Source organism: Nocardia aobensis NBRC 100429 (assembly GCF_000308375.1).
GTDB lineage: Bacteria > Actinomycetota > Actinomycetes > Mycobacteriales > Mycobacteriaceae > Nocardia > Nocardia aobensis.
Window position 1 is genome coordinate 1 of the sequence record NZ_BAFQ01000147.1, and the last position, 57671, is coordinate 57671.

Genomic DNA, 57671 nt, shown 5'->3' on the forward strand with positions numbered 1-57671 from the left:
TGTCCCGGCAGATTTCGCTGATGGAACAGGCCGCGGGGCATCCGCTGTTCGACCGGCTGGCGCGCGGCGTCGCACCGACCGCGGCCGGGCAGATCGTGATCCGCCACGCCGAAGCGGTGCTGGCCGAACTCGACAGCACCCGCGATCAACTGGATCGCCTGACCGCGGGACCGCCCGCGACCGTGCGTGTCGGCGCGTTCTCGACCGCGATGGCCGCACTGGTGCCGCGAGCGGTGGCAGCGACGTCGGCGCGGGTGCCGCTGCGCGAGGGCACCACTGCGCGCCTGCTCACCGCGGTGGCGCGCGGCCGGCTGGACCTGGCCGTCGTCACCGAGACCGGCACGCTCGCCGCCGATATGGAGGTGGAAGTGCTGCTCGACGATCCGCTGCTGGTCGCGGTGCCGTCGAACCACCGGCTGGCCGGGCGGATCAGTGCGGCTCCGGCGGAATTTCGTGACGAACGCTGGATCGCGGGCAGTACCGAGCGCGGCAGCACCCTGCTGGGCGCGTGGCGCGATTCCCGGCACGAACCCGATATCGCCTTCGTCGCGCGGGATTGGATCGCGAAACTGGGTCTGGTCGCGGCGGGTTCGGGCATCACCGTGGTGCCCGGTATCGCGGCGCCGGTGGTGCCCGCGAATATCGCGCTGGTCAGGATCGATCACCCGGCCGCGGTGCGTCCCACCCGGGTGGTGCGGATGGCACCGCGCGCAGCGACTCGGGGAGAACAGAGCACCGCTCCCTCGGCGGCGACCGATGCGTTCATCGAGGCGTTGCGCGATAGCGCGGCAGCCCTCACCAGCGAGATGCGGGGGCGGCTGCGCCCGAACCCCGCGGGTTCGCGAACGAACTCGCCGCCGTAGCCCGACCCGCGCTCGCCGCGCCGAAACCGTTGTCCTTCAACGGAATCGGTCGCGGTTGCGGTCGCACCAGTCGGCGAAGGTTCGGGGTGCGCGGCCGAGCAACCGCCGCACCGTATCGGTCCGCAGACCGACGGTGTCGGCGCGCATCAGCGTGAATCCCTCCAGGATCGCTGCCGCCAGGGCCGGTGGCGCCCCCTGGGGATAGCGGGAGCGGACGGCCTCCTCGGCGGTGGTGGCGGTTTCGACCGCGATCGGGCGGCCGATCGCGCCGGCCAGCACCGCGACCTGTTCTCCGATGGTGAAGGTCTGCTCGCCGGTGAGACAGTAGGTGGTGTCGTGCCCCGGCTCGGTGAGCGCGATCGCCGCGACCGCCGCGATATCGGCGGGGTCGATCGGCGCGTAGCGGCCGGGCCCGGACGGATCGAATACCGGCCGGCCGGCGCGGATATCGGCCGCCCACTCCAGCGCGTTGGTCATGAATCCCCCGGGGCGCAGGATCGTCGCGGAAATGCCGGAGCTACCGACGATCTCCTCTCGTTCGCGGTGCCAGCGCCCCATGGCCGGCATCGGATCGCCCAGCACGTTGTACGACGACACCAGCACCAGATGCCGGATACCGGCGTGCCGCGCCGCCGCCACCGCATGCCGCGCGGGCTCCACCGCCAGTCCCGGAACGAGCAGGAACAGCGAGTCGATCCCCTCGCACGCCGCCCGCAACGCCGCCGGGTCCGTCAGGTCGCCGACCACGCGTTCGGCGGCGGACGAAAGATCGGCGGCGCGCGCCGGGTCTCGGACGAACAAGCGCATCGCCGCACCCGTTCTGTCGAGTGCGGCCACAAGCTCTCGGCCGATATGTCCAGTCGCGCCGGTTACCAGTATCATTTCACTCCAATCGTTAGCCGCCTATCGATAAACATTAGGCGGCTAACGAAACCTCGTCAATCGACGATCTCCGAAGAGCGAACGCGGGCCGCGACACCTATCCGGTTCCCGGGGTGAATCGGTCCGCCGGTGACAGACCGGTCGTAGCGTGAGCGCATGCGCGCGCTCGTGTTCTCGATGTGGGCCTCGGTGGTGTTCGTGGTGGTCTCGCTGGCGTGGGGGCTGGCGGCGGGATCGCAGATGATCGTGTTCGACGGGTTGTATTCCCTTGTGGGCATCGCGCTTTCGGCGGTGTCGGTGGCGGCGCAGCGGACCGTCGCGAAGGGGGCAGACGCGTCGTATCCGTGGGGGCGCGAGACCTGGGAGCCGGTCGTCATCGTGGTGCGCTCGACCGCCCTGGGCGGACTGTGCGTCTACGGATCGGTGAACGCGGTGCGGGAGATCCTGCACGGCGGCCGGGCCGTCTCGGCCGTCTCCGCGCTGGCGTACGCGATCACCGCGTCACTGCTCAGTGTGCTGGTGGCGCTGGTGTTGTGGCGGGCCGGACGCTCCGGTTCGGGGCTGGTCCGGGCGGAGGCCGCCGAATGGGGCGGCGACGCCGCCTTCAGCCTGATCACCCTGGCCGGATTCGGCGCGGCGGTGGCATTGGAGGCCGCCGGCCGCGACGACATCGCACGCTACGTCGATCCCGCGCTGGTGATCATCGTGTCCCTGGCCTATCTCTGGATCCCGATCCGGCTGTTCCGCTCCGCTTTTCGCGAAATTCTCACCATGGCCGCCCCGCACTCGGTGGTCACCGACGTCGAGCGGCTGTGCGACCGGGTCCGCGCCGACCACGGCTTCGCCGCATCCTTCGTTCGCGCCTCCACCGTGGGTAGCCGCCTCGATCTGGAACTCGCCTTCGTTCTCGATCCCCGGACCCCCGAACGCACCGTCGAATCCTTCGACGCCATCCGCGCCGATATCGACGCCCAGCTGAATGCCCGGAACTACCAGCACTCGACGTCGGTGGTGTTCACCGCGGATCGCCGGTGGGTGGAGTGGGCGCGCTGAGCGGCTCGCATCCGGCGCAACCGCCCCGGTGCAGCGCCGATCATGCTGTCTCCTCGACGGTTTCGACGTACCGACGGAACGGGACGAGCGCCTCGTCGCCCAGATGCGGTCCCGAGACGGCGATCTCGGCATCACTGGCGGCGACAACCGCCGCGCAGCCGAGGGCGAACCGCGGATGCCCGCCGATGATCGCGCTGAAGTCGGCTTCCGCCGCGGCGAAGACGATGCGGGCGACACCGGCCCATACCAGCGCGGCACTGCACATCGGGCATGGTTCTCCACTGGCGTAGACGGTGGCGCCGGCCGCGGCGGGCCCCGCGGCCCCGAGTGCGGTGAGTTCCGCATGTGCGGTGACCACACCGGAGGTGGCGACCTCGTTGCGTCCCTCGGCGACGACCGTCCCGTCCGCGGCCACGAGTACGGCGCCGAACGGGCGGTTGCCCCGGCGGCCGGCCTCCTCGCCGAGGGCGATCGCCCGGCGCAGGTTCTCGCTGTCGTGGTTCATCGCTGTCCTCGCTTCGATCGGCTGCGCGGTGCTATCGCCAGCATGCCGAACAGGACCGATAGTGTCCAAGTCACCGTGCCCATCATCGCCATTGGCGCGACCTATAGTTGGCCGATGGAGTTGCGCCACATCCGGTATCTGCTGGCGGTCGCCGACCACGGCAACTTCACCCGCGCCGCGGAATCCCTGCACATCTCGCAGCCGACGCTGTCGCAGCAGATCAAACAGCTCGAGCGGGTGCTGGGCGTGGTACTGCTCGACCGCTCCGGCCGCACGGTCCGGCTGACCGATGCCGGGCAGGCGTATGCGCGCCATGCCCGGCTCGCACTGCGCGATCTGGAGGCCGGCGAACGCGCGGTGCACGACGTCCAGGATCTGTCCCGCGGCCATCTGCGGGTGGCGACGACGCCGACCTTCACCGCCTATCTGATCGGACCGCTCGTACACCGGTTCCGTTCCGAGCATCCGGGAATCAGCCTCACCCTTCGCGAGACGACCCAGGATGCGATCGAGGCGGATCTGCTCGCCGACCGGCTCGATCTCGGGATCGCCTTCGCCGGCGCGCACGCCGCGGGGGTCGAGCACACCGCACTGTTCACCGAGAAACTCGGCCTGGTCGTCGGCTCGGACCATCCGTTCGCCACTGCCGCGCAACCACTGCCGGCCGGGGCGCTGGCCGGCATCCCGCTGGGGCTGCTGAGTGCGGACTTCGCCACCCGCCTGCATATCGACCGATACTTCGACGAATGCGGTGTCGCTCCGGATATCGCGGTCGAGGCGAATTCGATCAGCGCACTGCTGGAATTCGTCCGGCGCGGATCGCTCGCCACGGTACTGCCGGATGCGATCACGCGGGCACATGCCGATCTGCACCCGATAGCCCTGGACCCTCCCCTGCCGATCCGCACGGTGGAGTTACTGCGCCGCCACACCGCCTACCACTCGGCCGCGGCCCGCGCGTTCACCAGCGCGATCCACGCGACCGCGCAAGATTATTGATCGCATCTATAGTTGCGATCCGATACAAGTATTGGACCCTATAGCTACTGGTCATGCAGGCTGGTCTCATGCATGACCTCACCACCGGCGTCACGCACTTCCGCGACGCCGTCTTCCCCGCCAAGGCGGAGTTGTTCGCCCAGCTCACCACCACGCATACGCCCGGCACCCTGTTCATCGGGTGCTCCGACGCACGTGTCGTGCCCGAACTGATCACCAGCAGCGAACCCGGTGAGCTGTTCGTCGTGCGCACCGCCGGCAATCTCGTCCCCGCGTACGGGCCGGGCGCCGACGGCGTGGCGGCCAGTATCGAATACGCCGTCGCGGTGCTGGGCGTCGAACGCATCGTGGTGTGCGGGCACTCCGGCTGCGGGGCGATGACGGCGCTGGCCGAACGCCACGATCTCAGCGCGATGCCGACCGTCGCCGCCTGGCTCCGGCATGCCGATGCCGCCGCGGCCCGCCCGGGCTCGGAGGCGATCGCGTCGTTGATTCGCGCGAATGTCGTTGCTCAGCAAGCGAATCTGGCCACCCACCCGGCGGTGGCGCGCGCGTTGTCGACCGGCGCCGTCACCGTCGCAGGCTGGGTCTTCGATATCGGCACCGGCACCGTCACGGTGATCGATCCGGCCGGATCCGACCGGACCCTCGCCGCCTGAAACCCCCTGTGCCGCCGTGCGATACGGCGGACCGAAGAAAGGAAAACCCTATGGTGCACGCACAATTCGATCCGGCCGCCCGCCAAGCGCTGGCCGTGACGGCGGTCGAGGCCAAGATCGCCAAGGATCTCACCTGGCAGCAGATCGCCGACGCCGCCGGCTATTCGACGGCCTTCGTGACCGCGGCGATCCTCGGGCAGCACCCTTTGCCGAAACAGTCCGCGGAGGCCGTGGCCGAGCTGCTAGGGCTGGGCGACGAGGCGGCGGCGCTGCTGCAGACCATCCCGACCCGCGGGTCGATTCCGGGTGGTGTGCCGACGGATCCGACGATCTACCGCTTCTACGAAATGCTGCAGGTGTACGGCACCACGCTCAAGGCGCTGGTCCACGAGCAGTTCGGCGACGGCATCATCAGCGCCATCAACTTCAAGCTCGACGTGCGCAAGGTGCCCGATCCGGAGGGCGGCGAACGCGCCGTGATCACGCTGGACGGCAAGTACCTGCCCACCAAGCCCTTCTGAGCACCCACTTATCGAACTCGACTCAACAAGGAGTGCAATGGATTTCGCACAACGCACCATCGATCTGGCCCGCCGCAACGTCGAGGAGGGCGGCCGGCCGTTCGCGACGGTCATCGTCAAGGACGGGGAAATTCTCGCCGAAAGCCCCAACTTGGTCGCGCAGACCGCCGACCCGACCGCACACGCGGAGATCCTCGCGATCCGCCAGGCCTGCACCGCCCTCGGCACCGAACATCTGGCCGGAACCACGATCTACATCCTCGCCCTGCCCTGCCCGATGTGCCTGGGCGCGCTGTACTACTGCTCCCCCGACGAGGTCGTCTTCCTCACCACCCGCGAGGCCTACGCTCCGCACTACGTCGACGACCGGAAGTACTTCGAGCTGAACACCTTCTACGACGAATTCGCACAACCGTGGGATCAGCGCCGCCTGCCGATGCGCCACGAACCTCGCGCCGATGCGGTCGACGTCTACCGCCGCTGGCAGGAACGCAACAACGGCGAGCGCCGGGTGGCGGGAGCGCCGACGGCCGAGTGAATCAGTGCGGCCGCGGTACGGGCGGTGCGAACTCGGGGATCTCCCACATCGCCTGGCCGACGGCGAGCACGCCGCGGGCGGGAAGGGCGACATCGCCGATGCGCGGGTTCGTGTCCAGGCGGGTGGGACGTCCGAGATCGCGGCCGTCGAGGGTCGCCGCCGACCGCGCGACGAAATACATCTGCTGGGGCATGAGCGTTCCCGTGTGACCGCTGGGCATGACGCCGGTCATCGGGAGCCGGCCCAAACCCAGTGCGGCAGCGGCTTTCTCCCGGGCGCGGACCAGCGGACGCCACCGCCAGGTGATCAGCGGCATGCGCTTCCCGGCGGCGTTGAGCGCGCGCAGCGCCGGCGTGTCGTATGCGGTCAGGGTCCATTCCAGAGCCGGCCGGTCGACGGTGACCCGCAGCGAGGCCGGACCGGTCCATGCCACGGTGATCGTGGCGAATCCGGTGTAGGTGCAGGCCGGGCCGTAGTAGCGAGGGCAGGCGGTCTCGAGCCGGTCGCCGTCGACGAAGATCGACCAGCGGCCTTCCGGATCGCGGTGCCACACCGTGACGTAGGGGCCGAAGTCGTTCTCGGGGAAGACCCGGAGGGCGAGCACGTGGCCGCTGTCGAACGGAAGGCCGAAAACGCCCCAGCCCTTGACGTATTCGTGGTCCGGCCACGGCGCGCGGCCCCGCCGCCGCGGTAGATCGCTCAACCGGGATGCCAGATCGAGTGTGGCTGTCGACATTGCGAAACCTCGATTCGTGCGTCGTTCGTCCTACGAACGCTAGGCGCGACGCGGGTCCCTGTCGTCGGGTGTTCTCCCGACAAATGCCGGTCAACCTGCGACGGGAATGGCACGCTCCACGATCGTGCGCACCAGTTCCGCGGCGCGCCGCTCGTCGAAAATGCCGGGGAGCGTGAGCCGTTCGAGGATGAGCCAGTTCAAGGCGAGGTACAGCAGCACCACGGCGTCCTCATCGCCGGGCAACTGCGACTCCCGGAAGTTGGCGATGTTGAAGTCCAGGTCCGCGCGGACTCGCTCGGTCAGCAGCGCCTGCAGTTCGGGACGGCGGGTGGCCTCCAGCCGCAGTTCGAGAATCGCGAGATAGCCGGTGCGGAAATGGAAGACGCGCTCGACCACCTCGGTCATGAGTTCGGTCATGCTCTCGCGGGTCTGCGGTCCGCGCGATTTCGCCATCGCTTCCTCGCTCGGGATCAGCCGCTCGTAATAGCGGTTGCCGACCTGAACGAGCAGCGCGTCCCGGTTGGGGAAGTAGTTGGACGCCGTTCCCGCCGGGACTCCCGCCTCCTGGTCCACCGCCCGGAAGGTCAGTCCGCGGGCCCCCTCCCGGGCCAGAACCTCGATCGACGCGTCCAGCAGAGCCTGCCGGCGTTCCGGATTCGTGCGCACCACTTGACACCACTCCATCTGTAGTACTACGGTTCAAAACACTTCGATCAGAGTACTACACCTGAGGCGGTACCGATATGCGAAAGCAACGCAGCACCTTCCCGGCCCAGGCCGATCAGCGACGCTTCGTCACGCGTCCCGTGCCTCCGCGCACGGTCACCCAGTCCAAGGGCGGCTGGCCCCGGCACGGCAGGCACGGGGCGCGGTAACGCACGACAGTGCCAGGTGTCCGAATCGTTCGACCGGCCGTAAACGGCCGGGATGGGAGTGGAATGTATACCGATGTGATCATCGTGGGCGCGGGCCCCACCGGCCTGATGCTGGCCGCCGAACTGCGGTCGGCCGGCGTCCGGCCGCTGGTGCTGGAACGGCATCCGCGCCCTCGCGACACTCCGAAGGCCGGCGGGCTCGGTGGGCAGATTCTCGAATTGTTGCGCTACCGGGGTCTGCTGGACCGCTTCGAATCGGCCTGCACCGATCCGATTCCGGCACCGCGGTTCCCGTTCGGCGGTGTCCATGTCGACCTGACCTCCCTCGCCGAATCTCCGCTGCACGCCTTGCCGCTGCCGCAACAGCAGCTCGAGCGGCTACTCGGCGAACGCGCCGGTGAACTCGGCGTCGACATCCGGCGCGGACACCGGGTGCTGGACGTGACGCAGGACGCCGACGCGGTCACCGCGCAGGTGCAGGGTCCGGACGGGACATACCGGGTGACCGCCCGCTACCTGGTGGGCTGCGACGGCGCCCGCAGCGGGGTCCGGGACATGGCGGGAATCCCGTTCCCCGGCACCGTCTATCCGGAGGTCAACCGGCTGGCCCAGATCACGGTGCCCGATTCGGTGACCCGGCTGGACAACGGCGACCTCGACGTCGACGGCGTCGGGATCATCCGGGCGGGTTTCACGCGCACCGACCGCGGGCTGTTCGGGCTGGGCGTCTCGCCCACCTCGGAGATGCTGTCGGTCTACACGACCGAGGACGAGGCGGTCGAGTACGACGACGACATGCCGATGACCGTGGCCGAGCTTCGGGACAGCATTCACCGCGTGCTCGGCGCGGAACTTCCTGTGGCGCAGACATATCGGCTGTCCCGTTTCACCTTCGAGGCCCGGCAGGCCGAACGCTACCGCGACGGCCGGATCCTGCTCGCCGGCGACGCGGCCCATCTGTTCCCGGCCACGGGCGTGGCCCTCAACGCCGGCATGCTCGACGCGGTCAATCTGGCCTGGAAGCTGGCCGCCGACGTTCAGGGCTGGGCGCCGGACGGACTGCTGGACACCTATCACGACGAACGGTATTTCGCGGGGGCGCGGACCATGCTGCACACCCGTGCGCAGGTGGCGCTGCGGCGTGGGCACGACCCGGCAGCCGAAGCGCTGCGAACGGTCTTTCAGGAGCTGCTCACCGACGACCAGCCCCTGCGGCGCATGGGCGCGCTCATCGCCGGCGCCGACATCCGCTACGAACTGCCCAACCCGAACGGTCACGCCTTGACCGGTACCTTCGCGCCGAACCTGGCCCTGCGCCCCGGCGAAGGCAGCACCGGCGAGGGCAGCACCGCACTGCTGCCGGACACGCGGCCCGTCCTGCTCGATCTGGCCGATCGGCCGGAACTGCGCGCGGCGGCACGAGAATGGAAGCACCGCATCGAGATTCGTACCGTCGAGACCGCCGATCGGCCCGCCGACGCCCTCCTCATCCGCCCGGATGCGCACATCGCCTGGGCGGCGGCCGTCGGCGAACCCGCGGACACCGCCGGATCCGGCCTGCGGACAGCGCTGAGGTCGTGGTTCGGCGCGCCCGTGGAACCCGGCATCCCGGCCGGGGCGGCGCGTCCCTGAGCCGGGACTACTCAGTCGGCGGCCAGGGTGTCCAGCAGGCCGTGCTGCACGGCGTAGAGGGTGGCGGTCGACCGGGTGGACGATCCGGTCTTGACGTAGATGCGTTCGATATGGGTGCCCGCGGTCTTCGGCGTGATACCGAGCGCGCGGGCGACCTCGCGCGTCGAGGCGCCGCGGGCGATCAGGACGAGGACTTCCATTTCGCGGGGTGTGAGGCCGTCGGGCCCGGAGCGGCGCTTGCCGCGGGGCCGCCCGGCCGCGTCGAGGACCGCGTCGACCGCCCCCGCGTCGAGCCGCCCGGCGCGGACCTCGTCGCGCAGCTCGGCGACAATTCGCTTGGGCGGCAGGGCCTCTCGATAGGCGCGTGGCTCGGATACCGCTCGATAGGTATCGGCCGCGGCCAGTATGCGTGCCGCGACGGGAATCGCCGGGGCGGTCAGTCCGCGATGCGCTCCGGAACCGTCGAGGCGCTCGTAGACGAGGGCCGCGAGCGCCCCGATGCGCGACAGCGCGGCCGGGCGCGACAGCACCCGCTCGGTGTAGTACGAGTTCATCCGCAGTCGTTCGCGTTCGGTCACGGTGAGCGGCCCCGGCTTGTCCAGAATCGTGGCCGGGACGCCGTGCAATCCGATGTCGTGCACCAACGCCGCGCGGCGCACCAGGGTGATGTCGGCGTCGGGAAGCCCGGCCGCGGCCGCGGCACGGGCGGCCAGATCGGCGACACCACGGGAATGCCCGGCGCGATAGGGCGAGCGCAGATCGGTGAAGTCGGCGACCACCTCGAGCGCCGAATCCAGTTCCGCGTTGGTCAGATTGCGCCGTAGCGCCGGATCGGCGGCGATGAGTTCGCCGTAGTCCGGTTCGGCGTCCCCGTCGGCGAGCAACTCGCGCGCCGAGGCGCAGAACGCGTCCACCACGGCGGGATCGAAGTGGGTGCCGCGCCGGGAGCGCGCGGCATCGACCGCGGCGTCGATACCGGCCTCGCGATGCAGAACCTCGACGACGTCGGCGAGATGGAACAGCCGCATGCCGAGCCCGATGCGATCCCCGCCGATCCCACCCGGCACGCCCTTGCCGTCCCAGCGCGCGAAGAACTGCCGCAGCGAATCACCTACGGCGGGATCGAGCCCGAGCCGGTCCGCCATCGTCGATGTGGTGAGGCAGTGCGCCATCAGCCCCCGCTCGATATCGCGACCGCCTTGCGCCGCGATCTTCACCGTCTTGCGCACCCGCTGGGTGAGCGGTCCGGAGGACCCGGCGTGGCCGAGGAAGAAGACGGCGCCGTTCACACCGCGCAGATCCACCTTGTAGCTGTCGGCGCGAAAGGCGATGTCGTCACCGAACCATGCGGCCACCTCGGGTGCGTCGGCCACGCACCCGGCCCACGCCAGCACGGCGGTGTAGAACAGATCGGAGCGTTCCCCAGGGTCGAGTCCGAGTCGCTCGCCGAGGCGCGAAGCCAACCGCCACGATCGCAGCACATGCGCCATCGGCTGCCCCAGGCCGAGATCCATCGCGAACGAGAACGCGGCCAGCAGGGCGGCCAGCGAAACACCCGCATCCCGAGCGTCGCGCGTCATGGTGCGAGCATAGGCCGCGATCGCCGCCTCCGGACCGGCTCCGGCACGGCGCGAGCGAGGCGCTTCCTCGCGACACCGGACCGACGAAAAACGGTCCCGGAACCAGTGGTTCCGGGACCGCACTCCCTAGTAGCGGGGACAGGATTTGAACCTGCGACCTCTGGGTTATGAGCCCAGCGAGCTACCGAGCTGCTCCACCCCGCGTCGGTATGTCCAACCCTACGCAACCGTGCGGAGAAAACCAAAACGCCTGGTGAAAGGCGTGGATCGTCGTTCCGTCGAATTGTCTTTTCAGGGCGCACCGGCGGCCGGAGGCGTGTCGCCCGGACTACCGACCTCGCTCAGTAGTCGACCAATTCGATGGCGTTGGCGGCCTCGGCCAGCGGTTTGGTGATCGGCCGCAGCGCCAGGCCTTTCCACGGCAGGTGTCGCAGCAGGCGCAACATCGTGGTTTGCATGCGGATGGCCCGAGTGCTGCCCGCCACCATGCCGGTTGCGTTGTTCCAGCCGAGGGTGAGGTTACGTTCGACATACCCACCCGCCCTGCGTCGGTAGGCGTCGAATCCGGCCTCGTGCGCCCCGGCCGCCGATTTCAGTTCTCCCGCCAGCACATACGCACCGACAAGGGCCATGCTGGTGCCCTGTCCCGACAGCGGTGACGGGCAGTACGCAGCGTCTCCGACGAGCGCCACTCGACGATCCGCCCAATTCTCGAGATGGATCTGACTGACCGAATCGAAGTAGAAGTCGGGTGAATCGGCCATCGCACGCACCAGCGTCGAAGTCTCCCAGCCGCCGTCGGCGAACGCTTCGGCGACCACCCTGCGCTGCGCGGCGACGTCTCGGCGGTCCGGCAGCTGTCCGGGCGCGGGGAAGATGAACTGCGCTTTGGCCGTGCTTTCGTGGGTGCTGTACATCTGGACGATCCGGCCGGGAGTCGGGTGGAGCAGCTCCCAGTGATCAAGATTCAGATAGTTCGGCACCGTGATCACGCACGCCATGGTCCCGGTGTGCCGCACGAACTCGTCCTCGGGCCCGAAGGCGAGGCGACGCACCGTCGAATGCAGGCCATCCGCGCCGATGACCAGGTCGAACATCTGAGGTTCGGCGTGCCGGAAGCGGACCGCTACGCCGTTGTCGTATTGCGTGAGGTCGGTGATCGAATCGCCGAAGCGGTACTCCACATCGCCCTTCGTGGCATCGAAAAGGATGCGGGCCAGATCGCCGCGCAGGACCTCGTCGTCACCCGGATTGCGCAGCCCGATCAAATCGGCGTCCAGGGTAGCCAGCGGCTTACCGGCAGCGTTCACCCATGCGCCGCCGCGAATGTCGGTGGAGGCGCGGCGAATCTCGTCGAGCAGACCCATCCGCCGGATCACCTCCATAGCCGCACCACGTATGTCGACCTTGTAGCCGCCCTCACGCAGTGCCGGCGCCTGCTCCACGACGGTTACGGTGAATCCGTACCGTGCGAGCCAGTAGGCCAGGGCGGGGCCGGCGATGCTCGCACCGGAGATCAGAACGGTTTTGTTGGCCAATGGCGATGTCGAAGTCATGAACAAAGCCTCGCCGGAACCGCTCACCAACCACGCACCGTCGGCTCACCGCCGCTCACCGAGCAGATCGAGAAGCCGGTCGTCGGAGGTTTCGGCACCGCGGCGCCGGGCCGCCCGCAGCCGGTCCTCGCCCAGACTCGCGCCGCATTCCGCCGCGATCCCGGCCAGTTCCGTGGCGCCCGAGGCGGATACGCCACGCAGGTGCTCGGCCACCCCGACCAGCTCGGCGGCGCGTTCGACATCCCCGGTCCGTACCGCGGTCTCCGCGATGCCCGCGACCGCATCGGCTGCTACCGGTCGATGCCCTACCGACCACGCCACCTCGAAAGCGACGCGGTGGAACGAAACGGCTTGCCCAGCATCACCTTCCGAGCACGCGATGCGGCCCAGACCGATGAGGGACCGCGCCCGTGCCTCGGCCGCGGCCACCGTCCCTTCCGGACATATCGTCAGAGCCCGGTGGTAGCAGTCCCGGGCCTGCTCGTGATCTCCCGCGCCCCTGGCCAGATCCGCGAGCCCGCGAATCGCATTCGCGCGCAGATCGCGCGCACCGGCCACGCAGGCCAGCCGTTCCGCCTCCCGGTAGGACTCGCACGCGAGTTCGTTCGACCCCGCGAGGCAGGCGAGTACATCACCGCGGCGGTTGAGCAGGTCGGCGTTGTCGGCAACCGTATTCAGCTCGGTGACCATGGCGACGGCCTCGTCGAGATAATCGAGGGCGGTGTCGAATTCGCCGCGCAGAGTCGCGATGGTGGCGAGTTTGTCGAGGGTCGAGCCGATAGCCCAGCGATCGCCGGCGGCGCGGAAACCTTCCACGGCGGTACGGAATTCGGGCTCGGCGGCGAGCGGGTCGCCGTCCATCAGCAGGCGCAGGCCGGCGCCGAGACCAGCGAAGGCCTGCGACCACCGGTCCGGTCCGAATCGCGGGTCGCCGTCGAGAAACCCGCCCGCCAGCGCGAGCAGCAATACCACGAACGGTCGGCGCAGCGGACCGTCTACCGTGGTCAGAGCGGTTGCCGCGGTTTCGATCTCCGGTATCGGCCGGGCGCCGGCACGGGCGGCCACCGCGACGCATAAGGCATATTCCTCGGGATCCGCGGCCGAATCGGCCGACGCCAGCACACCGCGCACCGGCTCGGCGGCGTTCTCGAGCCGCCCGCTGAGCCACCAGTACCACGCCGCGGCAGCTGTCAGTCGCAGTGCCAGGGTCGGCATCGACCGCGCCGACCAGGCCAGCGCCGCTTGCAGATTGGCGTTCTCGGCATCCAGCCGAGCGAGCCAATCCAGCTGTTGCGCACCCCGCAGCAACGGATCGGCGCGTTCGGCGAATTCTGCGAAGTACCGAGCGTGGGCACCACACAGCGCGTCACCTTCCCCCGCTTCGATCGCGCGCTCCAGCGCGAACTCCCGGATCGTCTCCAGCATGCGGTAGCGGCCCCCGCCGAATTCCAGCAGCGACTTCTCGACCAGTGCCGGAAGCAGTTCATCGGCGTCGTCCATCTCGCAGACGCGCCGCACCGCCGTCATGGTCGCACCACCGGCGAACACGGTGAACCGTTGGGCGAGTAGCCGTTCGGCCGGATCGAGCAGTTCCCAGCTCCAGTCGACGACGGCGCGAAGCGTGCGGTGCCGCGGCGCCGCAGTGCGCTCACCACGGCCCAGCAGCCGGAATCGGTCGCCCAGCCGCGCATCGATCTCGTCCAGACTCAGCGAGCGCAACCGGGCAGCCGCCAATTCGATCGCCAGCGGCAGTCCGTCCAGTCGTGCGCAGATCCGCCGGACCGCGCCGATGGTTCCGGCGTCGAGGACGAAATCCGGGCAGGCGGCGACGGCGCGGTCAGCGAACAACCGGACTGCCGGCCCGGACAGTTGTCCGGGCGCGTCGGCTTCGGCCACCGCCAGCTGTCCGAGCGGAAACACCTTTTCGCCCGTGATCCGCAGGGCCTCGCGACTGGTGGCCAGCACGCGGAGTTCAGGGCAGGCGCGCAACAGGTGATGGACCACGTCGGCGACCTCGGCGATCACGTGTTCACAGTTGTCGAAGATGACCAGCATCGGCCGGTCGGCCAGGATGGCGGCCACGCGATTCTCGGGTTCGACGGTGTGCGGGCCCGCGGTACGGCCGCCGAGGGCGTCGGCGACGGCTCCGATCACTGGGGCGCCGACAGCAAGCGGGGTCAGGTCGACGAAGCATGTCTCACCCGATTCGCGACGGCCTGCCTCTACGGCCAGCCTCGTCTTCCCGGTCCCGCCCGGTCCGACCACCGTCACCAGCCGCGTCGACGCGAGTAGCCGAAGCAGTCGAGCCAGTTCCTCGTCGCGGCCCACGAAGCTGGTGAGTTGCGCGGGCACGGGGGTTGTGCCGGAGCTCGGAAAAGAACGCGCCCGCAGGATGGCGAGGTGCGCCTCGGCCAGTTCCGGAGAGGGATCGGCGCCGAGTTCCTCTGCCAGCAGGCGCCGGCCCTCCTCGAACACTTCCAACGCGGCGGCCTGGCGCCCGGTGGCATACAAACCGTGCATGAGCAAAGCCCGCGCGCGTTCACGCAGCGGATGCGTGGCAAGCAGGTCGGGCAGCTCCGACGCGACAGCATGGTGGTCGCCCAGAGCCAGCGCGGCCTCGGCGCGATCTTCGACGGCCGCGCAGCGCTGATCGTCGAGCCGAGCGGCCCACGCCGGCGCGAACGGCGCGTCCAGCACATCGGCCAGCGCCGGACCACGCCACAGTCTCAGCGCCGCGTCGAGGGTGGTGACAACCCCGGCGAAATCCTTGTCGCGCAACGACTCTCGCCCCTGCTCGGCCAGACGTCGGAACCGATGCGCGTCGACGGCGGCCGCATCGACAGCGAGCCGATACCCGGCAGCCGACGATTCGACGGCCACACCACCCGCGCGCAACGCCCGTCGCAACCGCGACACCTGGGACTGCAGCGCGTGCGCCGCATCCCCCGGCGGGTTTTCCCCGTAGAGACCATCGATCAACCGATCCCTGCCGATGGTTTGTCCGGCCTCCAACGCGAGCAGAGCCAGCAACGACCGCACCTGCGGTCCCCCGACCGCGACCGGAGTCCCGTCCTCATGATGCACCGCGACCGAGCCGAGAATTCCGAACCGCACGATCTGGAGTATGCCCTGCGATGAATCCGGTGAGCACCGCACTGCGCCTGCCGGACACCGCCCGCGTCATGTTCGATCGCCTGATTTCGAACGGGTACCGAAATTCGTGGCACGCCTGAAGCCAGGCCCGGTACGACGGCGGTCCATCGGCGCACGGTGATCGCAACGATGGAGCTCGCCCGCCGCGGGACGCCACACTGTCCGGGTGACGACGACGAACCTGCATCCCGTGCGCGGCCGTTACCGCGATCCGGAGCTGACCTCGCTGGCGCGGACCAATTCGGTGATCGAGTTGCAGCTCGCGCACCGGTCGGTGCGCGCCTTCCTCGACGAGCCCGTGGGTGAGGAGGAGTTGACCGCGATCGTCGCGGCGGCGCAGTCGGCGTCGACCTCGTCGAATCTGCAGGCGTGGAGCGTCGTCGCGGTGCGGGATCCGGCGCGCCGCGATCGACTGGCGACGCTGGCGGGCGATCAGGATTTCATCCGCCGCGCACCGCTGTTCCTGGTGTGGCTGGCCGATCTGGGCCGGATCGCCCGGCTCGCGGCGGCCCGCCGGGCGACGGTCGACGCGACCGAATACCTCGAGTCCACGATTCTCGGTTTCGTGGATACGTCCCTCGCGGCACAGAACGCGGTGATCGCGGCCGAATCACTGGGCCTGGGCACGGTTTTCGTGGGCGGTATCCGCAACAACCCCGACGGCGTCGCCGCCGAGCTGAATCTGCCGGACCGGGTGTTCGCCGCCTTCGGGCTGGCGGTCGGTGTGCCCGATCCCGCCGAATCCGCCGGTGTGAAACCGCGGCTGCCGCAACGCGCGGTCCTGCACCACGACGTCTACGACGCCGCCGGGGATGCCGTGATCGACGATTACGACGCGAGGCTGTCCGAGTACAACGCCGAACACGGTCGCTCGATCGGCTGGATCACCACCGTTCTCCAGCGCCTCGCCGACCGCGACAGTCTCAAAGGCAGGCACCGCCTGCGAGAACATCTACGGCGTCAGGGTTTTCCGTCGGTGTAGGCTTTCGGCCCGTGGGTAATAGCTGGCTGCGTCGTCTGTCCCCCGCTCCGGAGAACGGATCGCACACGGTGGTCTGCTTTCCCCATGCCGGCGGATCCGCCATCTCGTACGGGCTGTTGGCCAAACGCCTCGGATCGGAATACGACGTCGTCGCCGTGCAATATCCCGGGCGGCAGGACCGACGGCGCGAGCCGCTCATCGACAGCATTTCCGATCTCGTCGACGGCCTGTTCACCGAATTGACCGAGACGCTCGCCGGCGTATCGCATTTCTCCCTGTTCGGCCACAGCATGGGATCGGCGGTGGCATTCGAAACCTGCCGGCGCCTCGAACGGGACACCGACGCGCGGGCGGCGGTACTGTTCGCCTCGGGCCGCCGTGCCCCCTCGCAACAGGGCATCGAGGTGATGCACACGCTGGGCGACCGCGCGCTGGCCGATCATCTCCTGAACTACGGCGGCACCCCGGCGGCGCTGCTCGAGGATCCGGAAATGCGCGACATGATTCTGGCGGTCACCAGAAACGACTACCGGGCCATCGAAACCTACGTCTGTGCCCCGGAGGCGACCGTCGAATGTCCCATCGTCGCACTGGCCGGTGATCGCGACGCCGATGCGCGTCTCGCCGATATCGAGGGCTGGGGCTCGCACACCACCGGAAATTTCCTCGCCCGCACATTTCCCGGCGGTCACTTCTTTCTCGACGCCAATGGTGATGCGGTGGCGCAGTTGATTTCCCAGCACAGTTCGCGAGCGCTGTCGAATTAGGCGAGAACGACCGGGCGAGCGTATTCGCCCGCCCGGTCGCCGCCTTCAGCGTGCGAGCCAGTTCTCGATCGCCTCGGCGACCTCCGCCGCGCCGTCCTCGAGAATCGTGAAGTGATCGGCCGCCACCGGCACGACGGTGTGGGTCGCGTCCCACGGCCGGGTCTGCCAGTTCGCACGCTCCGACGAGCCGTCCAGGAACGACCGCGCACACTGGACGAACAGTGTCGGTGTGTCGACGGAACCCGGCACCAGCTCGTGCAGCACCTGCACATACCGGCCCATTCCGGTGAGCCGGGCCTGGTCGAACCGACCGAATGTGGCCTCGTTCGCGACCATGTGTTCGGCCATCTCTCGCAGCAGCCATTCCCCGCCCTCGTGCGCGGGGTAGGTGTCCAGCATGACCACGCCGGCGGGAGCCGGACCGCCCGCCGCCTCCAGATATTCGGTGACGAGGTAGGCCAGCAGACCGCCCGAGGAGTGCCCGAGCAGGACGAACGGCTCACCCTGCGCGGCCGCCACCACCCCGCGCGCCACCGCCGCGAGCGCCGCGACCGGTGTCGCCGGGAGTGGTTCGCCCGCACCGAAACCGATCAGCGGTAGCGCCAGTACGTCGCGGCCGGTGCGCAGCTGCGATGCGATCCGGGCGTACTGGTGCGCGCCGCCGGTGGCCAGCGGCGGATTGAGGCAGATGATCCGGGGCAGGGTCGAGCCCGCGGCGAGCCGGGCCGGCGTCGGCAGCCGTTCCGGTTGCTCGTCGGCGGTGAAGTGGTCCCGCAGTTCCGCCACCGCTCGCAGCAGGGCGAAGCCCTTGCCGGCCTGACCGCTCGTCACCGCGCCGCGGAACATCCCGTACAGCGAATCGTCCACGCCCGCAGGGCTGTCGGCCGCTCGGGGCGGGGTGCCGAGTTCCTCGCGTAGGTGCCGGGCCAGCGCGGCGGGCGTCTTGTGGTCGAAGATCGCCGCCGTGGACAGCGCCAGCCCGGTGGACGCGTTGAGCGCGCCGCGCAACTCCATGGCGGCCAGCGAGTCGAAGCCCGATTCGAGGAAGTCCCGCTCCGGGTCGAGCGCATCGGTGCTGTCGTGGCCGAGCAGCCGGGCGGCATGCTCGAGGATGTGCGTCAGCAACCACTGTTCCCGATCAGGCTCCGGCAGCTGCGCCAGATGGTTGCGCAGTGCCGTGGCGTCGGGCGTCGTGACGCGTTGGCGCCGTCCCGGCTTCGCGGCCAGATCCCTGAGAAGTGCGGGAACCGTGTCGCGGGCACGCAGGACGGCGTGGTCGATCGCCACCGGCACCTGCACCGGACGGCCGGAAGACAGTGCCGCATCGAACAATTCGAGGGCGGTGCCGGCGGGCAGCGGCGAAAAGCCTTGGCGCCGCATGCGCTGCCGGTCGGCCTCGCCGAGCCATTGCGACAATCCGGTGTCGATATCCCACATGCCGTAGGCGAGTGACGTGGCCGGCAGACCTTCGGCGTGGCGATAGGTCGCGAGCGCGTCGAGGAACAGGTTCGCCGCCGCGTATCCGCCCTGGCCGGCGGGCAGGATCGACCCCGCCACCGAGGAGATCGTGACGAACGCGGACAGTCCGGCGTCGCGGGTGAGCTCGTGCAGGTACCAGGCGGCATCGGCCTTGGCGGTCAGGCAGTGGTCGATCCGGTCCGGGGTCAAGGTATCGACCAGGCCGTTGTCGGCGACCCCGGCCGCGTGCACGATCGCGCCCAGCGGATGCTCGGCGGAGATCGAGTCGAGCAGTTGCCGCACCGCGTCCCGGTCGGTGACGTCGCAGGCCGCAACCCGAACCCGGGCGCCGAGAGCGCCGAGTTCCGCGACGAGATCCGCGGCCGCGGCCGGTCCGCGCCGACCGGCCAGCACCAGGTGGCGCACCCCGTGCGCATGCACCAGATGCCGGGCGAGGTGGCGGCCGATCCCGCCGGTGCCGCCGGTGATCAGCACGGTCCGTTCGGAATCCCAGACGGTGGGCGGCGTCGTCCCGGGAGCCGCGACCCGGACCAGCCGCGGCACCCGAATCCCGGCCGCGTCGACGGCCAGTTCCGGTTCACCCGTCGCCGCGGCGGCCACGAGGTCGTGCGTCGTGGTCGCCTCGTCCGCCTCGACGAGCACGATCCGTCCCGGATTCTCCGCTTGCGCGGCGCGTACCAGGCCCCATACCGCGGCGGCGGCAGGATCGCCGGTGGAGTCGGTGACGACCACGAGAGTGCTTGTGGCACAACGTTCGTCGTTCAAGAACTCCTGGACGACACCGAGTGTGTCGTACAGGGCCGTGCGCAGTCGCGCCGGCACCGCGACCTCGCCGACCGGGGGCCGGTAGACGAGGACCGAGGCCGGCTCCGGCGCACCCCACTCGGCCCAGGAATTCTCCGCGGGGCGCGGCTGCGGGCCGGGCCGCCACGCGAGTTCGTACAGCGCGTCGTGGGAGCGAGACGATGCCGCGAGCAGTTCGGGCGAGAGCGGACGCAAGGCGAGCGATCGCACCGAAAGCAGCGGCGCGCCACCGGAATCGGCCAGCGCCACCGTGACCGCGCCCTCGTTCGGTTCGGTCAGGCGCACCCGCACCCGGCGGGCGCCGTCGGCGTACAGACGCACCGACGACCAGGTGAACGGAACCAGGGTCTGCCGCTCGGCCTCCTCGTCCGTGCCGCGCGGCAGGCCGACGGTGAGCGCGTGCAGGGCCGCGTCGAGCAGCGCCGGATGCATGCCGTAACCCTGTGCGGTGGTCTGCTCCGGCAGCGCGACCTCGGCGAACAGGTCATCGCCGCGCCGCCACACCGCCGTCAGACCGCGGAAGGCGGGACCGTAGTGGTATCCGTGGTCGGCGAGTTCGTCGTACGCGCCGTCCACGGTGACCTCCGTGGCGCCGACCGGCGGCCACTGCACGAAATCGGCCCAGTCCGCCGGTTCGTCGGTCTCCTCGCTCGGGCTCATCTGTCCTTGCGCGTGATGTGTCCACGGGACGGCCGGATCGTCCTCGTCCCGGCGGGAGTAGATGTCGATGCGCCGGTGACCGGTCTCGTCACCATCGCCGACGACCACCTGGATCTGCACTCCACCGGGCCCGCTGAACGTCAGCGGCGCCAGCAGTGTGAGATCGGCCAGTTCCGGACAGCCGACCTGATCTCCGGCGTGGACCGCCAACTCGACGAAGCCGGTTCCGGGCAGCAGCACCACGCCGAGGACGTCGTGATCGGCCAGCCACGGATGCGTGGCCGTGGACAACCGCCCGGTGAGGCGGACGCCGCCGCCTTCGGGCTGCGCGACCAACGCGCCCAGCATGGGGTGTTCGGTGGACCGCAGGCCGAGTGCCGACGGTTCTCCGGCGTGCAGCCGGCCCGTGGCCCAGAAACGGCGGTGCTGGAAGTGGTAGGTCGGCAGATCGGTCCGGGTGCCGCCGGAGCCGGCGTAGTAGCCGGCCCAATCCACCGGCGCACCCGCGACGTACAGGCGGGCGAGCCCGGTCAGCAAGGTCTCGGGGTCCGCATGGTGGCGGGTGGCGAGGGCGATCGTGGTTGCGGCATCGACGGTTCGGGCGACCATGGTCGTCAACACCGCGTCGGGCCCGACCTCGGCGAAGCGTGTCGCTCCCAGTTCCGCCATCGTCCGGACCGCGTCGGCGAATCGCACCGCGTCGCGCACCTGACGCACCCAGTAGGACGGATCCGACATCTCGTCGGTCACCCTGGCGCCGGTTGCGGTGGACACCAGCGGCATATCCGGGCGCCGGAACGTCACAGTGCTTATCGCCGAGGCGAATTCGTCCAGCATCGGTTCCATCGATGCGGAGTGGAACGCATGCGACACACGTAAACGATGTGTGCGCCAACCGTTTTCCGTGCACCGCTCGGCGGCGGCCAGCACATCGGCTTCGACACCGGACAGCACCACCGAGGACGGACCGTTCACCGCGGCGATCGAGACGTCGCCGGTCAGCACGGCCGGGACATCGGCCTCGGAGGCACCGACGGCGATCATCGCCCCGCCCGCGGGCAGCGCCTGCATCAGGCGACCACGCGCAGCCACCAGCACACACGCATCCTCGAGCGACACCACACCCGCGATATGGGCGGCGGCGACCTCACCGATCGAATGACCCGCCACCACATCCGCACGGAACCCCCACGATTCGAGCAGCCGATACAACGCCACCTCGAACGCGAACAACCCCGCCTGCGCGAACACCGTCCGATCGACAAGATCCTCGTCCACCAACGCATCGACCAGCGAAACAGACTGTCCCAGAACCGGATCCAGCTCGGCCACGATACGGTCGAAATGCTCCGCGAACACCGGATACACGCGCAGACCCGCGGCCATACCAGCCCACTGTGCACCCTGGCCCGAGAACACCACACCCGTCGAACCCGGCACCACCCGGCCCGAAACGACACCGGACACGGTCTCGCTCGCCGCCACCGCACGCACTCCCGCGAGCAGACCGTCACGATCGCCGGCCAGCACGACGGCACGATGCTCGAACACCGCACGCATGGACGCCAGCGAGAAGCCGACATCCACGGCCTCCGGATCGTGCGCGTCCACATGCGAGGCGAGGCGAGCCGCCTGGCCGGTGAGTGCGTCACCGTTGCGCGCCGAGAGTGTCCATGGCAGGACGGCCGGGACGGTGGACACCGCCGGCGCGGTCTCGGTGGCCGGGGCCTGCTCGACGATGACGTGGGCGTTGGTGCCGCTGATCCCGAACGAGGACACACCCGCGCGACGCGGCCGATCCACCTCCGGCCACGGCACCGGTTCGGTCAGCAACCGCACCTGCCCTTCGGACCAATCGACCTTGGTGCTGGGCGCATCGACGTGCAGTGTCCGCGGAAGTTCCCCGTGGCGCATCGCCATGACCATCTTGATCACACCACCCACACCCGCAGCAGCCTGAGCATGACCGATATTGGATTTCAACGACCCCAACCACAACGGCCGATCCGCGGCCCGATCCTGACCGTAGGTGGCAAGCAATGCTTGAGCCTCGATCGGATCACCCAACGTGGTGCCGGTGCCGTGTGCTTCGACCGCATCCACATCCGTCGGGGAGAGCCCCGCATTGGCCAGCGCCTGCCGGATCACCCGCCGCTGCGACGGACCGTTCGGCGCGGTCAAACCATTCGAGGCACCGTCCTGATTCACCGCCGAACCCGCCAGCACTGCCAACACCTCGTGGCCATGGCGGCGAGCATCGGAAAGCCGTTCCAGCACAAGCATTCCCGCACCCTCGGACCAGCCCACACCATCGGCCGCATCCGCGAAGGACTTACACCGGCCGTCGGGCGACAACCCACGCTGACGACTGAACTCCACGAACGTCTCCGGTGTCGCCATCACCGTCACACCACCGGCCAACGCCAGATCACACTCACCGGACCGCAACGATTGCGCGGCCAGATGCATCGCCACCAGCGACGACGAACACGCCGTATCCACCGACACCGCAGGGCCTTCCAGACCCAATGTGTAGGCGATCCGACCGGAGACCAGGCTGCCGGTCGCGCTGTTGCCGCTGCCCTGGGCGTAGTCGTGGTACATCACGCCGGCGAAGACCCCGGTCGAGCTGCCCCGCAGCACCGTGGGGTCGAGACCGGCGCGCTCCAACGCCTCCCAGGTCGTCTCCAGCAACTGTCGCTGCTGGGGGTCCATCATGGTGGCTTCGTTGGGGCCGATACCGAAGAACTCGGGGTCGAAATCGGCTGCGCCGTGCAGGAATCCGCCTTCTCTGGTGTAGGACTTGCCCGCGCGGCCGGGCTCCGGGTCGTAGATGCCGGCGATGTCCCAGCCGCGGTCGGCCGGAAGTGTCGTGATCGCGTCCGCTCCGGCGCGCACCAGATCCCAGAGTTCCTCGGGGGAGGTGATGCCGCCGGGGTACCGGCACGCCATGCCGACCACCGCGATCGGGTCGTCGTCGACCGGACGGGTCGCGGTGACCACGCTGTCCCGCGCGGTTCCGGTGAACTCCTCGGCGAGATGTCGTGCCAGTGCCTCGGGTGTCGGATAGTCGAACACCAGGGTGGCGGGCAGCGGCAGGCCCGTGACGGCTTTGAGGGCATTGCGGAATTCGATGGCGGTGATCGAATCGAAGCCCAGTTCGTTGAAGGCCCGGTCCGCCGCAATCGAATTCGGGTGCTCGTGGCCGAGAGTCGCGGCGATCTGTCCGCGCACGATCTCCACCAGAACTCCGAAGCGCTCGCTGTCGGGAGTGCTCGCGACCCGCGCGCGCAGCGCCGTGAACGCACCCGATGCCGCACTGCGACGAGCCGGCACCAGACCGGAAAGCAATGCGGGCGTGGTGTTTCCGGCGTGGCGAATGCTCTCCGTGTCGAGCCGGGCGAGCACCGGCACAACGATCCCGGTCGCGGCGTCGAAGAGTGCCAGGCCCTGATCGGCCGAGAGCGGCAGCAGGCCCGAGCGGGACATGCGGTGCCGGTCGACGTCGCCGAGTTGCCCGGCCATACCGCCGTCCCACAGCCCCCACACCAGGGATGTGCCGCACCTGCCGGTCGCGACGCGGTGCGTGGCGAGCGCGTCCAGGTATGCGTTGGCCGCGGCGTAGTTGCCCTGCCCGGGGTTGCCGAACGCACCGGCTACCGAGCTGAACAGGACGAATGCCCGCAGGGGCAGGTCGGCGGTCAGTTCGTGCAGATGGAATGCGGCATCGACCTTGGGGCTCAGCACGGTATCCATCCGCGCCGGGGTCAGCGACGCGACGGCGCCGTCGTCGAGCACACCGGCCAGGTGGAAGACGCCGGTCAGCGGGTGCTCGGCGGGTATGCCCGCCAGCACGGCGGCGAGCGCGTCGCGGTCGGCGACATCGCAGGCGGCGAATTCGACGTCGGCGCCGAGGTCGCCGAGTTCGGCCCGCAATGTGGCTGCGCCGGAGGCGGATTCGCCGCGCCGGCTCAGCATCAGCAGGTGGCGGACGCCGCGGGTGGCGACCAGATGCCGGGCGAAGAGCCCGGCCAGGAGTCCGCCGGCACCGGTGACCAGCACCGTCTCGTCCGGATCGAACGCGACGGCCTCGGCCGCGGCGGGAGCCGCCCGGACCAGCCGTGCGGCGTGCACTCGGCCGTCCCGCACGGCCAGCTGCGGTTCGGCCGCGGCCAGGATGCCGCCGAGCAGATCATCGAGGTCGGCATCGCTGTCGACCAGGACGATGCGACCCGGATGTTCGGCTTGTGCGGAGCGCACGAGGCCGCCGACGGCGGCGCCGGCCCGATTCGTGATGTCCTCTCCGGCCACCGACACCGCTCCGGCCGTCCGGACCACGAGGACCGATTCGGTGAATCGCCGGCTCGTCGTCCAGGACTGCACGACCTCGAGCACGTGGTGGGTCGCGGCGTGGATCGTGGCGGGATCGTTGCCCGCCGGGCAATCCAGCACCACGACCGGCGGTACCTCGTCACCGAGTTCCGGCCATGTGGCCGTGACGATTTCGGCCGTATCCACCTCGATCGGTGTCCAGTCGATCCGGAACAGGGCGTTGCCGACGGATGCGCCGGTGGTGAGCTGCGCGGCATCGACGGGACGGGAGGCGAGGTGACGGACCGTCGCCACCGGAGCACCGGCGGTATCCGCCAGATCCAGCGCTACGCCCCGCTCCCCGACGCGGGTGAGCCGCACCCGCAGCGCATCGGCCCCCGCCGCGTACACGGTGACTCCGGACCACTCGAACGGTAATGCCGGACCGTCCGGCCGCGCGTCGGCGAAGCGCAGCGCATGGAGGGCCGCGTCCAGCAACGCCGGGTGGATGCCGAACCGCTGGGCGTCGGAGCCGGCGGTCTCGGGCAGCGCGACCTCGGCGTAGAGGACGTCACCGGTCGCTCGCCAGACCGAGCGCAGCGCCTGGAACGCGGGACCGTAGTGGTATCCCTGCGCGCCGAGGGCGTCGTACACATCGTCGATATCCACCGCGACCGCTCCCGCGGGCGGCCACTGCCGCAATTCGACTGCGGCACTGGCGTTTTCGGACGCGAGTGTACCTTCGGCATGCACCATCCAGGACGGCAGCGCATCGGCGTCGTCCTCGCGGCGGGAGAAGATCCGCACCGCGCGACGACCGGCCTCGTCCCGGGCGCCGACCACGACACGGACCGCGGTGCCGGAGGTTTCCGACAGCGCCAGCGGGGCGCGCAGGACCAACTGCTCGAGGTGAGCGCAGCCGACCTGTTCACCGGCGTACAGGGCGAGCTCGACCAGACCGGTGCCGGGGAACAGGACGGTGTCCATGACCGCGTGATCGGCCAGCCAGGGATGTGTCCGCAGGGACAGGCGGCCGGTGAGATCCGCACCGTCGGAGTCCGGTTGGGAGACCACGGCCGAGACCAGCGGATGTTCGGTGGCGACCAGCCCCATCGCGCGGGCGCTGCCGGATGCCGTCGACTCGTCGGACAACCAATACCGCCGACGCTGGAACGCATAGGTGGGCAGGTCGATTCGCCGGGCGCCCGTTCCGGAGTAGAGGGCGCCCCAGTTCACGTCCGCGCCGGTGACGAACAGTGTCGCCACTGCGGCCGTCAGGGTCGACGGATCCGCCTGGTGCCGGCGGGACGATGCCGCCACCACGGGGGATGTGGCGTCGAGGGTTTGGGTGACCATGGGGGCCAGCACCGCATCCGGCCCGAGCTCGGCGAATCGGGACACCCCCGACTCCGCCATCGCCGTCACCGCAGCGGCGAACCGCACCGTATCCCGAACCTGGTTCACCCAATACGACGGAACCGACATCTCGTCGGTCACCCTGGCACCGGTCACCGTCGACACCAATGCCACAGTCGGACGTTCGAACGCCAATGCGTCTATCGCGGAGGCGAATTCGTCCAGCATCGGTTCCATCAACGCCGAATGGAACGCATGCGACACCCGCAAACGGTGTGTGCGCCAACTTTTTCCGGCACACCTGTCAGCCGCCGCCAGTACATCGGCCTCGGCACCGGACAACACCACCGAGGACGGACCGTTCACCGCCGCGATCGATACGTCACCGGCGGAATCCAGCAGCGCCGGCACCTCCGCCTCGGAAGCGCCCACCGCGACCATCGCTCCGCCCGCGGGCAGCGCCTGCATCAGTCGCCCGCGCGCAGCGACCAGCACGCACGCGTCCGCCAGCGATAGGACTCCCGCCACGTGTGCGGCCGCGACCTCACCGATCGAATGACCCGCCACCACATCCGCACGGAACCCCCACGATTCGAGCAGCCGATACAACGCCACCTCGAACGCGAACAACCCCGCCTGCGCGAACACCGTCCGATCGACCAGCTCATCGTCCACCAACGCATCGACCAGCGAAACAGACTGTCCCAGAGCCGGTTCCAGCTCGGCCACGATACGGTCGAAATGCTCCGCGAACACCGGATACGCACGCAGACCCGCGGCCATACCAGCCCACTGCGCACCCTGACCCGAGAACACCACACCCGTCGAACCCGGCACCACCCGGCCCGAAACCACGCCGGGAAGGGGCTCTCCGCGCCCGAGGGCCTGGATACCGGTCCGCAGGTCGTCGCCTTCGGCGGCCAGCACCACGGCGCGGTGATCGAACACCACTCGCGAGGTCGCGAGCGAGTAGCCGACGTCGACCGGGTGCCGGTCGCCGATCCGCGCGGTCAGACGTCTGGCTTGTTCGGCCAGGGCGGCGCCGTCGCGCGCCGAGATCACCCACGGCAGGACCCCACCGGCCGGAGCGATCCTGGTCTCCGGTACGGAGGCCGCGGCGGCCGGCGCCTGTTCGACGATGAGGTGGGCGTTGGTGCCGCTGAGTCCGAAGGACGAGATACCGGCGCGACGCGGCCTATTCACCTCCGGCCACTCGACCGACTCGGTCAACAACCGGATATTGCCTTGCGTCCAATCGACTTTCGAACTCGGCCGGTCGACATGCAGTGTCTTCGGCAGCACGCCGTGGCGCATCGCCATGACCATCTTGATCACACCGGCCACACCCGCCGCGGCTTGGGCGTGACCGATGTTCGACTTCAACGATCCGAGCCACAGGGGACTGGTGGGGTCCCGATCCTGACCGTAGGTGGCGAGCAGCGCCTGGGCCTCGATCGGATCACCCAGCGTCGTACCCGTACCGTGGCCCTCCACGGCGTCGACCTCGGCAGGCGAGAGACCGGCATTGGCCAACGCCTGCCGGATCACCCGCCGCTGCGACGGACCGTTGGGCGCGGTCAAACCGTTCGACGCACCATCCTGATTCACCGCCGAACCCGCCAGCACCGCCACAACCTCGTGACCATGACGACGAGCGTCGGAAAGCCGTTCCAGCACAAGCATTCCCGCACCCTCAGCCCAGCCCACACCATCGGCCGCATCCGCGAAGGACTTACACCGGCCGTCGGGTGACAATCCACGCTGCCTGCCGAATTCGAGGAACATATCCGGTGTGGCCATGACCGCGACACCGCCGGCCAGCGCCAGATCGCATTCCCCCGACCGCAGCGACTGCGCGGCCAGATGCATCGCCACCAGCGACGACGAACACGCCGTATCCACCGACACCGCAGGACCTTCCAGACCCAGCGTGTAGGCGATCCGCCCGGAGACGAGACTTCCTCCGGCGCTTCCGGCCTTGCCGGTGCCCTGTGCGTAGTCGTGGTACATCACACCGGTGAACACACCGGTCGAGCTGCCACGCAGCACGGCAGGATCGATCCCGGCCCGTTCCAGCGCCTCCCACGAGGTCTCCAGCAGCAATCTCTGCTGCGGATCCATCACCATGGCCTCATTGGGACTGATACCGAAGAAATCGGCATCGAAATCGGCTGCGGAATACAGGAATCCACCGGTGCGGGCGTAGGTCTTGCCGGGCTTGCCGGGCTCGGGGTCGTAGATACCGTCGACATCCCAGCCACGGTCGACCGGCAATTCCCCGTTGGTGTCGATGCCCTCGGCGACCAACCGCCACAAATCCTCCGGCGACCCCACACCACCCGGATACCGGCAACTCATCGCCACAATCGCAACCGGATCATCATCCACCCGAACCCGGCCGACCGGCCCTTCCTCGACAACCGATGTACCGGCCAACTCCGACCCGATGAACTCAGCCACCACCTCCGCATTCGGATAATCGAAAATCAACGTCGCCGGAAGCTTCAAACCCGTCGCCACCGACAACCGATTCCGAAACTCCACCGCACCCAACGAATCGAAACCCAACTCCGAAAAAGCACGCAACGGCTCCACACCATCCACCGACACATGCCCCAACACACCCGCAGCCACCGACCGCACCATATCCACCACAGCCACATGCCGATCCACATCCGACAAACCAGCCAGCGTGGCGGCGAATGCGGGTTCCGGACTCTGGTTTCGTGTCCGGCGGCGTACCGGGGCGGGGACGATGCCACGCAGCAGCGCCGGGAGCGCGTCGCCACGGTCGCGCAGGGCCGCCGGATCGACCCGCAATGCCACCAGCTGCGCGGACTCGCTGGCGATCGCCAGATCGAACAGCTCCAGCCCTTCGGTCTCGCTCAGCGGCGGAAGCCCCTGCCGCCGGATGCGCTCGACGTCCCCCTCCGACAGCATCGAACCGAGACCGGTCGATGTCGCCCACAATCCGTAATCGATGGCGGTCGCGGGTAGACCTGCGGCGTGGCGATGGGCGGCCAGCGCGTCCAGAAACACGTTCGCCGCAGCATAATTCGCCTGCCCCGCCGCCAGCACCGAACCGCCGGCCGACGACACCACCACGAACAGCGACAACGGCCGATCACACGTCAACTCGTGCAGATGCCAGGCCGCGTCGACCTTCGGTGCGAACACCGGCCCGAACCGATCCGCCGTGATCGACTCGATCAGTCCGTTGTCGGCGGCGCCCGCCGCATGCACCACGCCGATCAGCGGATGCTCGTCCGGAATATCGTCGATCAACGCGGCCAACGCCTCGCGGTCCGACACATCACACGACGCGATCCGCACCTGCGCGCCGAGTTCGACCAGTTCGTCACGCAACTGCTCGGCGCCCGGCGCGCCCGGTCCGCTGCGCGACACCAGCGCAAGCTGCGTCACACCGTGTTTCACCACGAGGTGCCGTGCCATCAACGCACCGAGGCCACCGGTCCCGCCGGTGACCAGCACGGTGCCGGCCGCGATCGAGGCAACGGCCGCACCGGTCGCGTGCCGGCGCAACCGCGGTACCAGCGCGGCCGCCCCGCGCACGGCGATCTCCGGCTCGGCGGCGTCCGGCGCCGTCGTGGTCAGCGCGGCGACGAGATCCTGGTCCCGATCCAGGTCGAGGAGCTGGAAACGACCGGGGTGCTCGGCCTGCGCCGCGCGCACCAGACCCCATACCGGCGCCTGCGCCAGATTTACCGGCTCGGGCCCGTCGACGGACACGGCGTGCCGGGTGACAACGACCAGTCGAGAGTGTTCGAAAAGTGAAGTGCGCAACCACAATTGCACGGTCTCGAGGATTCCGGCGGTGATCTGCCGGGCCGCGACCGGGGGTGCGGACTCGTCGTCGGGGCATTCGAGAACGACGACGTCGGGTGCGACCGTATCGTCGGCCGCGTCCAGGTCGGTGATCAGTGCCGCGAGATCGCGATAATGTGGCTGATCGTCGGAGCCGTGTCCGGAACCCACCACCGCGATGCGATTCGGTTCGACCGTCGCGGACGCCGGTGCGGTGGCGATCCACTCCACGCCGAACAGCGAGTCCGAGCCCGGATGCGCGGTGAGGCGCTCGGCCGGTACGGGCCGCGATACGAGAGCGCCGACCGACAGCACCGGCTGCCCGTGCCGGTCGGTGATTCGCACGCCGAATCCGTCGTCGTCCGGTGAAATCCGCACGCGCAGCGCCGCGGCGCCGGTCGCGTGCAGTGCCACCCGGTTCCACATGAACGGCAACGCCGGGGAATCGCCGAGGTCGCCGCTGCGGAAGCCGTGCACGATTCCGGCGTGTAGTGCGGCATCGAACAGCGCCGGATGGATGCCGAACCCGTCGGCGTGCCCGGTGTCGGGGAGCGCGATCTCGGCGAACAATTCCTGCCCGCGCTGCCAGGCCGCCCGCAAGCCCCGGAACTGCGGGCCGTACCCGTAGCCGAGCTGCGAGAGTTCGTCGTAGACGCCGTCGACGTCGACAGCGGTGGCGCCGGCCGGCGGCCAGGAAAGCGGTTCGAAGTCCTCGGCCTCGTCCGGGGTGAGAACGCCTTCGGCATGCATCGTCCACGCCGGCGTCGCCTCGACATCACGGTCGGGGCAGGAGAAGATCCGGACCGCGCGACGGCCCGCCGCGTCCGGCTCGCCGAGCACCACACGTACCGCGACTCCGCCGGTGTCCGGCAATATCAGCGGTGCGTGCAGCACCAACTCGTCGAGCATCGGGGTACCGGCTCGTTCCCCGGCGTGCAGGGCGAATTCGACGAAGCCGGTTCCGGGGAACAACACCGTGTCCCTCACCCGGTGATCGGCCAGCCACGGATGGGTCTGCACCGACAGGCGGCCGGTGAACGTCGCCGTATCGGACTCCGGTTGCGACACGACCGCCGACAGCAGCGGGTGTCCGGTGGACGCCAGGCCCATCGCCCGGAGGTCACCGCCGGTGCCGGCATTCGGCCCCAGCCAGTAGCGCCGGCGCTGGAAGGCGTAGGTGGGCAGGTCGATTCGCCGAGCTCCGGTCCCGGCGTACCAGCCGGCCCAGTCGACCCGCGCGCCCGCGACGAACAGTCCGGCGGCGCCGGCCGCGACCGTGCGGGCATCGGCGCGATTTCGGCGCGCCACCGCGACCACGACCGGCACCGAGGTCGTGGACGCCGGTGTCGCATGGTGTTCGACGATTTGTGTGATCATCGGGGCCAGCACCGCATCCGGTCCGACCTCGGCGAAGCGGGACACTCCCAGCTCCGCCATCGCGGTCACCGCATCGGCGAAGCGCACCGTATCCCGGACCTGGCGCACCCAGTACGACGGGGCCGACATCTCGTCGGTCACCCTCGCGCCGGTCACCGTGGATACCAGTGCGACCTCCGGACGTCCGAAGTTCACACCGTCGATGGCCGAAGCGAATTCGGCGAGCATCGGCTCCATCGACGCCGAATGGAACGCATGCGACACCCGCAGGCGATGCGTGCGCCAACCACGCTCGGCACAGGCATCGGCCAGCGCCGAGACTTGGTCCTCGGCACCGGAGAGCACGACCGCCACGGGACCGTTCACCGCCGCGATCGACACGTCACCGGTCGGCACCGCACCGGAATTCAGCAGCGTCAGCACGTCGGTCTCGGACGCACCGACCGCGACCATCGCCCCACCCGCGGGCAGCGCCTGCATCAGGCGACCACGCGCAGCCACCAGCACACACGCATCCTCGAGCGACACCACACCCGCGATATGGGCGGCGGCGACCTCACCGATCGAATGACCCGCCACCACATCCGCACGGAACCCCCACGATTCGAGCAGCCGATACAACGCCACCTCGAACGCGAACAACCCCGCCTGCGCGAACACCGTCCGATCGACAAGATCCTCGTCCACCAACGCATCGACCAGCGAAACAGACTGTCCCAGAACCGGATCCAGCTCGGCCACGATACGGTCGAAATGCTCCGCGAACACCGGATACACGCGCAGCCCGGCAGCCATCCCCGCCCACTGCGCACCCTGGCCCGAGAACACCACACCCGTCGAACCCGGCACCACCCGACCCGACACCACACTCGGCAGATGCTCGCCGGTGGCCAATCCCGTTGTGCCCGCGAGCAATTCGGCACGGTCGCCGCCCAGGACGACGGCACGATGCTCGAGCACACTGCGGGTGGACGCCAGCGACGAGCCGATGTCGATCGGATCGTGCTCCTCGCCGATATGGGACGCGAGACGGTCGGCTTGGCCGGCGAGGGCCGCAGCACTGCGCGCCGAGATCACCCACGGCAGGACGCCGCCTGCCGGAGCGATGCGCGCGGGCTCCGCCGGCGCCGCCATGCTCTGTGCCTGTTCGAGGATGAGGTGCGCGTTGGTGCCGCTGATTCCGAACGAGGACACCCCGGCGCGACGCGGCCGATCCGCCTCCGGCCACGGCACCGGTTCGGTCAGCAACTCGATACTGCCCTGCGCCCAATCGACCTTGGTACTCGGCCGATCGACATGCAACGTCTTCGGCAGCACGCCGTGGCGCATCGCCATGACCATCTTGATCACACCACCTACACCCGCGGCCGCCTGGGCATGACCGATATTGGACTTCAACGACCCCAACCACAACGGGCGATCGGCAGCGCGGTCCCGGCCGTAGGTCGCCAGCAGCGCCTGGGCCTCGATGGGATCACCCAGCGTCGTCCCGGTGCCGTGGCCTTCGATCGCGTCCACCTCCCCCGCGGAGAGTCCGGCATCGGCCAGCGCGCGGCGGATGACCCGCTGCTGCGAGGGGCCGTTCGGCGCGGTGAAACCGTTCGACGCACCGTCCTGGTTCACCGCGGAACCGGCGATGACCGCCAGCACCTGATGGCCGTTGCGCCGCGCATCGGAAAGCCGTTCCAGCACGAGCACGCCGACGCCCTCGGACCAGCCCACACCGTCCGCCGCGTCGGCGAAGGCTCGGCACCGACCGTCGGGTGAGAGACCGCGCTGACGGCTGAACTCGAGGAACATGTCCGGCGAGGCCATCACCGCGACTCCGCCGGCCAGGGCCAGATCGCATTCGCCCGACCGCAGCGATCCCGCGGCCAGATGCAGCGCGACCAGCGACGACGAACACGCCGTATCCACCGACACCGCAGGACCTTCCAGACCCAGCGTGTAGGCGACGCGGCCGGAGACCAGACTGCCGCCGGCACTGTTGGCGCCCTGCGTTCCCTGCGCGTAGTCGTGGTACATCACACCGGTGAACACACCGGTCGAGCTGCCACGCAGCACGGCAGGATCGATCCCGGCCCGTTCCAGCGCCTCCCACGAGGTCTCCAGCAGCAGCCGCTGCTGCGGATCCATCACCATGGCCTCGTTCGGGCTGATACCGAAGAAGTCGGCATCGAAATCGGCTGCGGAATACAGAAATCCACCGCGCCGCGTGTAGGTCTTGCCCGCCTTACCCGGCTCGGGATCGTAGATGCCTTCGATGTCCCAACCACGGTCCGTCGGCAGTTCGCCGGTGGTGTCGATGCCCTCGGCGACCAACCGCCACAAATCCTCCGGCGACCCCACACCACCCGGATACCGGCAACTCATCGCCACAATCGCAACCGGATCATCATCCACCCGAACCCGGCCGATTACCTCCTCATCGTCAACGGGCCCACCCGACAACTCCGACCCGATGAACTCAGCCACCACCTCCGCATTCGGATAATCGAAAATCAACGTCGCCGGAAGCTTCAAACCCGTCGCCACCGACAACCGATTCCGAAACTCCACCGCACCCAACGAATCGAAACCCAACTCCGAAAAAGCACGCAACGGCTCCACACCATCCACCGACACATGCCCCAACACACCCGCAGCCACCGACCGCACCACATCCACCACAGCCACATGCCGATCCACATCCGACAAACCAGCCAGCGTATCCAGGAAGGTCCGATCCGCCGCGGACGTGTTCGCGCGTCGGCGAGCGGTCACCGGTGCGATGCCACGCAGCAGCGCCGGCACGCTCTCGCCGCGCTGCCGGAGCACGGCCGGGTCGACCCGGAGTGCCACGAGCTGAGCGGTGTCGGTCGCCAGTGCCGCATCGAAGAGCCCCAGCCCTTCCGCCTCGGTGAGCGCGGGGAAACCCTGCCTGCGCATCCAGTCGAAATCGGCTTCGGACAATGCGGTGCCGAGTCCGCTCGAGCGCTCCCACAGGCCGTAGTCGATGGCGGTCGCGGGCAGACCCGCGGCACGACGATGAACAGCCAACGCATCCAGAAACACGTTCGCCGCAGCATAATTCGCCTGACCCGCCGCCAGCACCAAACCACCAGCCGACGACACCAATACGAACAACGACAACGACCGACCGCGAGTCAACTCGTGCAGATGCCACGCCGCATCCACCTTCGGCGCGAACACCGAATCAACACGCTCCGCCGTAATCGACTCCACCACACCGTTATCCGCGACACCCGCGGCGTGCACCACACCCACCAACGGAAACTCACCCGAAATACCGTCGACCAACTCCGACAACGCGTCACGATCCGACACATCACAGGCGACAACACGCACCCCCGCACCCAACGCCACCAGCTCATCACGCAACCGCTCGGCACCAGGCGCAGCCAAACCCCGACGCGACGCCAGAACAAGATGCGTCACACCGTGATTCACCACCAGATGCCGAGCGAGCAACGCACCCAGACCACCCGTCCCACCGGTCACCAATACCGTGCCCGGCTGTAGGCGAACCGCGTCACCGGCAGGGTGACGGGTCAAACGCGGCACCGATACGACCGCACCACGCACGGCGACCTCCGGCTCACCCGTGACAGCGGCGGACAGCGACGCCACGGCCATCGGCGCGCGAGTCTCGTGGGAGCCGTCCGGGTCGTCCAGGTCGAGCAGGTGGAATCGATCCGGATGTTCGGCCTGCGCGGCCCGGACCAGCCCCCACACCGGCGCCTGCGCCAGATTTAGCGTCTCCGAATCATTCACGGCCACAGCGTTTCTGGTCACGACGACCAAGCGTGACGCGGTGAAACGCGGATCGCTCAGCCACCGCTGCACGGTGTCGAGAACGCCGGTGACGACCTGCCGGGCCGCGGTCGGCGGCGCGCCCTCGCCCCGAGGGCATTCGACGACGACGATCTGCGGCACGACCGGTTCCGTGACCGCGTCCAGATCGGCGATCAACGCCTCGAGGTCGCGGTATCCGCGTATCTCCCCCGAATCGCGACCGGCGCCCAGCACCGCCACCCGGTTCGGGTCGAGGGCCACCGGCACACTCGGAACCGCGATCCACTCCACCCCGAACAGGTCCTGCGACACCCGGTTCGCGTCGAGATGCCGGGCCGTCACCGGCCGGGATACGAGCGCGGCCACCGACAGGACCGGTTCGCCCTGCGCATCGGCGATCCGCACGCCGAACTTCTCACCGTCCACAACGATCCGGACGCGCACCACCGCGGCCCCGGCCGCGTGCAACGCCACGTTGTTCCAGGTGAACGGCAACGCCGGGGAGGTACCCCCTTCGCTGCGCAGGCCGTGCACGATCCGCACGTGCAGTGCGGCGTCGAACAGGGCCGGGTGGATGCCGAAGCTTTCGGCCTCCGCGGAGTCGGGCAGCGCGACCTCGGCGAAGAGTTCGTTCCCACGTTGCCATGCAGCTCGCAGGCCTCGAAACGCGGGCCCGTAGCCGTAGCCGAGGTCGAGCAGTTCGTCGTAGACGTCGTCGATATCCAGCGGCTGCGCTCCGCTGGGCGGCCACGACCGGAGATCGAAATCGGGGACGACCCCGCCCGTGGCGAGAGTGCCTTCGGCATGAATCACCCACGGTTCGTCCGTGGTGGCCCGCGAATGAATACTCAGTCGCCGCCGGCCGGTGTCGTCGGCGGCGGCCACCACCACCTGCACCGACACACCGCCCTGGGCGGGCAGCGTCAACGGCGTGTGCAGGACGAGTTCTTCCAGCACATCGCAGCCCAGCAGGCCGCCGACGTGACCCGCGAGTTCGACGAATCCGGTGCCGGGCAGCAGGACCACGCCGAATACGCTGTGGTCGGCCAGCCACTCGACGGAATCCACCGTCCAGCGGCCGGTGAAGCTCACTCCGCCCGATTCCGGATGCGGTACGGCGGCGCCGAGCAGGGGATGTGACACGGCGTCGAGGCCGACGGCGGTGACCCCGCCCAGTTCGGCTCCCAGCCACGATTGCGCCAGCACCTGCCGCACGTCGAGCCAGAAGCGTTCGTGCCGGAAGGCGTAGGTGGGCAGGTCGATCCGCCGAGCTCCGGTCCCGGTGTACCAACCGGTCCAGTCGACATCGGCGCCGGTGACGAACAACCCGGCGACACCGGCCGACACTGTCGCGGCATCGGTACGGTCGCGGCGTGCCAATGCCACTACCGCCGGTGCACCGGTACGGGTGTCCTCCAGGCTCTGGGTGACCATGGGGGCCAGCACCGCATCCGGCCCGACCTCGGCGAAACGGGACACCCCCAGCTCCGCCATCGCCGCCACCGCCTCGGCGAACCGCACCGAATCCCGAACCTGATTCACCCAGTACGACGGAACCGACATCTCATCGGTCACCCTGGCACCGGTCACCGTCGATATCACAGCCACGCGCGGCCGCTCGAACACCACAGTGCTTATCGCCGAGGCGAACTCGGTGAGCATCGGCTCCATCAACGCCGAATGGAACGCGTGCGAGACGCGCAATCGCTTCGTCCGCCAACCACGCCCGGAGCACATATCGGCCACCGCCAGCACATCGGCTTCGACACCGGACAGCACCACCGAGGACGGGCCGTTCACCGCGGCGATCGACACGCCCGCACTCAGCAGCGGCAATACATCGGCCTCCGACGCACCCACCGCGACCATCGCCCCACCGGCGGGCAGCGCCTGCATCAATCGACCACGCGCAGCCACCAGAACACACGCATCCTCGAGCGACAACACACCCGCGATATGCGCGGCGGCAACCTCACCGATCGAATGACCCGCCACCACATCCGCACGGAACCCCCACGATTCGAGCAGCCGATACAACGCCACCTCGAACGCGAACAACCCCGCCTGCGCGAACACCGTCCGATCGACCAGATCCTCGTCCACCAACGCATCGACCAGCGAAACAGACTGTCCCAGAGCCGGTTCCAGCTCGGCCACGATACGGTCGAAATGCTCCGCGAACACCGGATACACGCGCAGCCCGGCAGCCATACCGGCCCACTGCGCACCCTGACCCGAGAACACCACACCCGTCGAACCCGGCACCACCCGACCCGACACCACACCGGACACGGACTCGCCCGCCGCCACCGCACGCACACCCGCGAGCAGATCCTCGCGATCGCCGGCCAGCACGACGGCACGATGCTCGAACACCGCACGCGTGGACGCCAGCGACACGCCGATATCGAGCGGATCCTGTTCTTCCGCAGCCGATTCCGGATTTCCGATGTGGGCCGCAAGGCGTGTGGCCTGATCCACGAGTGCCGGACCACTGCGCGCCGAGATCACCCACGGCAGCAACCCGCCCACGGGTGCGGTCCTCGATACCGGATCGGCCATCGTGTCGGTCGCCGGTGCTTGTTCGACGATCACGTGCGCGTTGGTGCCGCTGATCCCGAACGAGGACACACCCGCCCGACGCGGCCGATCCACCTCCGGCCACGGCACCGGCTCGGTCAGCAACCCGATATTGCCTTGCGCCCAATCGACTTTCGTACTCGGACGGTCGACATGCAGAGTCTTCGGCAGCACGCCGTGGCGCATCGCCATGACCATCTTGATCACACCACCCACACCCGCAGCGGCTTGTGCGTGACCGATATTCGACTTGAGCGACCCCAACCAGAGCGGACTACCGGCGTCCCGGCCCTGACCGTAGGTGGCGAGCAGCGCCTGGGCCTCGATCGGATCACCCAGCGTCGTTCCGGTGCCGTGTGCTTCGACCGCATCCACATCCGTCGGGGAGAGCCCCGCATTGGCCAGGGCCTGCCGGATCACCCGCCGCTGCGACGGACCGTTCGGCGCCGTCAAACCATTGGACGCACCATCCTGATTCACCGCCGAACCGGCGATGACCGCGAGAATTCGATGGCCGTTGCGCTGCGCATCGGAAAGGCGTTCCAGGACGAGCACTCCGACGCCCTCGGACCAGCCCACACCGTCGGCCGCGTCCGCGAACGACTTGCATCGGCCGTCCGGAGCCAAGCCGCGCTGGCGGCTGAATTCCACGAAGGTCTCCGGTGTCGCCATCAGCGTCACACCGCCGGCCAGCGCCAGATCGCATTCCCCGGACCGCAGCGATCCCGCGGCCAGATGCATCGCGACCAGCGACGACGAACACGCCGTATCGACCGTGACCGAGGGGCCCTCGAAGCCGAACACGTACGACACCCGGCCCGACGCAATGGATCCCGCATTCGCGTTGGCCGGATAGTCGTGATACATCATGCCGGTGAAGACGCCGGTCGCGCTGCCGCGCAGCGACCCCGTGTCCACACCGGAGCGCTCCAGAGCTTCCCACGACGTCTCCAACAGCAAGAACTGCTGCGGATCCATCATCGCGGCCTCGTTGGGGCTGATGCCGAAGAACGCGGGATCGAATTCACCGGCCGAATGCAGGAAACCACCCTCGCGGGTGTAGGTGCTGCCCGGCGTTTCCCCGGTCCGATCGTAGAGTCGCTCGACGTCCCACCCGCGATTCACCGGGAACTGCGAGGTGGCGTCGCCACCCTCGGCTACCAGCCGCCACAGATCCTCCGGCGAATCCACCCCGCCCGGATACCGGCACGCCATTCCGACGATCGCGATCGGCTCCCGGAGGGCCGCGTCGAGTTTGCGATTGCGCGCCCGCAATCGCTCCGTTTCCTTGAGCGAGACCCGCAGCGCCTGCGCCAGCTTCTGCGTCTTGTCATCGGGGTTCGTCATTCTCAGTCCTCTGATGAGCCGTTGTAGGCCAGGTCGATCAGGTCGTCGATGTCCAATTCGTCGATGGACTCGTCCCCGACGCCTCGATCGGTGTCGTCTGTTTCAGCACGCGGTGTGTCACCGTCGCGCGCGAGCTCCAGGAGCGCCTCCAGCAGCCCCGCCGCCCGGAGCCGGGAGAGCGGGATGGTTCGAAGCGCCTGCCGAATCTCGTTCTCCGGCAACGTGTCCGGTTCATTCGGGTCGTTCTCGGTGAGCATCTCCACGAGATGGCCCGCGAGTGCCTGTGGCGTCGGATAGTCGAAAACGAGGGTCGCGGGCAGCGGCAGACCCGTGACGGTTTTCAGGACGTTGCGGAACTCCACGGCGGTGACCGAGTCGAATCCCAGCTCGTTGAACGCCTTGTCCACATCCACGGCATTCGCGTGGGCGTGGCCCAGAATCGCCGCCACCTGCCCGCGCACGATCTCCACCAGCACGGCGGGACGTTCGTGGTCCGGGGTGTCGGCCACGCGGGCACGCAGTGCCGCGGCCGTACCCGACGCCGTGGTGCGTCGCTGCGGGACCAGGTCGGCGAACAGCGGTGCGACAGTTCCCGCACCGCGCAACGCATCCAGATCCAACCGAGCCAGGACCAGCGCCGCGGCATCGATGCGCGCGGCGGCATCGAACAGGGCGAGGCCGTGTCCGGCCGCCAGCGGCAGCACACCGGAGCGAGCTATCCGTTGCCGCGCGGCGGCATCGAGTTCGGCGGCCATACCGCCCTCGGCCTCCCACAGACCCCAGGCGAGGGATTGCCCGCACCGGCCGGATGCCCGCCGCTGCGCGGCCAGCGCGTCCAGGCAGGCGTTGGCCGCGGCGTAGTTCCCCTGCCCGGCATTGCCGAATGGTCCTGCCACCGAACCGAACAGGACGAACGCCTTCAGCGGGAGGTCGCGGGTCAGGTCGTGCAACTGCAGGGCGGCGTCGACCTTGGGGCGCAGCACCGCGTCCAACCGGTCGGGGGTGAGCGAACCGATCGCACCGTCGTCGAGCACACCGGCCAGATGGAAGACGCCGGTCACCGGATGATCGGCCGGAACCGTGGACAATGCCGCGGCCAGTGCCTCGCGGTCGGCGGCGTCGCAGGCGGCGAAGTCGACTCGGGCCCCGAGGTGTTCCAGCTCGGCACGCAATGTCGTTGCGCCGGGCGCGGATTCACCTCGGCGGCTCAGCAGCAGCAGCCGGCGCACACCGCGCGCGGTGACCAGGTGCCGGGCGAACAGGCCGCCGAGGTACCCGCTCGCACCCGTGACCAGAACGGTGTCGTCGGCGGTGAAGGAGTCGTCCGGGACAGTCGCCGCCGCGGGTGTGACTCGGGTCAGGCGGCCGGCGTAGGCCTGTCCGGCGCGGACGGCGATCTGTGGTTCGCCTGCGGCCACGACCCCGCCCGGCACGCCGGAGTCGGTATCGAGCAGGACGATCCGGCCCCGATGTTCGGTCTGCGCGGAACGCACCAGACCGCCGACCGCGGCGCCCGCGAGGTTCGTGATCGCCTCGCCCGCAACCGATATCACGCCGCCGGTGCGGACCACCAGCACCGAATCGGCGAAGCGGGAGTCGGTCGTCCACGCCTGGAGGACGTGCAGCGCCTCATGCGTCGCCGCACGAACGGCGGTGGGATCGTCACCGGTCGGGCAGTCCCACACGACGAGGCCGGGGACGTCGTCGCCCAGCTCTGCCCATCGGGCCGTGGTCACCTCGGCATCGGGAAGCGCCACCGGTGTCCACCCGACCTCGAACAACGCATTCCGACCGGTGGCTCCCCCGGCGGTGAGCTGGGCCGGATCGATCGGCCGAGACGCGAGGTGCCGGACCGACGCCACGGGCATACCCGTCGAATCGGCGAGGTCCAGCGCGACGCCGTGGTCACCCTCCGGAGTGAGCCGGACCCGCAGCGAATCGCCCCCGCCCGCGTACACGGTGACGCCCGACCATTCGAACGGCAGGGCGATCTCCGTCGTGGGCATATCCGATGCCGAACGCACGGCGTGCAGCGCCGCATCGAGCAGTGCGGGATGCAACCCGAATCCGGCCGCGTCGGCGCGCACGGATTCCGGCACCGCCACCTCGGCGTAGATTTCGCCGTCCTCCCCGCGCCAGACCGCGGTCAATGCCTGGAATACCGGCCCGTATCGGTAGCCCAGGGCATCGAGTGCGTCGTACACACCGTCGATGTCGACGGCGGTGGTGCCCACCGGGGGCCAGGAGATCAGGTCGAAATCGGGTGCCGTGCCGGCTTGTGCGACAACACCTTCGGCGTGCAGCGTCCAGGAGGGTACGGAATCGACCTCCCCGTCGGCGCAGGAGAAGATCCGCACGGCGCGGTGTCCGGTCTCGTCCGGTTCACCGACCGCCACGCGGATCGCGACGCCACCGGTCTCGGGTAGCGCCAGGGGCGCTCGGAGCACCAGCTCGTCGAGAGCCGGGCAGCCGACCTGCTCGCCGGCGTGCCGCGCGAGTTCGACGAATCCGGTGCCGGGAAACAGCACCGTATCCAGCACTCGGTGATCGGCCAGCCACGGCTGGGTCCGCACCGAGAGACGACCGCTGAGGATCACGGCGCCGGAGTCGGGCTGCGACACCATCGCCGACAGCATGGGATGTCCGGTGTCGACGAATCCCAGTGCCCGAGCACCACCGTCGGCGGCAGTGGACCCGGCGTTCACCCAGTACCGCTGATGCTGAAAAGCATAGGTGGGCAGCTCGATTCGCCGGCTTCCGGTGCCGGCGTAGAGCCCGGCCCAGTTCACCTCGGAGCCGGTGACGAACAGCCCGGCCACACCGGCGATCACGCTCGTGGCATCGGCCCGGCCCCGATGCGCCAACGCCACCACGGCCGGGGCGTGGGGTTCTGCTCGTGCGTCCAGAGTCTGATCGACCATCGGATACAGCACGGCGTCCGGCCCGATTTCGGCGAAGCGGGACACTCCCATATCCGCCATCGCGGTTACCGCGTCGGCGAATCGGACCGCGTCTCGAACCTGCCCCACCCAGTACGCCGGATCGCACATCTCATCGACGACCTGCCTACCGGTCACGGTCGACACCAGTGCGACGGCGGGACGTGCGAACGTGAGACCCGCTATCGCCGAGGCGAATTCGCCGAGCATGGGTTCCATCAGCGACGAATGGAACGCATGGGAGACGCGCAGCCGTTTCGTCCGCCATCCGCGCTCGGCGCTCGCCTCGAGCGCGGCGGTGACAGCGGCTTCGGCGCCGGACAGCACCACCGACGCAGGACCGTTCACCGCGGCGATCGACACCTCCGCGCTCAGCAGCGGCAATACATCGGCCTCCGACGCACCCACCGCGACCATCGCCCCACCGGCGGGCAGCGCCTGCATCAGGCGACCGCGCGCGGCCACCAGCACACACGCATCCTCGAGGGACAACACACCCGCGATATGCGCGGCGGCGACCTCACCGATCGAATGACCGGCCACCACATCCGCACGCACACCCCACGACTCCAGGAACCGGTATAGGGCCACCTCGAACGCGAACAGACCCGCCTGCGCGAATACGGTGTGGTCGACCAGGTCCTCGTCCGTCAGTGCGTCGGGCAGCGAAACCCGCTGTCCCAGAGACGGTTCCAGCTCGCTCAGGATCGCGTCGAAGTGCTCGGCGAATATCGGGTAGGCACGGTGCAGTTCGGCGGCCATACCGGCCCACTGCGCCCCCTGCCCCGAGAACACCATGCCGGTCGACCCCGGCATCGCTCGGCCCGACACCACCCCCGGCCCCGGCTCGCCGCGCCCCAGCGCTCGGATTCCGGCCCGCAGGGCGTCGCGCTCGGCCGATACGACCACCGCACGATGGTCGAACACCGCTCTCGTCGCCAGGGAGAAGCCGATGTCGGCCGGATCGTGTTCACGGGCGGCGAGATGTGATGCCAGCCGCCGGGCCTGGTCGGCGAGCGCGACACCCGTGCGCGCCGACACCACCCACGGCAGCACGGCATCGGCCGGCACCGTCGTTACCGGTCGCGAACCGGTGTCCGGGGCCTGTTCGATAATGACGTGCGCGTTGGTGCCGCTGATTCCGAACGAGGACACTCCCGCGCGACGCGGGCGACCCACCTCCGGCCACTCGACCGGGTCGGTCAGCAACTCGATACTGCCTTGCGCCCAATCGACCTTCGTACTCGGCCGATCGACATGCAGAGTCTTCGGCAGCACGCCGTGGCGCATCGCCATGACCATCTTGATCACACCACCCACACCCGCCGCAGCCTGGGCATGACCGATATTCGACTTGAGCGACCCCAACCACAACGGCCGATCCGCAGCACGATCCTGACCGTAAGTGGCAAGCAACGCCTGAGCCTCGATCGGATCACCCAACGTCGTACCCGTACCGTGCGCCTCTACCGCATCCACATCCACCGGAGACAGACCCGCATTGGCCAGGGCCTGCCGGATCACCCGCCGCTGCGACGGACCGTTCGGCGCCGTCAAACCATTCGACGCACCATCCTGATTCACCGCCGAACCCGCGATGAGCGCCAGCACCTGATGGCCGTTGCGCTGCGCATCGGACAGCCGCTCCAGCACGAGCACACCCACACCCTCAGCCCAGCCCACACCATCGGCCGCATCCGCGAAGGACCTACACCGGCCGTCGGGCGACAACCCACGCTGACGACTGAACTCCACGAACGTCTCCGGTGTCGCCATCACCGTCACACCACCGGCCAACGCCAGATCACACTCCCCCGATCGCAACGACTGCGCGGCCAGATGCATCGCCACCAGCGACGACGAACACGCCGTATCGACTGTCACGGCGGGGCCTTCGAAGCCGAACACATACGACACCCGGCCGGACGCGATGGAACCCGAGTTCGCACTACCGGGGTAGTCGTGAAACGACATTCCGGCGAACACCCCGGTGGAGCTGCCCCGGAGCGAGGCCATATCGACACCCGATCGCTCCAGCGCCTCCCACGAGGTTTCGAGCAGCAACCGCTGCTGCGGATCCATCGCCCTGGCTTCATTGGGACTGATCCCGAAGAACTCGGCATCGAAATCGGCTGCCGTATAGAGGAATCCGCCGGTGCGAGCGTATGTCTTGCCCGGCGTGCCCGGCTCCGGGTCGTAGAGGGATTCGATATCCCAGCCGCGATCGACCGGCAGGTCGCCGTTGGTATCGACGCCGTCCGCCACCAGTCGCCACAGATCCTCGGGTGAGGACACCCCACCGGGATAGCGGCAACTCATCGCCACGATCGCGATCGGATCGTCGCCGGCGCGAGGGCGATCGACCACGCTCTCGTCGACGCCGACGACGCCGGTCAGCTCCGCGGCGAGGAATCGGGCCACGACATGCGGGGTCGGATAGTCGAAGACGAGGGTGGCCGGAAGGTGCAGGCCGACCGCGGAACCGAGCTTCTTGCGCAATTCGACGCCGCCGAGCGAATCGACACCCAGTTGCTGGAACGTGCGCCGCGGATCGACCTCGTCCGCCGACGTGTGCCCGAGAACCTCGGCGGTCACCGATCGAACGAGGTCGAGTGCCGCCGGCTCATCCACCGGGGCTCCACCCGCGAGGCGGGCCGGGGCCCGGTCGCGAGCGGACGAAGGAGCGATGTCGCGCAGCAGTGCCGGAAGTTCGTCGCCGCGGTCGCGGAGGGCCGCCGTATCGATCCGTGCCGCCACCACCTGCGCGGCGTCGGTGGTGATCGCCAGATCGAACAGGGCCAGCCCCTCGGCCGCGGTCAGCGGGGGCAGCCCCTGCCGCCGAATCCGCGCGACGTCCCCGTCCGACAGCAGTGCGCCCAGGCCGGTCGCTTCCCACAGGCCGTAGTCGATGGCGGTCGCGGGCAAACCCGCGGCACGCCGATGAACAGCCAACGCATCCAGAAACACGTTCGCCGCAGCATAATTCGCCTGACCCGCCGCCAAAACCAAACCACCAGCCGACGACACCAACACGAACAACGACAACGACCGACCGCGAGTCAACTCGTGCAGATGCCACGCCGCATCCACCTTCGGCGCGAACACCGAATCAACACGCTCCGCCGTAATCGACTCCACCACACCGTTATCCGCGACACCCGCGGCGTGCACCACACCGACCAACGGATGCTCATCGGAGATACCGTCGATCAACTCGGACAACGCGTCACGATCCGACACATCACAGGCGACAACACGCACCCGCGCACCGAGCTCTTCCAACTCCACACACAACCGCTCGGCACCAGGCGCGGCCAAACCCCGCCGCGACACCAGAAGCAGATGCGTCACACCGTGATTCACCACCAGATGCCGAGCGAGCAACGCGCCCAGCCCGCCGGTCCCGCCGGTCACCAACACCGTGCCCGATCCGAGCGCCGGGACGACCGTCGCCGCATCGTGCCGACGCAGCCGACCAACCGACAGAGCTTCGCCCCGCAGCGCGACCTCGGGTTCTTCTCCGGCCGAAAAGGCGTATGCCGCAATTGTTCTCGCGCTCTGTTCCCGGACATCGTGATCCACGTCGAGAAGCTGGAAGCGGCCCGGATGCTCGGCCTGCGCGGCCCGCACCAGCCCCCACACCGGCGCCTGCCCGAGATTCACCGGGTCGGACGCATCGATGGAGACGGCACCGTCGGTCACCACGACCAGCCGCGAGGCGGTGAGCCGCGAATCGCGCAACCACAGGTGCACGGTCTCGAGCAGCTCGGCGACGATCCGCCGAGCCGCGAGCGGCGGCGCGCCCTCGAACGTCGGGCACTTCCACAACACGATGTCCGGGACGGCGGACTCGACCGCGGCATCCAGGTCGGCGATCAGCGCCGCCGCATCGGGATAACTCCGCACGTCCGCCGCGTTCCAGCCCACCACCGCGATGCGTTCCGGATCGACGATCCGTGTCGGCCGCGCGGCGGCGATCCACTCGACACGCAGGAGCGATTCGGGGGTCCGGTCGAGGTTCCCGACCGGAGCAGCCGCGCCCATACCGGCCGGGCCACGGGAGGTTTCGAGCCAGAAGTGCCGACGATCGAAGGCATAGGTGGGCAGTTCCACCTGCCGCGGGTTCCGCCCGGCGAAGACCTCATTCCAGCGCACCGGCACTCCCCGCACGAACAGCCGTGCCGCGGCGGCCAGGATGTCGGCGGGTTCGCCCCGGTCGGCACGCAGTACGGGCACCGTGGCCGCGTCCTCGGGCAGGCAGTCGGCCGCGGCCGCCGACAGGACCGCGTCCGGCCCCACCTCGAGGAAGGTGTCCACGCCCTGCGCCCAGGCGGCGGCCGCGGCGTCGGCGAACCGGACGGGCAGGCGGACCTGGTCGACCCAGTATCGCGGCGAGCACCACAGCTCGGGATCGGCCATCGCGCCGGTCACCGTGGAGATCACCGGAATTCGCGGCGGGTCGAACCGCAGGGTCTCGACCACCTCGGCGAAACGCTCCAGCATCGGTTCCATGAGTGCGGAGTGGAACGCGTGACCGACACGCAACCGTTTGACGCGCCGCCCACGCGCCCGCAGGAGCTCGGCGAGTTCGTCCACTCGCTCCGCGCGGCCCGAGATCACCACTGCCGCAGGCCCGTTCACCGCGGCCACGTCCACGCCGTCCAGACCGTCGAGCAGTTCGCCGACCTCGGAAGCACCGGCCTGTACCGCGAGCATCGCTCCGCCGGGGGGCAATTCCTGCATCAACCGGCCGCGCGCCGCCACCAGCGCGCAGGCGTCGGACAGGTTCAGCACACCGGCCACGTGCGCGGCGGCGATCTCACCGATCGAATGCCCGAACACGACCTCCGGTGTGACATCCCATGTTTCGAGGAGCCGATACAGCGCCACCTCGACCGCGAACAGCGCCGGCTGGGTCAGCCAGGTCCGGTCCAGGTCGGTTCCGGAGTCGATCGCCTCGCGCAACGAGCATCCGAGCAGTGGATCCAGGAGGACACAGATCCGGTCGAACGCCTCCGCGAATGCCGGGAATCGCTGGTACAGCTGCTGCCCCATCGCGGTCCGCTGCGATCCCTGACCGGCGAACATGACGGCCACCCGCGCCGGCTCCGTGACGCCGGTGGCGATTCCGGAACCCTGCTCACCGGCGGCCACGGCGGCCAGGCGACGCAGCATCGAGGCGTGGTCGTCTCCCACGACCACGGCGCGATGGTCGAAGACCGCGCGGGTCGAGACCAGGGAATACGCCACATCGGCCACCGACGGGGCGGGATCGGCGATCAGGAATTCGCGCAGGCGCTCGGCCTGCGCCCGCAACGAGGTCTCCGACTTCGCCGACAGCACCCACGGAAATGCCTCGGCGACATCGCTTTCCGGGCCCGCACCAGCGGCCTCGGCGGATTCGTCGGTGGGCGCCTGTTCGAGGATCACGTGCGCGTTGGTGCCGCTGATACCGAACGAGGACACCGCGGCCCGGCGGGGCCGGTCCGGTTCGGCCGGCCAATCCCGGCGCTCGGTGAGCAGTTCGACGGCGCCGGCCGACCAGTCCACGCGGGGTGTCGGCTCGTCGACGTGCAGGGTGGGCGGCATCGCGCCGTGTCGCATGGACATGATCATCTTGAGCACGCCGCCCACGCCCGCCGCGGCCACCGAATGACCGATATTGGATTTCAGCGAGCCCAGCCACAGCGGACGGTCCGGCTCGCGGCCCTGCCCGTAAGTCGACAACAGAGCCTGCGCCTCGATCGGGTCACCCAGTACGGTGCCGGTGCCGTGCGCCTCCACCACGTCGACGTCGCCGGGCGCCAGTCGCGCATCGGCCAGTGCCGCGCGGATCACCCGCTGCTGCGCGGGACCGTTCGGCACGGTCAGGCCGTTGGACGCACCGTCCTGATTGATCGCCGTGCCCCGGATCACCGCCCACACCCGATGCCCGCGCCGTCGCGCATCCGACAGTCGTTCCAGCACCAGCATTCCCGCGCCTTCGGACCATCCGGTGCCGTCCGCGGCCGCCGCGAACGACTTGCACCGTCCGTCCGGCGCGAGGCCTCGCTGCCGGGAGAACTCCACGAACATTCCGGGTGAGCCCATGACCGTCACACCGCCGGCCAGCGCCATCGCGCACTCCCCCGAGCGCAACGCCTGTACCGCCAGATGCACCGCGACCAGCGACGAGGAACACGCGGTGTCCACCGAGACCGCCGGGCCCTCCAGCCCCAGGGCATAGGCCACCCGGCCGGAGACGACGCTGCCGGTGGTACCGGTCAGCAGGTAGCCGCGCAGGTCGACCGGGCCGTCGTGCAGCAGATCAGCATACTCTCCGTTCGCCGCGCCGGCGAAGACGCCGGTGTCGCTGCCCCGCACGGTCGACGGGTCGATACCGGCGCGTTCCAGCGCCTCCCACGACGTCTCCAGCAGAAGTCGCTGCTGCGGGTCCATCGCCAACGCCTCACGCGGCCCGATACCGAAGAATTCGGCGTCGAATTCCGCCGCGTCGTAGAGGAATCCACCCGATCGGGTGTACGACTTTCCGCGCGCCTCGGGGTCCGGATCGTAGAGGCCGTCCACATCCCAGCCGCGATCGACCGGGAAGTCGCCGATCGCGTCGACACCGTCCGACACCAAGCGCCACAGATCCTCCGGAGACGCCACCCCGCCCGGAAAGCGACAGCCCGCACCCACCACCGCGATGGGTTCGGATCTCCGATCCTCTATCTCTCGCAGGCGTTGACGGGTGTGGCGAAGTTCGACGGTCAGCCGCTTCAGGTAATCGAGGTGCTTGGTGTCGTCGGCCATCTGAATAACCCAGAATCTTTCTACGCTAACGGAATTCGAGCCTGGAACCGGTGCTCAGGCATCCAGTTCCCGGTCGAGAATCGCAAAGAGCTCCGCTTCGGAAGCGCTTTCCACATCGTCTTCGGGCACGCCGCCGCCGGGGTCGGTTCGAGCCGCCCAACTCGCGGCGACGGACTGCAGCCGAGCCACGATCCGCCGCTTCTGCTCGTCGTCCCAATTGCCCAGTGCCAGCGCGGATTCCAAGTCGTCGAACACAGCGTCGACCGGGCGTGGCCGCACGTCCACGGGCGCACCGGCCAGTTGTGCGTGCAGATGGCCGGCGAGCGCCTTCGGGGTCGGATAGTCGAAAACCACTGCGGCCGACAGCGACAGGCCGGTGACGGATTTGAGCCGGTTGCGTAACTCGACCGCGCCGAGCGAATCGAACCCCAGATCCTGGAAGGTGCGCTCGGGTGCGATCGCGGCCGCACCGTTGAGCCCGAGCACGGCCGCGATGTGGTCGCGCACGGTCTCGAGCACCATCTGCCGTTGCCGATCGGCGTCGAGTCCCGTAAGCCGTTGCGGCAGTAGGGCGACCGCCGATGCGACTTCCTTCGGGGGGCGCGGGGCCGGCGGGGCCAGCGTCCGCAGCACCGGCGGCAGCATGCCGGCAGCGGCCCGGGCCCGGATCGCGGCGGTGTCCAGCGCCACGATCACCGGATGGGCCGTGCCGCGCGCGAGCGCCGCATCCCATCCGGCCAGCGCGGCCTCGTCCGAGAGGGCGGTGAATCCGGCCCGGTTCATCCGCGCCACATCGCTCGCGTCGAGGTGTCCGGCCATACCGCTCGTGCGCGCCCACGGGCCCCACACCACCGACTGGGCGGCCAGCCCACGGGCCCGGCGATGGGCCGTCAGACCGTCGAGGAAGGTGTTCGCGGCGGCGTAGTTGCCCTGTCCCGGACCTCCCACCGTGCCGGACACCGACGAGAACACCACGAACGCGGCCGGCTCGAGGTCCGCGGTCGCCTCGTGCAGGTACCAGGCGGCATCCACCTTGGGCGCCAGCACGGTATCGATGCGCTGCGGGGTCAACGAGGCGACAACTCCGTCGTCGAGCACGCCCGCGGCATGCACCACACCCGACAGCGGCCACCGTGGCGGCACGTGGGCCCGCAGGCCGGCCACGGCGCCGGCGTCGGCGACATCGCAGGCGACCACCTTCACCTGGGCGCCCGCCTGCTCCAACTCTTCGCACAACGCCGCCGCACCCGCGGCCCGCATGCCGCTGCGGCTCACCAGCAGCAGCGACCGCACCCCGTGCGCGCGCACCAGATGCCGGGCCACGACGGCGCCCACGCCACCGGTGCCGCCGGTGATCAGCACCGTGCCCGCACCGAATGCCGACGTGTCGCCGGACGGCGCGGACGCCGGAGCGGAGCGGGTGAGCCGAGCGATGTGCGGGACACCGGCGCGCATCACCACTTCGGGTTCGCCCACAGCCAGCACCGTCGAGGCGAGGTGCTCGTCGACGCCGGCGTCGGTGTCGGTGTCGATGTCGGCCAGCATGATTCGCCCCGGATCCTCCGCCTGCGCGGACCGCACCAACCCCCACACCGCCGCACCGGCGAGATCGGTCACGTCCTCGCCCGGCAGCGCCACCGCACCGCGGGTGACGACCACCAGGGTGCTCGACGCGAACCGGTCCCCGGCCTGCCACTGCTGCAGCACGCCGAGGACGCGGGCGACCTCGGTATGCGTGGCGGCCACGACGTCGGCGCCGGCGGTGCGCCCGGCCTCGACGACCACCACCGCGGGTACCGGCGCTTCCGGCTCCAGCCGATCCCACCACCCCACGCTCGCCTCGGCCGCCCCGGCTTCGGCCGTGGCCGGCGACCACACCAGCTCCAGCACCGGATCGGCGGCGGCCGCCGCCGCGAGCTGCGCCACCGGAGTCGCCCGCATGGTCACCGATCCCGACAGCACCGGCCGCCCGTGGCCGTCGGTGACTCGGATCGAGACCGACGATCCGCTGACGGTCAGGCGCACCCGCAGCAGCGACGCCTCGGTGGTGGACAGCGACACCGACTCCCACGAGAACGGCAACACCACCTGTCCGGCATCGATTTCGAGCACATCGGCCAGCAGACCCGCCTGCAGCGTCGCGTCGAGCAGTGCCGGGTGGATGCCGAATCCGTCGGCGCGGACACCGGTGTCCGCGTCGGCGGCGATGTCGGCGAACACCTCCTCACCGCGTCGCCACAGTGCCCGCACCCCTCGAAAGGCGGGCCCCAGGGCGTAGTCGCGCGAGAGGAATTTGCCGTAGTCGATGTCGACGGCGGCGGCCGCGGCGGGCGGCCAGATCTCCGGTGCGGGCGCAGCCGCATCCGTGGCGGACAGCAGACCCTGGGCGTGCAGCACCCACTCGCCGTCGTGGTCGTGGGCACCGCGCGAGTAGATCGAGACCGGGCGCCGCGATGAGTCGGATTCGGTTGTGCCGACGACTATTTGGATCGGCACACTGTCCGTCGCGGACAGTACCAGTGGCGCCCGGAGCGTCAGTTCGTCCACGACGGGGCAGCCCGCCTCCGCGCCGGCACGCAGGGCGAGTTCCACGAATCCGGTCCCCGGCAACAACATGACCCCGCCGATGACATGGTCGGCCAGCCACGGTTGCGCCCGCGGCGACAGCTGACCGGACAACACGAGGCCGCCGTCCGCCATCGGCAACACCGCCTCCAGCAGCGGATGATCGATCGCGCGGAAACCGGCCGATTCGCCCCCGCGGGCGCCGGGCGCGGCCGGGAGCCAGTAGCGCCGACGCTGAAACGCGTAGGTGGGCAACGACACTCGCTTCACGTCCCGGCCTGCGAAGAACACGCTCCAGTCGACCTCGGCACCGGCGGTGTACATCTGCGCCAGGCAGTGCGCGAACTGCTCGACCTCGCCGCGTCCGCGACGCGCGGCCGCGACGACGGTCGACTCCCCGTCGAGATCCTCCGGCAGGCATTGCCCGGTCATCGCCGTCAGCACAGCGTCGGGCCCGATTTCGACGAACCGCCGGACGCCCGCGGCGACCAGGGAGTCGACTCCGGCCGCGAATCGGACGGGCTCGCGCACCTGGCGCACCCAGTAGCCGGGATCGAGCACTTCCTCGCCCGCGATCCGGCCGGACACATCCGACACGAGGGGAATCCGCGGGCGCCGGTACTCCACTTCCCTTGCGACGGACTCGAATTCGGACAGCATCGGATCCATGCGGTGGGAGTGGAAGGCATGTGAGACGGTCAGCTGTGCGGTCTTGTGGCCACGGTCGGCGAACCGCGCCCGATACGCCGCCACCGCGTCCTCGTCACCGGAAATCACCACTGCGCCAGGCGAATTCACCGCCGCGACGGACACGCTCCGGTCTCCGGCGATCATCTCGGTCGCCTCGGATTCGGCCGCCGCGACGGCGAGCATGGCGCCACCCGTCGGCAACTGCCCCATCAGGCGACCGCGGGCGGCGACCAGACGGCAGGCGTCCGGCAGCGACCACACACCGGCGATATACGCGGCGGCCAGCTCGCCGATCGAATGTCCGATCAGCACATCCGGTATCACGCCGAACGAGTTCAGCAGCCGGTACAGCGCGACCTCGTAGGCGAACAGTGCGGGCTGGGTGAATTCGGTGCGATCGAGAGCCGTGGAGTCCGCGCCGGTGACCATCACCTGCCGCAGCGACACTCCCAGCAGTGGATCGAACTGTGCGCAGATCTCGTCCAGGGCGGCGGCGAATGCCGGGAACGCCTCGTAGAGTTCACGTCCCATTCCGGCGCGCTGTGCGCCCTGGCCGGTGCACAGCAGCGCCGTCTTGCGGGTCACCGCCCGCCCCGTCACGACGGCCGAGCTCGCCGCACCCGATTCCGCGAGGTCGGACAGCGCCGCGCGCAACGCGTCGCGACCGTCCGCCGGCACCGCGGCCCGCCATTCGAACCGGGTGCGGGTCGTGAGCAGGGAATAGCCGAGGTCGTCGACGGTGAGGTCGGGGTGGTCGTCGACCCATCGCACGAGCGCGGCTGCCTGCCCCCGCAAGCCCTCCTCGGATTTCGCCGAGATCAGCACCGGGGTGAGGGCGGATGCGACCGCATCCTGCTCCGGGGCCGGATCCGCGGCTTCGGCAGCGGGCTCCGGTGCGGGCGCCTCCTCGACAATCACGTGCGCGTTGGTTCCGCTGGCGCCGAAGGAGGACACACCGGCGCGCCGGACCCGGCCCCCGGCCGGCCACGGCTCCGCGGCGGTCAGCAGTCGCACCGCTCCGGCCGACCAGTCGACATGCGGTGTCGGCGCATCGACATGCAATGTCGCGGGCAGCATTTCGTGCCGCAATGCCTGCACCATCTTGATCACACCGCCGACACCGGCCGCGGCCGAGGTGTGGCCGATATTCGATTTCAGCGAGCCGATCCGCAGCGGATCACCGGCCCGGTCGCGACCGTAGGCGGCGATGAGCGCCTGCGCCTCGATCGGATCGCCGAGGGTGGTGCCGGTGCCGTGCGCTTCGACCGCGTCGACATCGGCGGGTGCCAGCCCGGCGTTCGCCAGCGCCCGCGCGATCACCTTCTCCTGCGCCGGACCGTTCGGTGCGGTCAGCTGGTTGCTGGCGCCGTCCTGGTTGACCGCGCTGCCGCGCACCACCGCGAGGATGCGGTGGCCGTGGCGGCGAGCATCCGACAGTCGCTCGACGGCCAGCATGCCGAGGCCCTCGGAGAATCCGGTCCCGTTGGCCGCCGCGGCGAAGGCCTTGCACCGCGCGTCCGGGGACAGGGCCCGCTGGCGGCCGAAGGCGATCAGCAGACCGGGATCCGACATCACGGTGACCCCGCCGACCAGGGCGAGCGAGACATCGCCCTGCCGCAATGCCTGGCAGGCCAGATGCAAGGCCACCAGCGAGGACGAGCATGCGGTGTCCACCGAGAGCGCCGGACCCTTGAATCCGAAGGTGAACGCGACGCGGCCGGAGAGCACACTGGCCGAAACCCCGAGGAACGCATGGCCTTCCGTCTCGGCGGTGAGCCCCGGTGCACCGACGCGCGGCCCGTAGTCCTGGTGGATCACACCGGCGAATACGCCGGTGTCGCTGCCGCGCAGCGATGCCGGGTCGAGGCCGGCGTCCTCCAGCGCCTCCCAGGCCGCTTCGAGGAACAGGCGCTGCTGCGGATCCATCGCCTCGGCCGCGCGCGGCCCGATGCCGAAAAAGGCCGCGTCGAAATCACCTGCGGTGTCGAGGAATCCGCCTTCCCGCGTGTAGACGGTGCCCGGTGCGTCGGGATCGGTGTCGAACAGCCGCTCGAGGTCCCAGCCCCGGTCGGCCGGGAAGGGGCCGATCGCGTCGGCGCCGGCGGCGACCAGATCCCACAACCGATCCGGAGTGTCGGCGCCACCCGGATAGCGGCAGCTCATGCCGACGATCGCGATCGGTTCGCCGGCGCGGTCCTCCAAATCCCGGATCTGCTTCTTGGCGGCGCGCAAATCGCCGGTCAGCTTCCGCAGATACCGGCTGAGCCGTTCCTCGTTGCTCGTATCGGGGGTGCTCATGCGGGGCCAAACTCCTCGTCGATCAGGTCGAACAGCTCACTGTCGGAAGTGAATTCGAGGTCGTCGTAGTTACCGTCCGACGACGTGCCCCCCAGAAAACCGCGCAGGCGCTCGCTGACGCCCCGCAGGCCGGCCACGGTCCGGTCGCTGTCGTCACCGCCGGTGATGATGCGCTCGAGCAGCGCCTCGAGCCGCGCGATGTCGTCGGGCGCCGCCGCCGAGGTCGGCGACTGCGGCGCCGTCACGGTGGTTTGCGCCAGCAGATAGTCGGCGACTTCGGCCGCCGTCGGATAGTCGAAGACCAGGGTCGAGGGCAGCGACAGCCCCGTCGCCTTCGACAGCCGGTTGCGGAACTCCACGCCGCCGAGCGAATCGAAGCCGAGTTCGCTGAAACCGCGGTCGGCCCCGATATCGTCGGCCGAGCCGTAACCCAGTACCGCCGCGACGTTCTCGCGCACGAGATCGAGAACGACGCCGCGCCGCTTCTCCTCCGCGACCCCGTGCAGACGCTCCCCGAGCGAGACGTCACCGCGCGAGGCGGTGGCCGTCCGGCCGGACGTGCGCACGAATCCGCGCAGCACCGCCGGTATCGAGCCGGTATGGGCCTCCATGCGCAGCGTGTCGGTGTCCAAGTGCACCAGCACCGGCGCCGGCTCGGGCGCGGTGAGCGATTCGTCGAACAATCGCAGCCCCTCGGCACGGTCCAGCGGAGCCAGACCCAGACGTTCCAGCCGCGCCAGCGCGGTGCGGTCCAGCACCCCGGTCATGCCGATGTCCTGCTGCCACGGCCCCCAGGCGAGTGACAGGGCCGGCAATCCCTCGGCGCGGCGCCGGACCGCCAGGGCGTCCAGGAAGCTGTTGGCGGCGGCGTAATTCGCCTGTCCGGCCGAGCCGATCGACCCGGCGATCGACGAGAACAGCACGAACGCGGACAGATCCATGTCGCGGGTGAGTTCGTGCAGATGCCACGCCGCCTCGGCCTTGGCCGCGAGCACCCGGCCGACGCCCGCGTCGGTGAGGGTATGGAACGCGCTGTCGTCGAGAACGCCCGCGGTGTGGACGACGCCGGTGAGCGGATGGTCGCGCGTGTCGTCGGTCAGCAGATCACGCAGTGCGGCACGGTCGCTCACATCGCACGCGGCGATCCGCACCTGCGCGCCGAGCCCGGACAGTTCCGCCGACAGTTCCGCCGCCCCGTCCGCACGGTCACCACGCCGGGAGACCAGCAGCAGTCGCCGCACCCCGTATGCGGTGACGAGATGCCGCGCCAGCAGTGCACCCAGTCCTCCGGTCCCACCGGTGATCAGGACCGTGCCGGCGCCGAACGACACCCTCTCGGCCGGGTGCGCGGACAGCGGCTCGAGCCGCGGCGCCAGGAAGCGATCGCCGCGAACCGCCAGCTGCGGCTCACCGGTGGCGATCGCAACCCGGACCGATTCGGCCGAAATCGCCGTTTCATCCGTATCGAGCAGCACGATCCGTCCGGGATATTCGGTTTGGGCGCTCCGGATCAATCCCCACACCGCCGCCGCCGCGGCGTCGGGGATCTCGCCGGGCAGCGTCGCCGCACGGGCGGTCACCACGACCAGCTGCGACGGTGCGACACGCTCGTCGGCCAGCCACTCGCGTACCACCCGCAGCGCGCTCTTCACCCGATCGCCCGTGGCCTGTGGTGAATCACTCTGCACCACAGCATGTTCGGACCACACCACCACGTCGGGAGCCGTCGCACGGGCGGCGAGCGCCGCCTGATCCGGATAACGCTCCTCGATACCCGACATCCCCGCCGCGCCCAGCAGGACCGTACGTCCGAGCGGTGCCGCCGGGACATCGACTGCCGTCCATCGCATTCCGTATCGCGCGGCTCGCCCGCCCGAGAGCGTGGCCCGGAACTGCTGGACGTCGTAGGAGCGCATGACCACCTCGTCGATGGTCACCACCGCATTGCCGTCCCGGTCGACGGCCACCACGCTGATCGCCTCGCTGCTGCGCTGAACCGCCATCACCCGCAGGGAGCCGACCGGCGCGGTGCGATGGATCTGCGTTGCGCCCCAGCGGAACAGAAGTTTGCCCTCGGCCGGATTGCCCTGGTGATCCGGCCAGATCAGGCAGGCGAGCCCGGCATGCATGACCATGTCGAACAGCGCCGGATGCAGCCGGAACCGCTCGGCGGGAACCTCCCCGTCCAACGCGACCTCGGAGAAGACGGTGTCCCCGCTGCGCCAGGCCGCCTCGACACCGAGGAACGCCGGACCGTATTCCAGTCCGGCGGCCCGCGCCACCTGCGCCGGAATCCAGTCGGTGTCCACCGGTTCGGCGTCGGCGGGCGGCCACGGCTCGGTGCGTAGCATGTCCACGAGTCCGATGTCGGTGAGCTGCTCGGCGCTCAGCACGCCGCTGGCGTTCCTGGACCACTCGCGATCGGGTGCCTCGGCCAGGCGGTAGTGGACTGTGAACGAACGGCGTCCCGTGGCGTCCGGTTCCCGCACCAGCACCTGGAGTTCGACCTCGCCGTCGGCAGGGGGCAGGATCGGCGCCTCGAGCGTCAACTCCTCCACCGCGGCACAGCCGATGCGCTCACCGGCGACCAGCAGCATCTCCATCAGCGCGGCGCTCGGTACGAGCACGACACCGTAGGTGGTGTGGTCGGCGAGCCACGGGTGGGTGCGCTGCGCGAGCCGACCGGTGAACAGCCATTCGTCGCGGTCGGCCACCCGCACCACCTCGGTGAGCAGCGGATGCTCCGATGCGGCCGCACGATCCGCACGCGGCGGCTCGAGCCAGTACCGGCGATGGTCGAACGCGTAGGTGGGCAACGGGATTCGGGATACCCGGCGGCCCGCGTACAGCTGATTCCAGTCCACGGCCAGTCCGGCGGTGTGGGCATGGGCGAGCATCGTCAGGAACTGCTCGACCTCGTCGTGGTCTCGGCGGGCCGCCGCGGCGACCACGGACCGCTGCTCGACCTCCTCGGTGAGCGTCTGCCGCGTCATCGCCGCCAGCACCGCGTCGGGCCCGATTTCGAGGAACCGGCGCGCACCCGCGGCCACCAGTGCGGCGACACCCGGCGCGAACCGGACCGCGGCACGCACCTGCGACGTCCAATAGCCCGGGTCCACGATCTCGTCGCCGGCGACGGCACCGGAAACATTCGACACCAACGGGATTCGCGGCGCACGGAAGGTGACCCCGTCCGCGACGGCACGGAATTCGGCCAGCATCGGCTCCATCCGAGCGGAATGGAACGCGTGCGACACCCGCAGACGACTGGTCTTGCGTCCCTCGCCGGAGAACTGCCGATCGAGCTGCGCGACGACGTCCTCGTCACCCGAAACCACCACGGCGCCGGGAGAATTCACCGCGGCCAGCGACACCCGGTCACCGAATGCCTCGAGCGCCGTGACCACGTCGGTTTCGGGCGCGGCGATCGCCAGCATCGCCCCGCCCGGCGGCAGCGCGTCCATCAACCGGCCGCGCGCCGCCACCAGTGTGCAGGCATCGTCGAGCGACCACACCCCGGCGACATACGCGGCGGCCAGTTCACCGATC

18 protein-coding genes, 1 tRNA gene and 3 pseudogenes (1 of these 22 running past the window's edge) are annotated in these 57671 nt (G+C 69.5%); 9 read left to right on the top strand and 13 right to left on the bottom strand.

Going from position 1 to position 57671, the window contains the following annotated elements; translation table 11 throughout:
* A partial coding sequence (locus RJ03_RS18980) for a LysR substrate-binding domain-containing protein (RefSeq protein ID WP_051024867.1) occupies positions 1–863 on the top strand: 863 nt, incomplete at its 5' end.
* Between the two features lie 36 nt (positions 864–899).
* On the opposite strand, the gene RJ03_RS18985 is transcribed toward RJ03_RS18980, so the two are convergent.
* Entirely contained in the window at positions 900–1745 is an 846-nt protein-coding gene (locus RJ03_RS18985) for an SDR family oxidoreductase (protein ID WP_036504313.1), read from the bottom strand.
* A 156-nt stretch (positions 1746–1901) separates the two neighbouring features.
* Here RJ03_RS18985 and RJ03_RS18990 point away from each other — a divergent pair, with 156 nt between their 5' ends.
* Entirely contained in the window at positions 1902–2798 is an 897-nt protein-coding gene (locus RJ03_RS18990) for a cation diffusion facilitator family transporter (RefSeq protein WP_036504316.1), read from the top strand.
* 40 nt (positions 2799–2838) lie between these two features.
* Here the strand turns inward: RJ03_RS18990 and RJ03_RS18995 are convergent, their stop codons facing one another.
* Positions 2839–3303 carry a nucleoside deaminase gene (locus RJ03_RS18995; RefSeq protein ID WP_036504318.1) on the bottom strand — a complete coding sequence of 155 codons (465 nt, stop codon included), beginning with the start codon at positions 3301–3303 and terminating at the stop codon, positions 2839–2841.
* A gap of 114 nt (positions 3304–3417) precedes the next feature.
* Between RJ03_RS18995 and cynR the strand changes: the two genes are divergently transcribed.
* From cynR to RJ03_RS19015, 4 genes are all read left to right on the top strand, one after another.
* A complete protein-coding gene (cynR, locus tag RJ03_RS19000) occupies positions 3418–4302 on the top strand; it encodes a transcriptional regulator CynR (RefSeq protein ID WP_036504319.1) in 885 nt (294 codons plus the stop codon).
* A 68-nt stretch (positions 4303–4370) separates the two neighbouring features.
* Positions 4371–4961, top strand: a complete 591-nt coding sequence (locus tag RJ03_RS19005) for a carbonic anhydrase (protein WP_036504347.1) — start codon at positions 4371–4373, stop codon at positions 4959–4961.
* 50 nt (positions 4962–5011) lie between these two features.
* Positions 5012–5482, top strand: a complete 471-nt coding sequence (cynS, locus tag RJ03_RS19010; protein ID WP_036504321.1) for a cyanase — start codon at positions 5012–5014, stop codon at positions 5480–5482.
* 37 nt (positions 5483–5519) lie between these two features.
* Positions 5520–6020 (top strand): nucleoside deaminase, encoded by a 501-nt coding sequence (locus RJ03_RS19015; protein WP_036504322.1) that lies wholly within the window; start codon positions 5520–5522, stop codon positions 6018–6020.
* A 1-nt stretch (position 6021) separates the two neighbouring features.
* Here the strand turns inward: RJ03_RS19015 and RJ03_RS19020 are convergent, their stop codons facing one another.
* Together RJ03_RS19020 and RJ03_RS19025 are read right to left on the bottom strand one after the other, a co-directional pair.
* Complete coding sequence (locus tag RJ03_RS19020; protein WP_218000980.1) at positions 6022–6756, bottom strand: hypothetical protein; 735 nt, start codon at positions 6754–6756, stop codon at positions 6022–6024.
* A 90-nt stretch (positions 6757–6846) separates the two neighbouring features.
* A complete protein-coding gene (locus RJ03_RS19025; RefSeq protein WP_036504349.1) occupies positions 6847–7425 on the bottom strand; it encodes a TetR/AcrR family transcriptional regulator in 579 nt (192 codons plus the stop codon).
* Positions 7426–7694: 269 nt separating this feature from the next.
* Between RJ03_RS19025 and RJ03_RS19030 the strand changes: the two genes are divergently transcribed.
* The gene (locus tag RJ03_RS19030) at positions 7695–9263 is read left to right on the top strand and encodes an FAD-dependent monooxygenase (RefSeq protein WP_051024868.1); all 1569 of its coding nucleotides are present in this window, start codon (positions 7695–7697) and stop codon (positions 9261–9263) included.
* Between the two features lie 11 nt (positions 9264–9274).
* Here RJ03_RS19030 and RJ03_RS19035 read toward each other — a convergent pair whose 3' ends face one another.
* The 4 genes from RJ03_RS19035 to RJ03_RS19050 form a co-directional block, all read right to left on the bottom strand.
* Positions 9275–10843: an HD domain-containing phosphohydrolase gene (locus tag RJ03_RS19035; RefSeq protein ID WP_036504324.1), complete on the bottom strand. Its 1569-nt coding sequence runs from the start codon at positions 10841–10843 to the stop codon at positions 9275–9277.
* A gap of 130 nt (positions 10844–10973) precedes the next feature.
* A tRNA-Met gene (locus RJ03_RS19040) sits at positions 10974–11047 on the bottom strand.
* Between the two features lie 137 nt (positions 11048–11184).
* Positions 11185–12399 (bottom strand): FAD-dependent monooxygenase, encoded by a 1215-nt coding sequence (locus tag RJ03_RS19045; RefSeq protein ID WP_036504351.1) that lies wholly within the window; start codon positions 12397–12399, stop codon positions 11185–11187.
* Between the two features lie 45 nt (positions 12400–12444).
* Entirely contained in the window at positions 12445–15513 is a 3069-nt protein-coding gene (locus tag RJ03_RS19050; RefSeq protein ID WP_036504325.1) for an AfsR/SARP family transcriptional regulator, read from the bottom strand.
* Positions 15514–15718: 205 nt separating this feature from the next.
* On the opposite strand from RJ03_RS19050, the gene RJ03_RS19055 reads away from it, so the two are divergent.
* Together RJ03_RS19055 and RJ03_RS19060 are read left to right on the top strand one after the other, a co-directional pair.
* Entirely contained in the window at positions 15719–16534 is an 816-nt protein-coding gene (locus tag RJ03_RS19055; RefSeq protein WP_373281713.1) for an NADPH-dependent oxidoreductase, read from the top strand.
* 11 nt (positions 16535–16545) lie between these two features.
* On the top strand, positions 16546–17301 hold the full coding sequence (locus RJ03_RS19060) for a thioesterase II family protein (protein ID WP_036504326.1): 756 nt from the start codon (positions 16546–16548) through the stop codon (positions 17299–17301).
* Positions 17302–17370: 69 nt separating this feature from the next.
* Here RJ03_RS19060 and RJ03_RS37250 read toward each other — a convergent pair.
* From RJ03_RS37250 to RJ03_RS19080, 5 genes and pseudogenes are all read right to left on the bottom strand, one after another.
* Positions 17371–38721, bottom strand: a pseudogene (locus tag RJ03_RS37250) (SDR family NAD(P)-dependent oxidoreductase); the annotation flags it as partial.
* A 116-nt stretch (positions 38722–38837) separates the two neighbouring features.
* A complete protein-coding gene (locus RJ03_RS19070; protein ID WP_506330398.1) occupies positions 38838–45818 on the bottom strand; it encodes an SDR family NAD(P)-dependent oxidoreductase in 6981 nt (2326 codons plus the stop codon).
* Positions 45819–45992: 174 nt separating this feature from the next.
* Positions 45993–48569, bottom strand: a pseudogene (locus tag RJ03_RS39255) (type I polyketide synthase); the annotation flags it as partial.
* A gap of 54 nt (positions 48570–48623) precedes the next feature.
* Positions 48624–54008: pseudogene (locus tag RJ03_RS19075) on the bottom strand (type I polyketide synthase); the annotation flags it as partial.
* Positions 54009–54118: 110 nt separating this feature from the next.
* Positions 54119–57671, bottom strand: the 3' end of a protein-coding gene (locus tag RJ03_RS19080; RefSeq protein WP_281032288.1) for a type I polyketide synthase. The gene runs 10097 nt beyond the window's last position; 3553 of the gene's 13650 nt are visible here — the last part of the coding sequence; its start codon lies off the right edge, out of view; its stop codon occupies positions 54119–54121.

Bases quoted from the DNA above. Each gene is read 5' to 3' on its own strand.
- RJ03_RS18995 (WP_036504318.1), bottom strand. From the start codon at position 3,303: ATGAACCACGACAGCGAGAACCTGCGCCGGGCGATCGCCCTCGGCGAG.
- cynR (WP_036504319.1), top strand. From the start codon at position 3,418: ATGGAGTTGCGCCACATCCGGTATCTGCTGGCGGTCGCCGACCACGGC.
- cynS (WP_036504321.1), top strand. From the start codon at position 5,012: ATGGTGCACGCACAATTCGATCCGGCCGCCCGCCAAGCGCTGGCCGTG.
- RJ03_RS19070 (WP_506330398.1), bottom strand. From the start codon at position 45,818: ATGGGCGCGGCTGCTCCGGTCGGGAACCTCGACCGGACCCCCGAATCG.
- RJ03_RS19020 (WP_218000980.1), bottom strand. From the start codon at position 6,756: ATGTCGACAGCCACACTCGATCTGGCATCCCGGTTGAGCGATCTACCG.
- RJ03_RS19005 (WP_036504347.1), top strand. From the start codon at position 4,371: ATGCATGACCTCACCACCGGCGTCACGCACTTCCGCGACGCCGTCTTC.
- RJ03_RS19035 (WP_036504324.1), bottom strand. From the start codon at position 10,843: ATGACGCGCGACGCTCGGGATGCGGGTGTTTCGCTGGCCGCCCTGCTG.
- RJ03_RS18985 (WP_036504313.1), bottom strand. From the start codon at position 1,745: ATGATACTGGTAACCGGCGCGACTGGACATATCGGCCGAGAGCTTGTG.
- RJ03_RS18990 (WP_036504316.1), top strand. From the start codon at position 1,902: ATGCGCGCGCTCGTGTTCTCGATGTGGGCCTCGGTGGTGTTCGTGGTG.
- RJ03_RS19015 (WP_036504322.1), top strand. From the start codon at position 5,520: ATGGATTTCGCACAACGCACCATCGATCTGGCCCGCCGCAACGTCGAG.
- RJ03_RS19030 (WP_051024868.1), top strand. From the start codon at position 7,695: ATGTATACCGATGTGATCATCGTGGGCGCGGGCCCCACCGGCCTGATG.
- RJ03_RS19045 (WP_036504351.1), bottom strand. From the start codon at position 12,399: ATGACTTCGACATCGCCATTGGCCAACAAAACCGTTCTGATCTCCGGT.